This window comes from Myxococcus qinghaiensis (assembly GCF_024198215.1).
GTDB classification, from domain to species: domain Bacteria; phylum Myxococcota; class Myxococcia; order Myxococcales; family Myxococcaceae; genus Myxococcus; species Myxococcus qinghaiensis.
On the sequence record NZ_JAKCFA010000009.1, the window covers coordinates 113,872 to 171,542 of the forward strand.

At 70.0% G+C, this 57,671-nt stretch carries 40 protein-coding genes (2 of these 40 only partly in view); 18 read left to right on the top strand and 22 right to left on the bottom strand.

Annotated elements, in window-relative coordinates; all coding sequences use genetic code 11:
- The 6 genes from LZ199_RS18475 to LZ199_RS18500 form a co-directional block, all read left to right on the top strand.
- Positions 1 to 3,978 carry the 3' portion of a pilus assembly protein gene (locus LZ199_RS18475; protein ID WP_253995034.1) on the top strand. 465 nt of this gene lie to the left of the window's left edge, so only the last 3,978 of its 4,443 coding nucleotides appear in the window; its start codon lies off the left edge, out of view; it ends in the stop codon at positions 3,976 to 3,978.
- A gap of 8 nt (positions 3,979 to 3,986) precedes the next feature.
- The gene (locus LZ199_RS18480; RefSeq protein WP_253995035.1) at positions 3,987 to 4,499 is read left to right on the top strand and encodes a type IV pilus modification PilV family protein; all 513 of its coding nucleotides are present in this window, start codon (positions 3,987 to 3,989) and stop codon (positions 4,497 to 4,499) included.
- Positions 4,496 to 5,713: a PilW family protein gene (locus LZ199_RS18485; RefSeq protein ID WP_253995036.1), complete on the top strand. Its 1,218-nt coding sequence runs from the start codon at positions 4,496 to 4,498 to the stop codon at positions 5,711 to 5,713. The genes LZ199_RS18480 and LZ199_RS18485 overlap by 4 nt, the downstream gene beginning before the upstream one ends.
- A gap of 1 nt (position 5,714) precedes the next feature.
- Positions 5,715 to 6,350, top strand: coding sequence for a pilus assembly FimT family protein (locus tag LZ199_RS18490; RefSeq protein ID WP_256569223.1), 636 nt, complete (start codon positions 5,715 to 5,717; stop codon positions 6,348 to 6,350).
- 51 nt (positions 6,351 to 6,401) lie between these two features.
- A complete protein-coding gene (locus tag LZ199_RS18495; RefSeq protein WP_253995038.1) occupies positions 6,402 to 6,725 on the top strand; it encodes a c-type cytochrome in 324 nt (107 codons plus the stop codon).
- 67 nt (positions 6,726 to 6,792) lie between these two features.
- Entirely contained in the window at positions 6,793 to 7,119 is a 327-nt protein-coding gene (locus LZ199_RS18500) for a hypothetical protein (RefSeq protein ID WP_253995039.1), read from the top strand.
- Between the two features lie 21 nt (positions 7,120 to 7,140).
- Here the strand turns inward: LZ199_RS18500 and LZ199_RS18505 are convergent, their stop codons facing one another.
- The gene (locus LZ199_RS18505) at positions 7,141 to 8,613 is read right to left on the bottom strand and encodes a PAS domain-containing sensor histidine kinase (RefSeq protein ID WP_253995040.1); all 1,473 of its coding nucleotides are present in this window, start codon (positions 8,611 to 8,613) and stop codon (positions 7,141 to 7,143) included.
- A gap of 238 nt (positions 8,614 to 8,851) precedes the next feature.
- Between LZ199_RS18505 and mfd the strand changes: the two genes are divergently transcribed.
- On the top strand, positions 8,852 to 12,445 hold the full coding sequence (mfd, locus tag LZ199_RS18510) for a transcription-repair coupling factor (RefSeq protein ID WP_253995041.1): 3,594 nt from the start codon (positions 8,852 to 8,854) through the stop codon (positions 12,443 to 12,445).
- 74 nt (positions 12,446 to 12,519) lie between these two features.
- Here mfd and LZ199_RS18515 read toward each other — a convergent pair whose 3' ends face one another.
- From LZ199_RS18515 to LZ199_RS18555, 9 genes are all read right to left on the bottom strand, one after another.
- Positions 12,520 to 13,422: a DUF2167 domain-containing protein gene (locus LZ199_RS18515; RefSeq protein WP_253995042.1), complete on the bottom strand. Its 903-nt coding sequence runs from the start codon at positions 13,420 to 13,422 to the stop codon at positions 12,520 to 12,522.
- 173 nt (positions 13,423 to 13,595) lie between these two features.
- Positions 13,596 to 14,201 (bottom strand): flavodoxin family protein, encoded by a 606-nt coding sequence (locus LZ199_RS18520; RefSeq protein ID WP_253995043.1) that lies wholly within the window; start codon positions 14,199 to 14,201, stop codon positions 13,596 to 13,598.
- 247 nt (positions 14,202 to 14,448) lie between these two features.
- Positions 14,449 to 15,585 carry an acetylornithine deacetylase gene (argE, locus tag LZ199_RS18525; RefSeq protein WP_253995044.1) on the bottom strand — a complete coding sequence of 379 codons (1,137 nt, stop codon included), beginning with the start codon at positions 15,583 to 15,585 and terminating at the stop codon, positions 14,449 to 14,451.
- A gap of 85 nt (positions 15,586 to 15,670) precedes the next feature.
- Positions 15,671 to 17,053 carry a formimidoylglutamate deiminase gene (gene hutF, locus LZ199_RS18530; protein WP_253995045.1) on the bottom strand — a complete coding sequence of 461 codons (1,383 nt, stop codon included), beginning with the start codon at positions 17,051 to 17,053 and terminating at the stop codon, positions 15,671 to 15,673.
- Positions 17,054 to 17,118: 65 nt separating this feature from the next.
- Complete coding sequence (locus tag LZ199_RS18535; RefSeq protein ID WP_253995046.1) at positions 17,119 to 18,627, bottom strand: hypothetical protein; 1,509 nt, start codon at positions 18,625 to 18,627, stop codon at positions 17,119 to 17,121.
- A gap of 64 nt (positions 18,628 to 18,691) precedes the next feature.
- On the bottom strand, positions 18,692 to 20,197 hold the full coding sequence (locus LZ199_RS18540; RefSeq protein ID WP_253995047.1) for a hypothetical protein: 1,506 nt from the start codon (positions 20,195 to 20,197) through the stop codon (positions 18,692 to 18,694).
- Between the two features lie 64 nt (positions 20,198 to 20,261).
- Positions 20,262 to 21,701 (bottom strand): ChaN family lipoprotein, encoded by a 1,440-nt coding sequence (locus LZ199_RS18545; RefSeq protein WP_253995048.1) that lies wholly within the window; start codon positions 21,699 to 21,701, stop codon positions 20,262 to 20,264.
- Positions 21,702 to 21,808: 107 nt separating this feature from the next.
- Positions 21,809 to 22,288: a ferritin-like domain-containing protein gene (locus tag LZ199_RS18550; RefSeq protein WP_163869421.1), complete on the bottom strand. Its 480-nt coding sequence runs from the start codon at positions 22,286 to 22,288 to the stop codon at positions 21,809 to 21,811.
- A gap of 115 nt (positions 22,289 to 22,403) precedes the next feature.
- Entirely contained in the window at positions 22,404 to 22,709 is a 306-nt protein-coding gene (locus LZ199_RS18555) for a PQ-loop repeat-containing protein (protein WP_253995049.1), read from the bottom strand.
- Positions 22,710 to 22,896: 187 nt separating this feature from the next.
- Between LZ199_RS18555 and ligD the strand changes: the two genes are divergently transcribed.
- The gene (ligD, locus tag LZ199_RS18560; RefSeq protein WP_253995050.1) at positions 22,897 to 25,521 is read left to right on the top strand and encodes a DNA ligase D; all 2,625 of its coding nucleotides are present in this window, start codon (positions 22,897 to 22,899) and stop codon (positions 25,519 to 25,521) included.
- A 78-nt stretch (positions 25,522 to 25,599) separates the two neighbouring features.
- Entirely contained in the window at positions 25,600 to 26,547 is a 948-nt protein-coding gene (locus LZ199_RS18565) for a DMT family transporter (RefSeq protein ID WP_253995051.1), read from the top strand.
- A 13-nt stretch (positions 26,548 to 26,560) separates the two neighbouring features.
- On the opposite strand, the gene LZ199_RS18570 is transcribed toward LZ199_RS18565, so the two are convergent.
- The 6 genes from LZ199_RS18570 to LZ199_RS18595 all read right to left on the bottom strand — a co-directional run bounded on the left by LZ199_RS18570 (position 26,561) and on the right by LZ199_RS18595 (position 36,532).
- On the bottom strand, positions 26,561 to 26,974 hold the full coding sequence (locus LZ199_RS18570; protein ID WP_253995052.1) for a hypothetical protein: 414 nt from the start codon (positions 26,972 to 26,974) through the stop codon (positions 26,561 to 26,563).
- Between the two features lie 67 nt (positions 26,975 to 27,041).
- Entirely contained in the window at positions 27,042 to 30,782 is a 3,741-nt protein-coding gene (locus LZ199_RS18575; RefSeq protein WP_253995053.1) for a VCBS repeat-containing protein, read from the bottom strand.
- A gap of 41 nt (positions 30,783 to 30,823) precedes the next feature.
- A complete protein-coding gene (locus LZ199_RS18580) occupies positions 30,824 to 32,389 on the bottom strand; it encodes a hypothetical protein (protein WP_253995054.1) in 1,566 nt (521 codons plus the stop codon).
- 5 nt (positions 32,390 to 32,394) lie between these two features.
- The gene (locus LZ199_RS18585) at positions 32,395 to 33,792 is read right to left on the bottom strand and encodes a DUF1501 domain-containing protein (RefSeq protein ID WP_253995055.1); all 1,398 of its coding nucleotides are present in this window, start codon (positions 33,790 to 33,792) and stop codon (positions 32,395 to 32,397) included.
- A 17-nt stretch (positions 33,793 to 33,809) separates the two neighbouring features.
- On the bottom strand, positions 33,810 to 34,487 hold the full coding sequence (locus LZ199_RS18590) for a hypothetical protein (protein WP_253995056.1): 678 nt from the start codon (positions 34,485 to 34,487) through the stop codon (positions 33,810 to 33,812).
- Complete coding sequence (locus LZ199_RS18595; protein WP_253995057.1) at positions 34,487 to 36,532, bottom strand: DUF1585 domain-containing protein; 2,046 nt, start codon at positions 36,530 to 36,532, stop codon at positions 34,487 to 34,489. Before LZ199_RS18595 ends, LZ199_RS18590 begins: the two co-directional genes overlap by 1 nt.
- A gap of 170 nt (positions 36,533 to 36,702) precedes the next feature.
- Here LZ199_RS18595 and LZ199_RS18600 point away from each other — a divergent pair, with 170 nt between their 5' ends.
- Positions 36,703 to 37,260 carry a DUF420 domain-containing protein gene (locus LZ199_RS18600; RefSeq protein ID WP_253995058.1) on the top strand — a complete coding sequence of 186 codons (558 nt, stop codon included), beginning with the start codon at positions 36,703 to 36,705 and terminating at the stop codon, positions 37,258 to 37,260.
- A gap of 6 nt (positions 37,261 to 37,266) precedes the next feature.
- On the opposite strand, the gene LZ199_RS18605 is transcribed toward LZ199_RS18600, so the two are convergent.
- The gene (locus LZ199_RS18605; protein ID WP_253995059.1) at positions 37,267 to 37,857 is read right to left on the bottom strand and encodes a biliverdin-producing heme oxygenase; all 591 of its coding nucleotides are present in this window, start codon (positions 37,855 to 37,857) and stop codon (positions 37,267 to 37,269) included.
- 109 nt (positions 37,858 to 37,966) lie between these two features.
- Here LZ199_RS18605 and LZ199_RS18610 point away from each other — a divergent pair, with 109 nt between their 5' ends.
- Positions 37,967 to 38,788 (top strand): metallophosphoesterase family protein, encoded by an 822-nt coding sequence (locus LZ199_RS18610; RefSeq protein ID WP_253995060.1) that lies wholly within the window; start codon positions 37,967 to 37,969, stop codon positions 38,786 to 38,788.
- A gap of 56 nt (positions 38,789 to 38,844) precedes the next feature.
- Here the strand turns inward: LZ199_RS18610 and LZ199_RS18615 are convergent, their stop codons facing one another.
- Together LZ199_RS18615 and LZ199_RS18620 are read right to left on the bottom strand one after the other, a co-directional pair.
- Positions 38,845 to 41,412, bottom strand: a complete 2,568-nt coding sequence (locus tag LZ199_RS18615) for a S8 family peptidase (protein ID WP_253995061.1) — start codon at positions 41,410 to 41,412, stop codon at positions 38,845 to 38,847.
- Positions 41,413 to 41,481: 69 nt separating this feature from the next.
- The gene (locus LZ199_RS18620; RefSeq protein ID WP_253995062.1) at positions 41,482 to 45,837 is read right to left on the bottom strand and encodes a DEAD/DEAH box helicase; all 4,356 of its coding nucleotides are present in this window, start codon (positions 45,835 to 45,837) and stop codon (positions 41,482 to 41,484) included.
- Positions 45,838 to 45,971: 134 nt separating this feature from the next.
- Here LZ199_RS18620 and LZ199_RS18625 point away from each other — a divergent pair, with 134 nt between their 5' ends.
- A complete protein-coding gene (locus LZ199_RS18625) occupies positions 45,972 to 47,249 on the top strand; it encodes a hypothetical protein (RefSeq protein ID WP_253995063.1) in 1,278 nt (425 codons plus the stop codon).
- Positions 47,250 to 47,261: 12 nt separating this feature from the next.
- On the opposite strand, the gene LZ199_RS18630 is transcribed toward LZ199_RS18625, so the two are convergent.
- Positions 47,262 to 47,858, bottom strand: a complete 597-nt coding sequence (locus LZ199_RS18630; RefSeq protein ID WP_253995064.1) for a DUF2378 family protein — start codon at positions 47,856 to 47,858, stop codon at positions 47,262 to 47,264.
- Between the two features lie 69 nt (positions 47,859 to 47,927).
- Entirely contained in the window at positions 47,928 to 49,391 is a 1,464-nt protein-coding gene (locus LZ199_RS18635) for a sensor histidine kinase (protein ID WP_253995065.1), read from the bottom strand.
- A gap of 174 nt (positions 49,392 to 49,565) precedes the next feature.
- Here LZ199_RS18635 and LZ199_RS18640 point away from each other — a divergent pair, with 174 nt between their 5' ends.
- The 6 genes from LZ199_RS18640 (at position 49,566) to LZ199_RS18665 (ending at position 57,574) form a co-directional block, all read left to right on the top strand.
- Positions 49,566 to 50,528: a PLP-dependent cysteine synthase family protein gene (locus tag LZ199_RS18640; RefSeq protein ID WP_253995066.1), complete on the top strand. Its 963-nt coding sequence runs from the start codon at positions 49,566 to 49,568 to the stop codon at positions 50,526 to 50,528.
- 142 nt (positions 50,529 to 50,670) lie between these two features.
- Positions 50,671 to 50,988: a hypothetical protein gene (locus tag LZ199_RS18645; protein WP_253995067.1), complete on the top strand. Its 318-nt coding sequence runs from the start codon at positions 50,671 to 50,673 to the stop codon at positions 50,986 to 50,988.
- A gap of 111 nt (positions 50,989 to 51,099) precedes the next feature.
- Positions 51,100 to 52,329, top strand: coding sequence for a TolC family protein (locus LZ199_RS18650; protein ID WP_253995068.1), 1,230 nt, complete (start codon positions 51,100 to 51,102; stop codon positions 52,327 to 52,329).
- The gene (locus LZ199_RS18655) at positions 52,326 to 53,516 is read left to right on the top strand and encodes an efflux RND transporter periplasmic adaptor subunit (RefSeq protein ID WP_253995069.1); all 1,191 of its coding nucleotides are present in this window, start codon (positions 52,326 to 52,328) and stop codon (positions 53,514 to 53,516) included. Before LZ199_RS18650 ends, LZ199_RS18655 begins: the two co-directional genes overlap by 4 nt.
- Positions 53,506 to 56,637 carry an efflux RND transporter permease subunit gene (locus LZ199_RS18660; RefSeq protein WP_253995070.1) on the top strand — a complete coding sequence of 1,044 codons (3,132 nt, stop codon included), beginning with the start codon at positions 53,506 to 53,508 and terminating at the stop codon, positions 56,635 to 56,637. The genes LZ199_RS18655 and LZ199_RS18660 overlap by 11 nt, the downstream gene beginning before the upstream one ends.
- A 109-nt stretch (positions 56,638 to 56,746) precedes the next feature.
- Positions 56,747 to 57,574: a peptidoglycan recognition protein family protein gene (locus tag LZ199_RS18665; RefSeq protein WP_253995071.1), complete on the top strand. Its 828-nt coding sequence runs from the start codon at positions 56,747 to 56,749 to the stop codon at positions 57,572 to 57,574.
- A gap of 77 nt (positions 57,575 to 57,651) precedes the next feature.
- On the opposite strand, the gene LZ199_RS18670 is transcribed toward LZ199_RS18665, so the two are convergent.
- Positions 57,652 to 57,671: the final stretch of a DUF5953 family protein gene (locus LZ199_RS18670; protein WP_253995072.1), read on the bottom strand. 739 nt of this gene lie beyond the right edge of the window; only the last 20 of its 759 coding nucleotides appear in the window; its start codon lies off the right edge, out of view; it ends in the stop codon at positions 57,652 to 57,654.

Consider the following 57,671-nt stretch of genomic DNA (forward strand, 5'->3'; position numbering starts at 1 on the left):
GGGCCCCGCTGTGGCGGCCAGGCGAAGACCTTCGTCCACAAGCGGCCCGACGGCACCAACGTCACCCTGCGCGAGCCGGACCTGCTCACCGGCCCGTGCAACGCCCCCACCAGCTACACCGCCACGGGAGGGCCCCGTCGCTGGCCCGACGGCGGCGCGTATGGCGCCAAGCCGGGGGGAGGCGTCGTGGGCCGCAAGGTGGCGGACTACGCCAGCGCGCTGCTGAACAACGATGACTACATGAAGGCGAGCACCTCCGTGCTCGACCTCGTCAACGAGTACTTCAGTGACAGGGGCCTGTTCCCCCACATCCCCAACCTGCTCGAGCCGCGCGCGGCGGAGAACGGCTTCGGAGGCATTGGCAAGCTCATCTATCTGGCCACGGACGATGACGGCAACCACTGCCCCAATGGAAGCACGTTGGGCGATTCACCCTTCGCGGAGTGCTTCCAGCCGCGCTTCGCCTACAGCGAAATCAACGGCGTGAGGACTCAGGTGGGTCCCATCTGGGACAGGCCTTCGGGCGGCGCCGAGGACGGCCTGCCGGACTACAAGGCCAGCGCCTTCGACAATCAGGGCCTGCTCATCCCCGGGAAGAACCCGCAGGCCGCGCCCAGCGAGGAGGACCGTCGGCAGAAGATGGGTCGCATCGAGGGCGGGCGGGAAATCGTCTTCTTCCTCGTCACCTACGTGGAGCAGGTCTACGGCGACGCCACGGACACCTGCTTCATGACCGAGACGATAACGCGTCCCGATGGCACCACGCGCCTGCAGTGCAACCTGTGGGGGCACGGCGACATCAACGTCGTCTTCACGAAGACGCTGCTCAACCTGGACCTGCACCAGACCGAGGGCAACGTCGTCACCACCAAGGAGCTGAGGGGCGGCTGGCTGGACAGCGTCGCCTACACGCGGCTGCGCACGCCCGCGTATGGAGACGTCCGGTTCAACTCGACCCAGACTCAGACCGTCCATTCCTACTTCCAGCGCGCCGCCCACACGCTGGTGGGCGCCCCGGTCGACAACCCCCGCGTCTGGATTCTGGGGTGGGAAGACCAGAACTCGGGCGGCAACCGCACCTACGACGACACCGTCATCCTCATCAACAAGCAGAACAACGGCACGTTCAAGTCGGACATCGTGTCCAGCATCTCGCTCGACGTGGCGCAGGACTACACCATCACCTCCGTCGAGATGACCATCGACGACACGCCGTACCACAACGTCAATGGCCAGCAGGCCGACTGCAGTCCCAACATCAACCTGCCCAAGCCCGACGGCAGCGGGACGTACCAGCCGCGGCCCCAAATCACCTATCAGGTGTCGCTCGACTGCAAGATGTGCGTGGACCGCTGCGAGACGACCAACCCCGACTTCCAGCCCAATCCCAATCCGTCCTGGGTGACGGTGCCCTTCCCGGACGCGCAGGCCACGCCGGGCTCGCGGGTCAACCTCACCCGGACAATCAACGACTTCCTGGAGCGCGGCTACACCGGCTCGCAGCTGTGCTGGCGCGCCATCTTCGAAAGCCCCGGTGAGTCCTGCCAGCCGACCATCTCCAACGTCAACATCTCCTACAAGGCGCAGAAGGCGGGCCAGTACGGCCGCGCCTCCGTGCTGCCCGTGGCGAACACCATCATCTTCGGCCTGTCGGAGACCCCGGGCCGCACCTGGTACTCGCCCGACCCCTGGTACGAGAACTCACCGTCCCCCTCGAACCGGCTCTACCCGTCCTACCGCATCTATGACCGGCGCCTGGATGTGTCGGAGCGCGGCCACGTGTACCTGCGCCGCCTCTATGAGCCGGAGAACCCCTCCAGCCAGAACAGCGCATCGGACGACTGGGACCAGTGGAACGCGGGCGACCGGCTCAACCACTTCATCCGGACGACCCTCCCCACGGAGCGCAAGCTCTACACCACGCAGCCTGGCGCCACCACGCCGGCGCGAGCCACGCTGGAGGGCCTGTCCGCGGAACCCAACAACTCCAGCCCGCTGTTCCCCACCGCGCCGAACTCCACCGACGAGACGAAGAACTTCTGCGCCGACTCGCTCGCCGGTCGCTATGACCTGAACCAGGATGGCCTCTGCAACCAGCTTGACCGCAACACCCTGCGCAACTGGGTCTACGGCTGGGAGATCAACAGGTTCACCACCGCCCCGGGCGGAGAGCCTGTCACGCGGCGCACCTGGCCCATGGGCGGCATCAACCTGTCGACGGCGGCCATCGTCGGGCCGGCCAGCGAGCCCACCTGGGTGAAGCGCGCGTCGCCCAACGAGCAGGAGGCCTTCCGCAGCAACACCTTCATCGGGAACAACGCCCTGAAGAACCGGGACGCGGTGGCCTTCATCGGCAGCACCACGGGCTACCTGCATGCGCTGTCCCTGGGAGAGCTGCGCTCGGGAGATGACACCTGCACCAGCTTCAAGGACTTCCGAGGCTACTTCGCCCACTCCACGGGTTGCTCGTCCTCGCGCGAGTACGGCACGGGGGATGAGCTGTATGCGTACCTGCCCGGCAAGCTCCTGCGCTTCTTCGCGGAGAACTACGTGCGCGGGCAGGACAAGACGAAGCGCGCCACGGTGGATGCCTCGCCGGCGGTGGCGGCGGTGGACCTGCGCTCGGACACCGAATACACGGCCGACAAGGGCCACAACCCCTCGACGGGCAACATGTGGAAGCTGAGCACGGCCCCTGGGGACCGCCTGGGTGCCAAGACGGTGCTCGTCACCCCCACCGGCCCCCGGCAGAGCGTCTTCTTCGCGCTGGACGTCACCCGGCCCGCGGAGACGGCCGACGGCTACCCGGGGGTCCTCTGGGAGTTCGACGCGCAGCGAGACCGCTTCACGACGGGCAACAGCGGCGGCGTCCCCTGCTCCACCGTGTCCGCCTCCTGCCTGCCGCTGGAGGAGCTCTTCACCGCCTACCGGCCGGACACCGCTGGCTCGCGCCACAATCCCCTCCTGGTGCGCATGGACTTCGGCACGGCGAGCGGCAAGAAGTGGGTGGCGGGCTTCGCGAGCGACTACACGCCCAAGCAGTACGGCGGGCAGTCCACCCGCGCCGCGCTCTACCTCATCGACGTGAAGACGGGGCTCCCCGTCCAGCTGGCGTCGACCGTGACGGGAATCCAGCAGCGCAGGAGGATGGCGGGCGTCGTCGTCCTGGGCGACGAGGGCGAGGGCATTGGCAGTGCACCCGTGGCCATCGACGCCGACAACGACAGCAACTACGACGTCATCTATGTGGCCACCACGAAGGGCCGCGTCTTCCGCGTCAACCTGCGGGACGTGAACGCGTCCCGAGACCTGGGCAAGGTCATTGGCGCGTGTGTCATCGCGGATGCCCGCAATGACCGCGACCCGGCCACCAACGCCAAGGTGCGCAACGCCGACCAGCAGAGCATCTACTCCAACATCGCCGTGACGCAGGAGCGCACCGGCGCGGGCACGTCCGTGCGCATCTTCGTGGGCACGGGCAACAACCCGGACGACGACAACGAGGTCGCCGACCAGGACCCGCGTCCGCGCTACCACGTCATGGCCTTCAACGACCCGAACCCGCTGAGCGCCAACTGCACGGGCAAGAGCGTCGCGTGGGTGCGGGAGCTGGACGAGCGGCAGGTGGTCTGGGGCGGCGTCACGGTGGACGACGAAGGCACCGTGCACACGGCCACCGCGGTGGGCACGTCCGCCAACCTGTGCAGCCTCGACGCGGACGAGAGCGGACGGATGTATGCCTACAGCGCCACTTCCGGCACGCCCACGGCGGACAGCGGCAAGAGCCTGGAGGGCCATGGCCTCACGCAGCCGGTGGCCTTCGACAAGCGCGTCTTCTTCCAGGGCACCAACGGCATCACCAGCACCGGCGCCGGCAAGCAGTTCAACAACGAGACGGGCACCGGCAACGGCAGCACGTCCCGCACGCTCATCTGGGACGTGAGGCCGGGCGGCAACATCCAGGGAATCATCCCGTGAGGACCTTCATGTTCGCGTCACGACGCACGCACCGGGGCGTCACCCTGCTGGAGGCCATGGCCACCATGACGGTGGTGGTGTTCGGCATCCTCGGGGTGGCGCTCGCGGTGCTCGCCTCCGCCAAGCAGAACCGCCGCAACCTCATCCAGGCCCAGGCGGGCCTCATCGCGGAGCAGGAGCTGGAGCGCATCTCCGCCATGAAGTGCGTCACCCCGGCCCCGGCCCGGCCCTGCGCCAACATCGAGGCGCTGGACCGCCAGACACGTCCGGTGTGGTGGAGCTCCAATGGCACGCCCCGGGACGTCCTCCCCGGCGCGGGAGACCCCATCCGCCTGAAGTACGACGTCGCCGTGGACGTGGACCCGCCCATGGAGGGCGAGGAGCGAGGCTCACCCCAGCTCGTCCGCGTCGTCGCCAGCCAGACGCTGCTCAACGTCGTCAACGTGCGCGTCACGGTGAGCTGGCTGGACCCCGACGCGGGCCGCCGCGCCGTGGCCCTGCAGACACGGATGTCACCATGATGAAACCACTCCATCCCCCCAGGGGCTTCAGCCTCATCGAGATGATGATTGCCAGCACCATCGCGCTGGTGGTCATCGCCGGCGCGGTGTCCGCGGGCACGTACCTCCAGCGGCGCGGCCTGCTCGAGGAGCGCACCATGGAGACCCAGAACGCCGGGCGCGCGGCGCGCGACCTGTTCACCCCCGCGATTCAGCGCGCGGGCGAGGGGTTCGGCAGCGCGCCCCTGTTCCTGGGCGGCTCGAACGCCGAGGTGCGCTACGCCGTCTGGGCGAACACCAACGCGGGGCCCTCCGCCGGCTTCGCGCAGCCCACCGGCGTCTACGCGGGCCTGAGCTCCGACGTGCTGGAAATCTATGAAGCGGATGCCACGCGCGCGCTGCGGATGATTGGCTGCGTTGGCAGAGGCACCGACTCCCGCCAGGGAGGCGTCGGGCCCCTCTGCCTGGAGACGCCGGCGCCCGCCAACACCGACGCGGGCATCCCCGCCGGAGCCCCCCTCGTGCTGGCCGACCCGGGCGTGCGCGGCGCCTGCGTGGGCGTGGCCCAGGCCACGCGCAACGTCCCCTCCCCCAACGGCAACAACAACCTGGGCTGGATACCGGGCGCGCCCTCCGCCACCGCGTACACCCCCACCAGCTTCTGCACGGGCACCGGGTCGGACACCTCCGCGCTGTGGATTGAAAACACCGACGATGACCCGCTCCTCTTGCCCCTGGCGTCACGCATCTTCCGCGTCAATTGGATCAGCGGCCGGCCCGTGCTGGAGATGGACCCGGACGGCGCGCTGGGCGAACAGGAGTTCCAGCAGCTCTCGGAGGAAATCGAGCGGCTGCGCGTGCGCCTGGGCGTCGCCGACCTGGACAACCCGGCCGCCCCCTTGCGCTACTTCCCGGACACGGCGGCGGTGCCTCCCAGGCCCGCGGTGGACCAGTGCGACAACGCCGGGTGCTGGAGCCTCATCCCGGGCGACGCGGGCTCGATGGGGGCCAGCGAGTTCGGCCCGGGCAGCGCGCGCGACGAGCTGATGCGGCGCGTCCGCGTGGTGGAGCTGCTCATCACCGCGCGCTCGAACAAGCCGGACACCCAGGCCTTGAAGCTCATGGGAGACGCCGGCACGACGCTCGACGACGAGGGCAATCCCCAGGATGGCTACAAGCGGCGGCATTTCCTCATTCGCGTGATGCCGCGAAACTTCGGGTACGCGGGGGGCTGAGATGCGGAACACACGACACGGAATGACACTGCTGGAGCTGATGGTGGCGCTCGCCATCCTCGGGCTCCTCACCAGCCTGGCGACGACGGGCTTCCAGGCGTTGACGCGCAACCAGCGCGCGAGCGCCGCCACGCGCACCATCCTCATCGCCGCCCAGGAGGCGCGGCAGCAGGCCCGGACCTCCCGGCAGGCCGTGCGCCTGGCGAGGACGACGACTTTCGAGAACGGGGTGAGCGTCCCGGCCCTGCGCTGGGAGAAGCCGGACTGCGCGCCGGGGGACACCTGGGGCACCCAGTGTCCTCGCACCGAGTGCCTCTCCGCCGCCTGCGGCACGAGCGGCTGCACGTGCGCGCAGGTCGGCGACGCCATCCCCCTGCCCCCCGAGCTGGACATCACCAGCTTGCACGGCGTGTGCTGGCTGGGGGAGTCCGGCCGGCCCGTCTCCGGGACGCCCACGGCCATGTGTGACGCCTCCCGCGCGGCGCCAGCGGCGGGCACGCTGCGCATCCTGCGCAAGCGCCTGGGGCCACAGGAAGTCGCGCTGCCGGACCGGGTGCTCAACGTGGACGCCCTCACCGGCAACGTCACCATGACGGACTGCGAGCTGGCCCCCACGGCCACCGGCTGCACTCCCTGAGCACGACATTCCGTGCCACAGTTGCCTCCTCCCAAGGAGGAGGCAGTGACGATGATGAAGCGGTTCGCCCTGGTGATGAGCCTGTGTCTGGCCCCGAGCGCCTATGCGGCGGATGACGTCGTGGACGTGTGGAAGGCCAAGTGCAAGTCCTGTCACGGAGATGACGGCAAGGCGCAGACCAAGATGGGCCAGAAGGAGTCCATCGTCGACATGAGCCAGGTCGCCTGGCAGGCGGCCGAGTCGGACGCGGACATCCGACAGGCGATTGCCGACGGCTCTCCTCGCAACACGAAGATGAAGGCCTTCAAGGACAAGCTCACCGCCGCGCAGATTGACGCGCTGGTGGGATACATCCGCACCATGAAGGCGAAGTAGGGCCAGAAGGCGCGCTGAATAACCCCGCGAGGGGCCGCGTCAGCCGAACACAGAAACGGAGCCGCCCATGAAGACCCTCTCCACCGCCCTCGTGTTCTGCCTGGCCATGGCTGGACTGTTCTCCTCCGTGCGCGCGGACGCATTGACGACTCCCCGAATCGAGCCGGGCGTGTCCCGCCCGGAGCCCCTGTCGCTGCGTCCCGATGACGGCAAGGGCGGCGGAGACGGGGACGACAAGGGCGGCGACGACAAGGGCGACGACGAGGAGAACGAGGAGGACTACCGCTCCCGCTACGCCGGCATCTCCGGCGCCGCGGCGCTGGAGCTGGTGGACCCCGGCGCCCTCAATGACCTGATTCGCCTGCGCGCGGCCGCCCGCTACGGCCGCTACTGACGCCTGGCTGTCCGCCCCGCTTCAGGCCCAGCGCGTCTGGGACTCGTCCTGGGCCTGGACCACGCGGGGCAGCGTCACCGAGAAGCACGTCCCCGCCTCCAGTGAGGACGCGACATCCACCCACCCGCCGTGGGCGGTGACGATTTGCGAGACGATGTAGAGCCCCAGGCCCAGCCCGTGACGGTGCGGCCGGGGCATGCCCGGCTCGGGCGTCGCGCGGTGGAAGGGCGCGAACAGGCGCGGGCGCAGCGAGTCCGGAATGGGCGGCCCCACGTTGTGGACCTCCACGCGCTGGAAGAGCGGGTCGCTCGCCGCCAGCCGCACGCGCACCGACGAGCCGTTCGGACTGTGCTGCAGGGCGTTGCCCACCAGGTTGGAGAGCACCTGTCCCAGCCGCTCCTCGTCCCAGACACCGCGTGACTCGCCGTCCACCTCCAGGTCCACCCGCTGCTGGGGATGGGCCGGCTCCAGCTCGGAGATGATGCGGCGACACACCGACTCCATGCACACCTCGCGCGGGCGCAGGGGGATGCCTCCCGCCATGCGCGCGCGGGTGAAGTCCAGCAGCTGTTTCACCAGCCGCGTCATGCGCTCGGCGCTCCCGTCGATGCGCTGCGCCATGCGCCGCACCTCCGGTGTCAGCGTGGCCTGGGCCAGCAGGGCCGCGGCGGACAGGCGCACCGCCGCCAGCGGGTTGCCCAAGTCGTGTCCCAGCACGCCGATGAAGCGCTCCTGGAAGCGCGCCTCCTCGTCCCGCTCCAGCTCCTGGCGGCGGCGCGCGGTGACGTCCCGGCTGATGCCGAACAGGCCGTAGACGGTGCCGTCGCCGCGGCGCAGCACGCCCTTGGTCGTCTGCCAGATGCAGTCGCTGCCCGGGCCGCCCTCGGAGTCCTCGTAGGTGGCCGTGACGCCGGACTCCATCACCGCGCGGTCATGCGCCAGCGTGGGCCCCGCGACGTCCGCGCCCATCAGCTCCAGGTCCGTGCGGCCCAGGATGTCCTGGGGCGTCCGGTTGAAGGCCCGCGCGGTGGCGGGGTTGATGAGCACGTAGCGCGCATCCACGTCCTTCACGTAGATGGCGTCGGTGGCGCTCTCGATGACGGCATGCAGCAGGTCATGGTCCCTGCGCAGCGTCTCCTCGGCGGCCATCCGCTCCGTCAAATCCTCCAGGAAGACGACGGCGCCGTCCTCCCAAGGAGAGACGCGCGCCAGCAGCCAGACGGGCCCCACCGACGACTGGCGGGCCAGCCGTACCACCTCGGGCTCGCGGCGCACCGCCACCCGGACACATGCCGCGAAAAGGCCACATTCGCCCACCCACGGCGCCTCCTCGAGCAGTTTCTGGCGCACGAGCGAGCGCTCTTCGCGCCCCAGCCAGCGCTCCGCGTGCGCATTCGCGGAGACACACTCGAAGTCCAGGATGCCGTGCCCAGCGGAGCGAACGCTGCGCAGCACCATCACTGCTTCGGAGGGGGGTGCGCCCGCCCCGCTCATCACCCTGTTGATCCAACGGCCGGATTGCATGGCTGGCGTGTGGCACCCCCCAGCGATGCCTTGCAGGAGAGTAGGTCCTGCCCCGGGCATGCGGCCAACCCACCCCCGGTCTGGCTGATTCGTGGAGGACACAGCATTCGCGGCCGCGTCGGCTCCGACACACGACACGCGATGCGCTCTGTCGTTGACCTGTCAGGGGCATGCCCCTAATTACGCCGGGGCCCTCAGGGGTCCACTCATGGACACTCCTTTCACACAGAGGCTGGATGGCGAGGCGGCGCGGCAAGGCGGCGAGCCTCTCGTGGCGGGTGACACCTTCGCGCGGTTGCTGGCGGAGCTGCGTCCGGGACACCGCGCACGGACGCAGGGCCTGAAGGGCTCCGCCCGGGGCCACGTGCTCGCGCGCCTGCACCGGGCGACAGGCGCGCCGCTCGTCTGCGTGGCGGCGGACGAGGAGGCAGCCGATGCCCTGGCCGCGGACCTCGCCTTCTTCCTGGGCGGCACCGGCACGCTGCTGAGGCCGAGCGTGCTGCGCCTGCCCGCCGACGAGGTGCTGCCCTACGACGAGCTGTCCCCGGAGGCCGCCGCCGTCACCGAGCGGCTGGGCGCGCTGTTTCACCTGTCTCAAGGCACGCGCTTCCCGGTGCTGGTGCTGTCCCTGCGCGCGCTGCACCGCCGCGTGCTGCGCCCCGACGTCATGGCCGCGCTCACGGACCGGGTGGTGGTGGGCCAGGACCATGACCGGGACGCGCTCGCGAGGAAGCTCTCCCGGATGGGCTACCAGAACAGCCCGCTGGTGGAGGACGTGGGGACGTTCTCCGTGCGCGGCGGCCTGCTGGATGTCTTCAGCCCGCTCTACGACAAGCCGGTGCGCCTGGAGTTCTTCGGGGACACCATCGACTCCATCCGCGCCTTCGACCCGGAGTCACAGCGCACGGTGGACGCGCTGAAGGAAGTGGACCTGGTGCCCGCGCGGGAGCTGCTGCTCACCGAGGACACCCGTCCACGCGCCGAGGCCGCCGCCCGCGCCGTGGCCGAGCACATCAACCTGCCCACCATCCAGCTGCGCGAGCGGCTGGACGCGCTGCGCGAGGGGATGCCCGGCTTCGGACTGGAGGGCCTGCTGCCCGCGCTGTTCGAGGGCGGCCTGGCCACGGTGTTCGACTTCCTGCGCAAGTGGAGCCCGGAAGCGCCCGTCTTCTATCTGGACGACCCGCTGGAGCTGGGGCGTACGGCGGACGCGCTGTGGGACGAGCTGGAGCGCACCTTCGCCGCGGCCGAGGAGCGCAAGGATTTGGTGCGCCCGCCGGCCGAGCACTTCCTCTCGCGCGAGGCCGTCGCGGAGCTCTTGGGTGGCTATCGCGTCGTCGAGGGCGGAGGCCTGTCGCTCACGCAGTCCGAGAAGCCGCCGGTGCTCTTCCAGTTCGGTGGCACCCAGGACCTGCGGGAGGCGATTCTCGCGCACCATGGTGAAGAGGGCGCGCTGTCGCCGCTGGTGGACCGGCTCCAGCGCTGGCGGGACTCGGGCGTCGCGTGCGCGGTGGCGTGCGGCACGCTGAGCCAGGCGGACCGGCTCAAGCGGCTGCTGTTGGACCGCAACGTCATGGTGAAGGTGCACACCGAGCCGATGACGGACGCATCGACGCTGTACGAGTCGTCGGTGTGGGCGCACCTCTTCACGGGCGAGGTGAGCCAGGGCTTCGTGGACGGCTCGGGCGGGCTGGCGGTGCTGTCGGACGAGGAGATTTTCGGCGTCCGCGCGCGTCGGCGCGTCAAGCGCGGCAAGAAGCTGGAGGCCTTCGCCGCGGGCTTCAAGGACCTGAAGGAAGGCGACCTCATCGTCCACACCGACTTCGGCATCGGCCGCTACTCGGGCCTGACGAAGATGGAGGTGAACGGCGTCCCCGGGGACTTCCTCGTCCTGGAGTACGCGGGCCGGGACAAAATCTACCTGCCGGTGGGCCGCATGCGGCTCATCCAGAAGTTCACCGGCGGCAACCCGGACACCATCCAGCTCGACAAGCTAGGGACGACGAGCTGGGAGAAGACGAAGAAGCGCGTCAAGGAGCAGCTCCTCAAGATGGCGGCGGAGCTGCTGCAAATCGCGGCGTCGCGCCGCGCCCACCCGGGCCACTCCTTCAGCGCGCCGGACCGCTACTTCGCCCAGTTCGAGGCGGACTTCGAGTTCGAGGAGACGCCGGACCAGGCCAAGGCGATTGAGGACGTGCTGGCGGACATGCAGAAGCCGGAGCCCATGGACCGGCTCGTCTGCGGCGACGTGGGCTACGGCAAGACGGAGGTCGCGATGCGCGCGGCCTTCAAGGCGACGCTGGACCGCAAGCAGGTGGCGGTGCTGGTGCCCACCACGGTGCTGGCGCAGCAGCACTTCCTCTCCTTCAGGAAGCGCTTCAAGGACTACCCCGTCACGGTGGAGGTCATCTCCGGCATGAAGAAGCCGCCGGAGGTGCGGGAAATCCTCAAGCGCGCCAAGGAGGGCAAGGTCGACATCCTCATCGGCACCCACAAGCTCCTGGGCGGCGAGGTGGCCTTCAAGGATTTGGGGCTGATGATTGTCGACGAGGAGCAGCGCTTCGGCGTGAAGCAGAAGGAGTCGCTGAAGAAGTGGCGCTCCCAGATTGACGTGCTGACGCTGACGGCGACGCCCATCCCCCGCACGCTGCACATGAGCATGTCGGGCGTGCGCGACATGAGCATCATCGCCACGCCTCCTCAAGACAGGCGCGCCATCCGCACCTTCGTCATGAAGTACGACCCGATGGTGGTGAAGGAGGCGATTGAGCGCGAGGTGGCGCGCGGCGGACAGGTGTTCTTCGTGAACAACCGCGTGGAGTCCCTGCCGTCCATGGAGCAGCAGCTCCGCGAGCTGGTGCCCCAGCTCTCCATCGGCGTGGCGCACGGGCAGATGGGCGACGGGCAGCTCGAGAAGGTGATGCTGGAGTTCACCGAGCGCAAGCACCAGGTGCTCCTGTGCACGTCCATCATCGAGAGCGGCATCGACATCTCCAGCGCCAACACGATGATTGTGAACCGGGCGGACCAGTTCGGCCTCGCGCAGCTCTACCAGCTCAGAGGCCGCGTGGGCCGCTCCAAGGACCGCGCCTACGCGTACCTCCTGGTGCCCACGCGCCGGGCGGTGACGCGGGACGCGCAGCGGCGGCTGGAGGTGCTCCAGAACTTCACCGAGCTGGGCGCGGGCTTCTCCATCGCCAGCCACGACTTGGAGATTCGCGGCGCGGGCAACCTGCTGGGCGAGAAGCAGTCCGGCGCCATCGCCGAGATTGGCTTCGACATGTACGCGCAGCTCCTGGAGGAGGCCGTCGCGGAGCTGCAGGGCCAGCCGCCCAAGGTGCAAATCGAGCCGGACGTCACGCTGCCCATGCCGGCGCTCATCCCCGACGACTACGTGGCGGACGTGCACCAGCGGCTCGTCTTCTACAAGCGCTTCAGCCAGGCCAGCCACCCCGACGAGGTGACGGACCTGCGCGCGGAGCTGGTGGACCGCTACGGAGAGGCGCCGGACGAGGTGGACCACCTCTCCGAGCTGACGCTGCTGAAAATCGACATGCGCGACTTGCGGCTGCGCGGCCTGGAGGTCGGCACCCAGCGGCTGGTGGTGACGCTGGGCGCGGACGCGCTCCTGGACGGGCCGAAGGTCGCCGGGCTGGTGCAGCGCTCGAAGGGCTACTACCGCCTCACGCCGGACATGAAGCTCATCGCCCGCGTGGCGCAGGGCCTCCAGGGCCACGACCTCATCGCCGAGGCGCGCAAGGTGCTGCGTGACTTGGACCACTGCTCGCTGCCCCGGAGCTGAGCCGGCCCTCAAACGAGAAGAGGCCCGGGACCGCGAAGTCCCGAGCCTCTGTCTCCACTCCAGTTCGCCGGTGATTACGGCGTGCCGTCGTTGCCACCGCGCTTGAACAGCTTGCCCAGCGCGACGACGAGGAACGCGAGGCCGGCGAAGACGACCTTCTTGCCGGCCACCAGCACCGCGAGCAGTCCCTTGAAGAGCCCCGCCTTCGCGGCCACCTTGCCAGCGACCAGACCCGCGACGCCGTACGCGGCCACGCGGCCGGTCTTCGGGTCGAAGTCCTCATAGCGGTGGCCGGGCTGGAAGTGCGTGAAGCCCAGCACCTGCTGCATGTCCTTCTCCACCTGCGGCGGCGCCACCATGCTGGAGACGGCGTTGAGCACCAGCACGCCCTCCTTGCCCAGCACCCGGACGCTGTAGTTCAGCGTGTGCTCCTTCGAGTCACCGAAGCCCAGCTCCCGCGCCCAGTACAGCTTGCGCGTGCTCGCGTCGTAGCGCGGAGTCGCGGCCCAGCCCACCAGCGCCACCGCCTCGTAGCCCGCCTTGACGCGCTCGGCGTTCTCCTCGCGGGTGTTGTTCTGCATTTCCTCGAGCAGGTCCGCGTAGTCGATGCCCGCCGCGTCCTCGTCCTCCACGTGGCCGTCGTCGTCGTACTGGATGACGACGCCCCAGCTCTCCGGCGAGTCGACGCTCACGTCCGAGGGAATCAGCATGCCCAGCGTCTTGGAGCCGGGCGGATTGCCCCAGACCTCCACGAGCACCTTCTCCGCGTCCTCCGGCGACAGGTAGCCGAAGCTCTCCGGCACCACCAGCTTCGCCAGCCCGCCTCCCAGCACCACCTCGCCGGTCCTCGGGTGCAGCTCGGGGAGCGCCGGGGCCTCTTCCACCGCCTCCGAGTCCTCCGCCTGCTCGGGCGCCTGGGCCCACGCGCTCACCGCCACCAACGACAATACGGCAACCCACCACCTGCCACGCTGCATGTGACTCCCCCTCCAGGGATTTCAGACTCGGATGGCCGGAGGGACGCGACACATCAGCATCACTGACGACCTCGCATGCGGCGCGGTGCGCTCGCTGCCCCTGGGTCCGAAGGCGCGGCAACCTGGTGGTGTGCGGGAGCACGCGTCAATTCGGCGCCCCGCACGTCCCAAGCTCAGGCAGCTTCGACTTTCGCGACAGCCACGGGACGCAGGAGAAACTCACGGGCGCCCGCCATGGCGCGAGCATCCTGGAGCACGTCTCCGGGCTGGTTGCCGTGGCCGATGAGGGCGCCTCGCCAGCCCATCTCCATGTAGTCCGCGCTGAGCTGGAGGCTCATCAACAAGGGCTGGGCGACACCGTCATCCTCGTCGGAGGAGTGGCTGGTGACGAGCGACAGCACCTTGCCGCGCATCCGCTCACGGAAGCGCAGCTCCGGCAGCCGGAACCACCAGGACCAGTGCTCCAGGTAGGACACCGCGCTGGAGGGAAGGCCGTACCAGTACACAGGGGCGACGATGACCAGCTCGTCGGCGGCGAGGGTCCGCTCGGCGAGCGCGAGCATCTCCGGGCTCGCGGGCCGTGCCGTGTAACCGCCGGGAGCGTGGCGCAGGTCCTGGAAGGCCTCGTGCCTGTACTCGTTCAGGCGGAGCCAGTCCGTCACGGTGCCGGGTGGCAACGACTCCGCGGCCTTGCGCGCGAGCTGCTCCGCGTTGCCGTTCTCGCGAGCACTGGAGAGCAGGAAGAGGACGTTGCGCGGCGTCGCGGCGGAGGAGCTCATGTCGTCGGTCCAGAAAGGAAGAGGCCAGGGTGCGAACACGGGGTGTGCGCCGCTGACGGCTTCATAACGACGGGAGGGCCACGACGCACGCGGTGCGAGCACCCTTCATCCAGGTGCCACCGCCCCCGCCAACACACTCCGTCGACGGCAGACACACCCAGCGCCCATCCGGGGTGCCCTCACACCGGCGACTTCCGGCCCGGAGCACCCAGCGGCGTCTCCAGGCCAAGGCGTCACCCGGCTTGCTTCATTGCTCGCCGCAGAAGTGCGCGACGGCGCGCGACAGCACGGCCTCGCATCGCACCAGGTCCTCGGTGGGGACGTACTCGCCCGTCTGGTGCGCGACGCGGATGTCGCCGGGTCCGAACACCACCGCCTCCGCGCCCAGCTCCGTCATCTGCGGAGCCTCCGTGCCGAACGGCACCGTGGTGGACGCGTTGCCGCTGGCCTCCGCGAGGAAGCGCACCACCTCCGCGTCCGCTCGCGTATTCACGCCCCGGTCCGTGCGCAGCACGCGGATGTGGGCCTCATAGGCGGGCTCGTCGCGCACCAGCTCCTGACGGATGGACTCCAGCAGCTCCGCCACCCGCTGCACCGGCTGTCCCGGAATGGGCCGCCACTCCACCGTGAAGCGGCACGAGCCCGGCAGGATGTTCTTCGCCTTGCCACCCTGGATGACGCCCACGTTCACCGTGGTGAAGGGCGGCTGGAAGCCCTCGTCCAGCTCCTCGCGCAGCACCGTCATGGCCAGCTGCTCCAGTCGGTTCAGGAAGCGCCCCGCGCGGAAGATGGCGGACGCGCCCGTGTCCGGATACGCGCTGTGCCCTTCCTTGCCGAGCACCTCCACCTCCGCCAGGCAGTAGCCCTTGTTGGCGCGCACCGGCGTGAGCTTCGTGGGCTCGCCGACGATGGCGTGCCGCGCACGGCCCAGGCCCGCCGCCACCAGCTTCTTGGCGCCCACCAGCCCGACTTCCTCATCCGCGGTGAGCACCACCATCAGCGGCGCCTGGAGCTTCGTGGCCCGCTCCGCGGCGTGCAGCGCGCAGGCGATGAAGCCCTTCGTGTCGCAGGCGCCTCGCGCGTAGAGCTTGCCTTCCTTCTCCGTCAGCTTCAGCGCGTCCGTCCACGCCGCGTCGTACGGCACGCAATCGGAGTGCCCCACCAGCGCGAGCGCCGCGCGTCCGGAGCCGCCCTTCACGGCGACCAGGTTCACCTTCTCCACACCCGCGTCATCCGTGTACCGCTGACGCTCGGCGCTGAAGCCCGCCTTCTCCAGACGCGCCTGCGCGTAGTCGATGAGCGGGGCATTGGGTCGCGCGGACGTGGTGTCCATCGCCACCAGCTCCGTCAGGGTGGCCCGCAGCGCGGGCAGCGTGTCGCTCATGAAGACAACCTCCGGTGGCCGCGTCATGCCACCCCCTGGCGCCTGGCGCCAGCCCCCGGAAGGGACTCCTGTCACCCACGCCCCGTCAGGGATACAGCGTGCGCGCGAGCGCCTGGAAGGCGCGCCCACTCTCCTCCGCGAGCGGATGCCGCCCGTCCCGCACCACCAGCCGCCCCGCCACCGCCACCTCGCGCACCGCTGCCTTGTCCGCGCCCAGGACGATGGAGGCCAGCAACGACGAAGGCCCCGCGCCCACCAGCGACGGGTGCCCCACGTCCACCGTGAAGAAGTCCGCGAGCGCCCCGGGCTCCAGTGTCCCCGTGGACAGGCCCAGGCTGCGCGCCCCCTCCACCGTGGCCATGCCCAACAGCCGCGCCGCCAATCCGGACACCTCGCCGCCTCCGGGGTCCAGCACCGCGCGCCGCAGCCTCGCGAGCCGCAGGTGCCCCTCGAGCTGCCTCGCCTCGTCCAGCAGGTCCACCAGCGCCTGACTGTCCGAGCCCAGGCTGATGCTCGCTCCCGCCTTCACCAGCGCGTCCGCGGGGACGATGCCGTCACCCAGGTTGCGCTCCGTGGACGGACACGCGCACACCGTCGCCCGGGCGGTGCCCAGCATGGCCACCTCCTCGTCCGTCAGGTGCACGCCATGCACGGCGGTGAAGCCCGGGTTCAACAGCCCCAGGTCCGACAGCAACTCCACCGGCCGACGCCCATGCTCGGCGAGGCACGCCTCGATTTCCTTCGGCTGCTCCGCCACGTGCATGTGCACGGGGAACCCTCGCGCCTTCGAGACGGCGGACAGCCAGTCCTTCGTCACCGCGCGCACGCTGTGCGGCGCCAGTCCCACGCTGACCGCCGCGTCGTCGCCCACCTCGCGAGCCAGCGCCTCCGCCGACGCGAGGAAGGTGTCCACGTCCGAATCAATGAAGCGACGCTGGCGGGGATTCGCCGCCACCTGGAAGCCCGCGCGCGCATAACCCACGCGCAACAGGCAGATGCGCAGCCCCGCGTCCCTGGCGGCCCGGATGACGGCGTGGGCCAGCGTGTTCCGGTCCGCGTACGGCGTGCCGTCGTGCTGATGATGGATGTAGTGGAACTCGCCCACCGTGGTGATGCCCGCCAGCGCCATCTCCACGAAGACCTGCCGCGAGGCCACGTACACGTCCTCGGGCCCCAGGGTCTCGGCGGCGCGGTACATGGCCTCTCGCCAGCTCCAGAAGTCATCCGCCTCGCGCCCGGAGACGACGTACTCGGTGCGGCCGCGAATCAGGCGCTGGAAGGCATGGGAGTGGCCGTTGACCAGGCCCGGCAGCAGCGCGCGGCCTGGAAGCCTGACGACGCTCGCGCCGGCGGGCACGGATGACGCGTCGACGACGCGGCCCTCGGCACCCACGGCCAGGGCGCGTCCCTCGATGAGCCGGCCTCCCACGTACAGGAAGTCCGGCTGGTAGACAGTGATGTCGCTCACCCCGACAGCGTATGCCAGCGGACCGCGCCCCGCAGCAGCCGAGACACGGTCCGCCAGCGATGCTGTCAGCGCGCGAACGCCACCCTGGAGCCCTGGTCCGGGGCCGGGTGGATGGTGTTGTCATCCGCGCCCGGACGACCCAGGCCCCGCTGCACCGCCGGCGCGGACGCGTTCACCGGGCCCACGTAGAACACCCCGTGGTAGCCCTCCGAGTTCACCGAGTCCCACGTGTGCACGAAGTAGCGCTCGCCATTGTCCTTGCCCTTCGCTTCACGCACGCCGCAGTCCAGCCTGTCCCTCACGCCCTTCGAATCCACCGAGCAGATCCACGCGGTGCCGGTGTCGTAGGCCATGTCGAGCGCCACCACGTTCTCCAGCCGCTCCTTCAAGAGCAGGCCCATGGGGCGGTGCTGCTTGTTCCACGGCAAGCCCTTCTTGGTGCGCGAGTGGATGTTGCCCGACAGCACCACATAGAAGCGCTGGGGCGTCGACTCCACCTGGTGGATGAGCGTGGCCGCCATCGCGTCCTCACGCTGCTGCCCGTTCGCCTTCGGGTGGTCGAACACGACGACGTCCACGTCCAGGCCCCGCGAGCGCAACTGGCGCAGCTGCTCCAGCATGTTCGCCATCGCCTCGCTGCCACGGCCATCCGGATACGGGCTGCGCCAGAAGGGTGACTCCATCAGCTTCTGCCAGTCCTCTTCCCCACCCTGGCTCTCCAGGAACGCGTCCACGCGGCCCTGGTTCTCCAGCGGCAGCTCCAACCCCACCGTCACGGGGATGCCCGCCACCGTCGACTGGCAGGCGGTCTGCGCCACGAAGCGCGGCACCTCGCGCGTACCGTGCAGCTCGCCCAGCATCAGCACCGCGCCCGGCTTGGCCTGCTTGCCCAGGCCGATGATCGGCAGCCCACACTCCATGGAGATCTGCGACGGCGCTTCCTTCGCGTTCGGAGCCTTGGCCACCTGTACCGGCTTGGGCGCGTTCTCCTCCTTCGCCAGCACGGGCGCCACCTCGCGGAACACCCGCCACTCCATCAACAGGTCTCGCTGGGCCTGCGCCGCCTCCATGAAGAGGTTCTCTCCGCGCGGCGTGTCCATGACCTCCTCCCAGTCCTCTGGACTGGTATTGGGAATGTTACCTTCCCCAATCGAAAACGTGGGTTTGGCGTCCTGACCGGTGCTTCCCATCCCGATGCCTCGCGAGACGCCCCAATCCAGCTCCTTGCCAGCCTGGGACAGCGTCTTGTTCGAGCTCTTGGTGATGCGGAAGATCTGCAGCTTGCTCGACGTGGGCGTCTCGCGTCGGCCCACCACCATGTACCGGTGGAAGAAGCCGGAGACCTTCGACCCGCCGAACTCCTGCCGCCACTCCGTCTGGAGCACCATGCTGCCCTTGTCCTCGCGGAAGGGCAGACCGTTGCGCGCGAAGTAACCTTGAACCTCCGGCCACATCTCCGCGAGCGGCCGGTCGTAGATGGCCTCCCGGTCTGGAATCTCCAAGTCACTCCGGTGGGCCGCGCAGCCCACCAGGCTCCAGGCCAACAACACCACCGCATACAGTACCGAGCGCATCCACCCTCCGGATCTCAAGTTCCCAGAATGGAACGAGACCTGGAGGGCGGTATATCGCCCCGGCTCAGCGGAAGGAGGCGAGCGTCTCCGCCTCGGCGGCGAAGGGCTTCTTGCTGCCCTCGTTGCCCGGGCCTCGCTCACCCACGCGGATGGCCGGCGCGGACGCGTTCACCGGGCCCACGTAGAACACCCCGTGGTAGCCCTCCGAGTTCACCGAGTCCCACGTGTGCACGAAGTAGCGCTCGCCGTTGTCCTTGCCCTTCGCCTCGCGCACGCCGCAGTCCAGCCTGTCCCTCACGCCCTTCGAATCCACCGAGCAGATCCACGCGGTGCCCGTGTCGTAGGCCATGTCCAGCGCCACCACGTTCTCCAGCTTCTCCTTCAGCAGCAAGCCCATCGGGCGGTGCTGGGGATTCCACGGCAGGCCCTTCTTGGTGCGCGAGTGGATGTTCCCCGACAGCACGACGTAGAAGCGCTGGGGCGTCGACTCCACCTGGTGGATGAGCGTCGCCGCCATCGCGTCCTCGCGCTGCTGCCCGTTCGCCTTCGGGTGGTCGAACACGACGACCTCCACGTCCAGGCCTCGCGAGCGCAACTGGCGCAGCTGCTCCAGCATGTTCGCCATCGCCTCGCTGCCACGGCCATCCGGATACGGGCTGCGCCAGAAGGGTGACTCCATCAGCTTCTGCCAGTCCTCTTCTCCTCCCTGGCTCTCCAGGAACGCGTCCACACGGCCCTGGTTCTCCAGCGGCAGCTCCAACCCCACCGTCACGGGGATGCCCGCCACCGTCGACTGGCAGGCGGTCTGCGCCACGAAGCGCGGCACCTCGCGCGTGCCGTGCAGCTCGCCCAGCATCAGCACCGCGCCAGGCTTGGCCTGCTTGCCCAGACCGATGATGGGCAGCCCACACTCCATGGAGATTTGCGACGGCGCCTCCTTCGCGTTCGGCGCCTTGGCCACCTGCACCGGCTTGGGTGCGTTCTCCTCCTTCGCCAGCACGGGCGCCACCTCGCGGAACACCCGCCACTCCATCAACAGGTCTCGCTGGGCCTGCGCCGATTCGATGAAGAGGTTCTCTCCCCGCGGCGAGTCGATGACCTCCTCCCAGTCGTCGGGGCTGGTGTGGGGCAGCTGGCCTTCCGACATCTCCACCGTGGGGCTGCCCTCCTGACCGGTGCTCCTCAGGCCGGAGCCTCGCGTGACGCCCCAGTCAATCTCCCTGCCAGCCGGAGACAGCGTCTTGTTCGAGCTCTTGGTGATGCGGAAGATCTGCAGCTTGCTCGACGTGGGCGTCTCGCGTCGGCCCACCACCATGTACCGGTGGAAGAAGCCCGAAATCTTCGAGCCTCCGAACTCCTGCCGCCACTCCGTCTGGAGCACCATGCTGCCCTTGTCCTCGCGGAAGGGCAGACCGTTGCGCGCGAAGTAGCCTTGAACCTCCGGCCACATCTCCGCGAGCGGCCGGTCGTAGATGGCCTCCCGGTCCGGAATCTCCAGGTCACTCCGGTGGGCCGCGCAGCCCACCAGGCTCCAGGCCAACACCACCACCGCACACAGTACCGAGCGCATCCACCCTCCGGGTCTCAAGTTCCCAGAATGGAACGAGACCTGGAGGGCGGTATATCGCCCCGGCTCAGCGCGAGGACGCGAGCTTCCCCGCTTCCGGCGTGAAGAACTTCCTGCTGCCCTCGTTGCCCGGGCCCCGCTCACCCACGCGGATGGCCGGCGCCGACGCGTTCACCGGGCCCACGTAGAACACCCCGTGGTAGCCGTCCGAGTTCACCGAGTCCCACGTGTGCACGAAGTAGCGCTCGCCGTTGTTCTTGCCCTTCGCCTCACGCACGCCGCAGTCCAGCCTGTCCCGAACACCCTTCGAATCCACCGAGCAGATCCACGTGGTGCCCGTGTCGTAGGCCATGTCCAGCGCCACCACGTTCTCCAGCCGCTGCTTGAGCAGCAGGCCCATGGGCCGGTGGTCCTTGTTCCACGGCAGGCCCTTCTTCGTGCGCGAGTGGATGTTGCCCGACAGCACCACGTGGAAGCGCTGGGGGCTCGACTCCACCTGGAACGCCACCGTCGCCGCCATCGCGTCCTCGCGCTGCTGCCCGTTCGCCTTCGGGTGGTCGAACACGAAGATGTCCACGTCCAGGCCCTGCGAGCGCAACTGACGCAGGTGCTCCAGCATGTTCGCCATCGCCGCGCTGCCGCGGCCGTCCGGATACGGGCTGCGCCAGAAGGGCGCCTCCATCAGCTTCAACCAGTCCGACTCCGTCCCCTGGCTCTCCAGGAACGCGTCCACCCGCTCCTGGTTCTCCAGCGGCAGCTCCAGGCCCACCGTCACCGGCATCCCCGCCACCGTCGCCTGGCAGGCGGTCTGCGCCACGAAGCGCGGCACCTCCTGCGTGCCGTGCATCTCGCCCAGGAGCAGCACCGCGCCAGGCTTCGCCTGCTTGCCCAGCCCGATGATGGGCAGCCCGCACTCCACCGCGAACTTCGACGGTGCCTCCTTCGCGTTCGGCGCCTTGGCCACCTGCACCGGCTTGGGCGCGTTCTCCTCCTTCGCGAGCACCGGCGCCACCTCGCGGAACACCCGCCACTCCATCACCATGTCGCGCTGGCCCTGCCCCGACTCCGCGAAGAACCCGTTCTCTCCCCGAGGGAAGGCCAGCCGGTCCTCGTCGTCCTCGACGCTCAGCCCATCGGCCCCGCCCAGACTGCGACTCACCCCCCAGTCAATCTGGTTGCCCGGAGGCGCCAGCGTCTTGTTCACGCTCTTGGTGATGCGGAAAATCTGGAGCTTGCTCGACGTGGGCGTCTCGCGCCGGCCCACCACCATGTACCGGTGGAAGAAGCCCGAAATCTTCGAGCCTCCGAACTCCTGCCGCCACTCCGTCTCCAGCACCATGCTGCCCGTGTCCTCACGGAAGGGCAGCTCGTTGCGCGTGAAGAACCCGCGCACCTCCGGCCACATCTCCGCGAGCGGCCGGTCATAGATGGCCTCCCGGTCCGGATAATCCAGCTCACTGCGATGGGCCGCGCAGCCCGTCACCATGAACGCACACACCAAGACCATGACCCCGCGAACCATGCCGCCTCCAGGCAATCCCTGTCCGGGAGCCTAGAACGGCGGCATGTGTTTCGCATATCGGACGGACGGGTACTCCCGCCCGCATCCAGGGGTCAGGCCTGGACCTCGGAGCCCTCGTGCGCGGAGGCCCGCTCCCAGGGGCGGGTCCGGACGGCCTCGCGAATCCAGAGGATGTGGCGCCGCTCGTCCTCGCGGTGCCGTTCAATGAGCACGCGCACGTCGGGGCTCCAGTCGAAGCGCAGGGCCAGGTCATAGGCCCGGTTGGAGAACTCCTCGTTGCCGAGCATGGCCACCAGCGCCGCCTCGGTGCCCATCATGCTGGACATCGCGGTCAGCCCCTTCATCGCCGCGCCCTTCAGGTCCGGACGCAGGTCCACCGGTGCGCCGCCGAAGTGGTGGATGAAGCCGTTGAGCTCTTGCACATGGCGCAGGTGGTCGGCGCGGAATCCACCGAGCCGCTCGCGGACCAGCGGCTCTGGGATTCGAGCGAGCGCCGCGTCGTACGCGCCCACCGCATCCGCGTCGAGCTGGGCCAGGCTCCGCAGTCGTGCCACCTCGGACTTCTCGGCCATGTCGACATCCTCCGCGCCAGGGACTCGTGCAATGTGAGAAGCCTCTTCCCGAAGGCCAACCCGTCCCGGAAGTCCCGGGTCCGTTCGCCCTGATGCCGAGCGAGCGGGCAGCGGCTCAGGCTCGAGGCTGGGCCGGGCGCAGGGCGGGCGCGTCGGGGCGGCGCTCCCTGCGGCGATGCTTGAGGACGATGAACTGCCCGAGCACGGCGCTCACCAACAGCAGGGCGTTCGTCACCACGAAGACCCAGTTGCGCACCAGCGCGCTGTAGACGGTGAAGCCCAGCGACGCCGTCATCTGTCCCACGAAGAGCCACTTGGAGACACCCTGACTGGAGCCTGACTTCCACTGTTTGTGGATCTGCGTTCCCAGGGTCATCAACAGAACGAAGGAACTGAACCAGCCCACGACCTCGGTGCCCATGCATCCTCCCGGATACAGATGCGCACGCGCTCGCTCGCCGTCAGCCAGGGCGGACCCCGTGGCGGAGTGCATTCACGCGAAGCCGTCGGTGACGGGACGAGCCAGGAGGGGCCTGGTTGGCCGGTGGCTCTCCGCGCCGCGCCTGCTCGACATTGCGACAGGCTTTCGGGATGCCAACCGTTGAGACGTGAACCGCTCCAACGCACGCCTCCGCGCCTACCGTCGCAAGCGCGACTTCCGCCGCACACCCGAGCCCGCGCCGGAGGCTCCGGCCCGCCCGGAAGACGGCGCGCCCCGCTTCGTGGTGCACAAGCACGACGCCACCAGCCTCCACTATGACCTCCGGCTGGAGGTCGATGGAGGACTGGCGAGCTGGGCCGTGCCCAAGGGCCCCAGCTATGACCCGGGGGCGAAGCGGCTCGCGGTGGAGACCGAGGACCATCCGCTGGCCTATGCCGACTTCGAGGGACACATCCCCGACGACGCTTATGGGGGCGGAGACTCGCTGCTGTGGGACCGGGGCACCTACGACACGGTGCCCCCAGGCCAGGCCTCCGCGCAGCGCGAGCACGGGCGGCTCCACGTCGAGCTGCACGGAGAGAAGCTCCAGGGCGAATGGCACCTCATCCGCACGCGGTTGCGAGGCAGCGCGAAGAAGCCCCAGTGGCTGCTCTTCAAGGCGAAGGACGAGACGGCGGACGCCTCGCGCGACATCACCACCGAGCGCCCCGAGTCGGTGAAGAGCGGACAGGTGGAGACCCAGGGCCCCGTGCGGCGACGTGGCGGTGGCAAGCAGCGGAAGGCCGTGGCTCGCAAGAGGAGCGCAGGACGCCCGGGCCGCGCGGCGGCGGTGCCCCGGACCCCGAAGAAGCTGCTGGAGCGGATGGGCTCGCCCATGCTGGCGCGGCTCGCGCAGACCGAAGAGGCGGGGGATGACACCCATGTCTACGAGGTGAAGTACGACGGCTTCCGCGCCCTGGCGGCGCTGGTGGGTGGCAAGCTCGCGCTGCAGAGCCGTCGTGGCAACGACCTGTCGAAGCGCTTCCCCGATTTGGCCAAGGCCCTGCACGACCTGCGCGTGAAGGACGTGGTGCTCGACGGCGAGCTCGTGGCGCTCGATGACAAGGGCCGCTCGCGCTTCCAGCTCCTCCAACAGGGGCTGGAGGGCGTGGAGCAGCGCTTCGTGGTGTTCGACGTGCCCTGGTTGAACGGCGAGGACCTGCGAGGACTGCCGCTGGAAGAACGCCGGGCGCGGCTGGAGCGCCTGATGCGAGACGTGGAGCTTCCGCTCCAAATCTCGGAGCGGATGAAGCCACCGCTGAAGCGAGCGCTGGCCGCGGCACGTCGTCACGGTTGGGAAGGGCTCATCGCGAAGCGGCGAGGCTCACCGTATGTGGACACCCGCTCGGGTGACTGGCTCAAGCTGAAGGTCATCTCGGGACAGGAGGTGGTCATCCTTGGCTACCTCCCCATCCAGAACGAGCGCTCCAAGACGGAGCTCGGCGCGCTGCTGGTGGGCGTGCACGGCGAAGACGGCTTCCATGACGTGGGCAAGGTGGGCACGGGCTTCACGGCGAAGGACCGACGCGAGCTGCGCGCGTTGCTGGACAAGGACGTGGTGCGAGCACCGGTGGCGGTGGACGCGAAGCCGCGCAAGGGCGCGGTGTGGGTGAAGCCTCGGCACGTGGCCCAGGTCCACTTCAGCGAGTGGACCGAGGACGGTCGCCTCCGCCAGCCCGTGTATCAGGGGCTCCGAATCGACAAGGCCCCCACGGAGGTGGTGCGCGAGCGGCCCGCTCCCAGTCGGTCCAAGGCCTCCCGCACGACCCCTCGCCGCACGACACAGCGTGCGGCCTCCTCGCGGTCGACACGCGCGAGTACTCGCCGTGCCACGGGAGCGCTGCGTGCCCCCCGGGCACAGGTCGCACGGACGTCGGCGCCCGCGCGCCGCGAGGAACCCGAATCGGGGCTCGCGAAGCTCACGCACGGCGACCGCGTCCTCTTCCCTCGCGCCGGGCTGACGAAGGCGGACGTCTTCGCCTACTACCGCGAGGTGGCGCCGCTGCTGGTCCCCATCCTCAAGGACCGCCCCATCTCCGTGCAGCAATGGCCCGCGGGAATCGCGGCCCCTGGCTTCTTCCGACACGAGCTGTCTGGAACTCCCTCCTGGGTGCCCACGCTGCGCGTGCGCCATGTGGAGAAGTCCCTGCGACACGTGAATGTGAACGGCGAGGAGCCCCTGCTCTGGCTCGCCAACCAGTCCGCGCTCACGTTGCACATGTGGCTGAGCCACGCGCCCAAGCTCTCGCAGCCGGACTTCCTCGCCATGGACCTGGACCCGGGCAAGGGGGGCTGGTCCGACGTGGTGACGGTGGCGCTCGCGCTGCGTGAGCTGCTGGAGGAGCAAGGCCTGGAGAGCTACCCGAAGACCTCCGGCAAGCGCGGCCTGCATGTCCTCATTCCACTCGCCCCGGGACACACCTACGCGAAGGTCCAGGCCCATGCGAACGCACTGGCCCAGGCACTGGAGGAACGGTTGGGAGACCTGGCCACTACGGTGCGCGGCATCGAGGCACGCAAGGGCCGGCTCTATCTGGACGCGGGACAGAACGCGCGCGGCAAGACGGTGGTGGCGCCCTACTCGCTGCGCGCACGCGAGGGCGCCCCCTTCTCCGCGCCCCTGAAGTGGAGCGAGGTGACTCGGAGACTGGACCCCGCGCGCATCAACCTCCGCACGCTGAAGAAGCGCCTGGACGCCGTGGGGGACCTGTTCGCCCCGGCGATGAAAAACCCACAGCGCTTGCCGGACTGACGCCCGGCTGCCTGCCTTCCCTCGTCCGTGAAGCGCCCCGGTGCATGTGCCCGGGGCGGATGCTATGGCGACGCCACCATGGATTCCGCCTCCGCATCCGGCACCGTGAAGCCGGCTGGCCCGCTGAAGGTCGCCCTCGCCTACTGCACGTGCTTCGTGCTGTGGGGCTCCACCTGGTCCGTGGTGAAGGTGGGCCTGGAGGACCTGCCGCCGCTGCGCTTCCTCGGCACCCGCATGCTGGTGGCGGGACTCTTCCTGCTGCCCTTCGCGCGCGCAAAGGGACGGGTGGACGCACGCACCGGAGGGCGCATCGCCGCGCTGGGCCTGCTCCAGCTCGCCGTGCCCTTCGGCCTGCTCTTCTTCGCGCAGCAGTGGATTCCCTCGAGCTGGGCCGCGCTGCTCTTCTCCACCTTCCCCCTGTGGCTGCTGCTCATCGGCCGCGTGCTGATGCCGGACCAGCCCCTGACGCCGGGCAAGCTGCTCGCGGCGAGCCTGGGCGCGGTGGGCGTGGGAGTGCTCCACTCCTCGGGCGTCGAGGGCCTGCAGCTGTCCGGCAAGGTGCTGCTCGGCGTGGTGCTGACGCTGGTGGCCGTGGCCGTCATCGCCGTGGCCAACGTGCTGGCCCGGCGATACATGTCTCACGTCCCCGCGCAGGTGCTCGTGTTCGGCCAGACGCTCAGCAGCGCGGTCCCCCTGCTCGCGCTCTCCTTCCTGCTGGAGTCGGGCTCGCCCGGGAACTGGACGCCGCGCGCGCTGGGCGCCGTCTTCTACCTGGCGGTGTTCGGCACGGCCTTCACGTACCTGTGCCTCTACTGGCTCCTGCCGCGCATCTCCCTCACCGCGCTGGGCGCCATGGCCCTGCTCGACACGCTGGTGGCGGTGGTGCTGGGCGTCGCCTTCCTCGGCGAGCCCTTCACGCTGTCGCTCGTCGTGGGCGGCGCCCTCATCCTCGGGGGCGCCGCGCTGGCCAACGCGCTGCCGAAGGAAGCAGCGCCCCATCCCGCCGACGAGGGCGCGTCGCACTGAAGAAGCGCGGGCTCTACGGCGAGGTGTTCCGCGCGCGGTGCTCCTGAAGCCACGCACGGGCCTCATCGAGCGTGTCCACGTAGCGCACGTCGAGCGGACGCCCACCGCTGAGCATGGAGCCCACCATCAGGCTCTTGGTGGTGGCCTTCTGCTCCAGCGCCGCGCCGATGTAGACGATGCCCAGGAACCACTCCGCCTTCGCGTGGTCCACCAGGTAGCGGCGGGACTCCGGGCTGAGCTGCGAGTCGGTGATGTCCGCCGCCAGGTAGAAGCGCCCGTCAGCGGACAGCGTCTTGTAGAGGCCGCAGGACCAGCGCGACGTGTCCTCGGTGATGGCCCCTCGGAAGCGCGCCCAGAGGATGTCCGGCGCTTCCAGCCACGCACGCTGCTCGCCGTGGCTCCACTCCTGCTCCCAATCCCTTGCCATGAGACTCCCGCGATGAGGCCGGGCCCAGGATAGGCCCGGCCGCCCGCGGTTCCCAATGGCCCCCGCGCTAGAAGCGCAGCGGCAGCGCGAACGCTGTCCCGTTCTGCGTTCCTGTCCGGAAGCTCCGGGGTGCACCGATAACCATCGTTGGCGGGGTTCCACCCGAGCCCTTCACGAGCGCGAGGTCCTGGCCCACCTGAGCTCGCTCGGCGCCGTCGCCAACAATCGTGAAGTACGGCGTCAGCGCGCCGTTGAGGTTGGGCGCACCCGCGTAGACGAACACGGCGCCGCCACCATCCGAGGCCTCGGAGGCGCCGGGCGCGCTCACCACCAAATCATGAACGTTGTCGCCCGACAGGTCCACGTTGCCCGCCAGCGCCGTGCCGAAGCCCACCGCGCGCGACTTGTGCACCAGCACCACCGGCGTCAGCCCATCTCCGAAGGCGCCCACCACGAGCGGGCTGCCAGCGGCCTGCTTCTTCGCCATCTCGGTCGTGAGCTGCGCCTTGTCGAAGAGCAGGACGACGGGCTGGGTGACGCCGTTGAAGGGCACCGCGGTGGCGCTGATGGCCAGGAAGTCGCGCTGGTCCCCCGTCGAGCCCCCGGCGTTGCTCATGACCTTGCCCGCGCGAGCAATCGCCAGACCCAGGCCCAGGTTGTTGAGCTGCACCTCGCTGTCGCCCGCGATGCGCCACACCGTCGGAGTGGTGCGACCGCCGCACTTCGTACCGCCCGCGTTGTAGCCGAAGAGGATGGCCACGCCGGAGCGGGCGCCCTCCGCGTACCGCCACGCGAGGTCGTCGCAGCTGTCCCCGTTGATGTCTCCCAGCGACGTCGGCGCGCTCGTCTGCAGCGCCAGGGAAGGCCACGAGTAGACCGAGTCACAGGTCATGGTGAGCTTCGTCAGCGTGGCATCGTCCGGAGCCCGGCCCAGGAACACCTCCATGCCCCTGTCGCGCAGCACGCCGATGTCCTCCTTGCCATCGTCATTGAAGTCGAAGCCGCCCACCAGCCCGCGCCCCAGGGCCGAGCGCTTGCACTTCGCGTCCGTCTCCGGCGTGCAGGTGGCGATCTGCAGCGGCGCCCACACGCGATAGGCGGGCTTGAACGAGCCATCCGCCTGCCCCAGCGACACCAGCAAGCCGCCCACGGACTGGTTTGCCGTGGTGAGGCACTCGGGTCGAACCGTCTGATAGGTGGTCGCCAGCTCCGCGTTGTTGCTGGCCGGCACGACGAAGCCCGTGGCGCCCACCACCGAGTCCGGACGACCATCGCCGTTGAAGTCCGTGAAGGCCACGTCGATGCCCACCGTGCGGCCCGCCTTGTGCGGGGAAGGCGCGCCCTCCTCGACCACCACGGCGGGAGCGGCCCGGGCCACTTCGCGCACGTAGGCGCGGCCGATGGACATGGCATCACCGTCGCCGTTGGCGCCCGCACCCGACCAGCCCGGCGCGCCCAGCAGCGTCACCGCGCCCTTGGGGCCCACCGCCACCGCCACCTGCTCGCCCACGCGCTCCACACTGGGCTTCGCCGGCACGTAGGCGGTGGTGCGCGCCCACTCCGCCAGCAACGTGCCCCCTCGGCGGAACAGCTCCACGCGGCCGGTGAAGGCCCCCTGCTCGGACGAAGCGCGGCCGGAGAAAGCCGCCAGTGAATCGCCCTCCGGCAGGCGCCACACCGCCAGGCCCGAGCCCAGGGTGTCCGACCTCGCCGTGCCATTGAGCGCCGTCAGCGACTTGTTGATGACCGCGCCCCGGGTCAGCGTCGACAGGGGATACACCAGCACCTTGCCGCCGAACCGCAGCGTGGTGCTGCTGGGCCCGGGCGGCGCTGCGTACGGCGCGCCCAGCACCAGCTCCGGGCCCGGCGTTCCGTCCACGTCGAGCACCGCGAAGCTGCGCCCCGCGACGATACCGGCCGTGTCACCGTAGATGCGCGCGAAGGCCTCCTCGCGCTTCACCTGGGGTGGCGTGGTGGCCGGCTCACCCGTGGGCGCGTGGGTGCTCAGGTCGAACAGCAGCGCGCCTCCCGAGTCCGCGCCGGAGCGCACGCCGCCGCTGGCGGTCAGGTCCGGCGAGTCCGCGCGGTCCGCCACCGCCATCAGCAGCGGTGGACGCGTGTCGTCTCCGGCGATGGCGCCCAGGCGCCACGTCCCCTCATTGGAGTCCGAGAGGTTGGCGGGCAGCACGTACACGTCCGGGCTCGCCCGGAAGCGAATCCCCTCGGAGCGCGCGAAGAAGACGGAGATGGCCACCTGCGTGCCGGAGACGGCGCCTTCCGCGTTGTAGCGGGACACGCGGCTGAGCGCGGCGATGTCCAGCCGACCATCCCTGTTGAAGTCCGCGGTCACCAGCGCGCGGCCCAGGTCGGAGCCGGTGCGCGCCATGGGCACGCCCGTGGGCGACAGGTCCGAGCCACCCAGGCGGATGGTGGGGAGGTCCGGCACCGGCGCGCTCGGCGTGGCCAGGTAGATGTCCACGGTGCCGCGCGCGCGGATGGCGCTGCTGGGCGCCAGGTCTCCCGCGGGCGAGCCCACCACCAGGTCCACCTTGCCGTCGCCATCCATGTCCGCCACGGACAGGCCCGCGCCGAACGCGGCATCCCTCAGGAGGCCGGCGAGCTGCAAGCGCAGCGGCGCGGGCGCTCCGCCCTTGAAGGTGTAGAGGTACACCGCGCCCGCGTTGCTCGTGGCCACGTCGGCACCCGGCGAGGACACCACCAGCTCCGCGCGTCCATCACCGTCCAAGTCACCCGCGGCCAGCGCGTCACCGAACTGCGCGGTGTCCGTGTCGCCCGTGAGCACCCACAGCGGCTGGGCCTCCAGGCCGCCACTGCCGCCCTTGTAGATGAACACGGCGCCGCCCGTGGGCCGGCCCATGTCGCTCTCGCGCTGCCCCACCGCGAGGTCCAGCGTGCCATCGCCGTCGAAGTCCGCCGTCACCATCGTCGCGGCATCCGTGAGCCGTCCGTGCGCCAGGCCCGGTCGCGTCAGCTCGTCCAGCACCACCACCGTCACCGACGCCTTGTCTCCGGTGAACGGGTCGGCCGCCTCCAGCACCGCCGCGCCCGTGTCGCCCGCCTGGAAGCCGATGCGCCCAGCGGCAATCGTCCCGGGGCCCGACACCTTCGTCCACACCACCCTGTCACTGCCACCGCGCGTGGCCAGCGGCACGGAGGAGCCGGAGGGCACCGCGAGGAACGCGGGCGCGCCGTTGAGCCGGGCCGTCTTGCTCACGTCGTACTGGAGGATGGCCTCGTCGCCCGTCTGCGAGTCGAGCACGGTGATGAGGTCCAGCCCCTCGGTGGGCCCCGCCGTGTAGAGGCCCTCGGGAGAGAGCGTGCCGCCGGAGAGGTTCTGCGTCAGGTTGTACCGGGCGGTGCCCAAGAGGCCCTTCGCCGCCACCTGGAAGGACGTGCCCGGCCGAAGCTGCGCGCGCGCCGGCGCGACGTCGAAGAGCGCCGTCACCTCCAGCGTGGTGCGAGCGTCCCCCTCGCAGCGGGCGTCCTCCACCACCAGCGTGTCGGTGCCCGGCGTGTGCCCCGCGATGAAGCGCTGCGCTCGCAGCTCACCGGATGAGCCGCCCTCCTCCAGCCGGTAGCGGTACGCACCGCTGCCGCCGGAGGCGATGAGCGACACCGGGCTGCCCACGCGAACGCGAGGGGGCTCGGCGCGCAAGGTCAACGGAGCGCGGCCCGTGCACTGGTCCACCTCCGGGGGTGGCTCGTTCTCACGCGCGGGGTCCAGGTCGTCCGAGCAGGCCGTGACGAGGAGCGCGAGGAGGGGGGCCGCGCGAGGGAATCGAATCATGGTGTGCCTCGAGGGGGGTCAGGCGGGTGCGACGGAGGGCTTCAGGGCTTCGCGCCGGACGCGGCCCAGCGCTGGATGAGGGAGATGAGCTGAGGGTCCAACGGACCATCCGCGGGCATGCGCTGGTCTCTCACCGAGGCGGTGATGAGGGGCGCATTCTCCTTCCATAGCTCGTACGTGTTGAGCGCCCGGCCGGGGCCGGTGGAGTGGCACTTCTCGCAGCGCGACAGGTAGATGGGCTGGATGTCCGTCGCCCAGCTCAGCGCCACGGTGCTCACGGGCTGGTAGTCGAACGGCACCAGGCGCCTGGCCTCGGTGCCATCCAGGAAGCGCGCGACCACGCCGAGCGCCTGACGACCGGCCTCCAGGCCCGCGAAGGAGTACGCCTTCGGGGTGCCGTCCGCCTCCTGGCCTCCCAGGCTGTACACCGGGCCTTCGCCCGTGGCGGGGAACTCCACGCCGCCCACCTGGAAGACGACGGCCTCGGGCGTCACGCCGGCGGGCATCACCGCGCGCACCACCAGCCCGTCCTCCACCACCTGCATGCCCTGGTGCAGGCCCGTCACGCGCGGCGCCGGAGAGCGGCTCACCGCCACCGTCTCACCGCCGAGCTGCACCCACGCACAGCCGCTCTCGTCCGCGGACAGGAAGCGGAACTCGCGCGTGTCGATTCCCTGCGCCAGGCCCCACTCGTTCGCGTCCGCGTCGTACAGGAGCAGCGCGTCGCTCGACTTCACCCACAGGAAGCGGCCCGACGCGAGCAACTGCACCGGCCGCTGCGGCAGGGACACCCGACGCCAGCCCTCCCTCGGCCGGCGCAGCAGACCCTGGTTGGTGAGCAGCCACAGCTCTCCGGAAGTGCCCAGTCCCGGGCCCAGTCCGGCCAGCGACTCCACCACCTCGCCCTCTTCAAGAGGAGCGCCCGCCTCGCGCACGTCGAAGTGCACCAGGCTGGTGGCCACCGCGACGTGCAGCTTGCCGTCGCGCAGGAACCACACGCCCGCGGAGCCCTCGGCCGTCGGGGCCGCCGCCAGCGCGGTGATTCCGGTGAGCGCCTCGCCGTTCACCTTCAACGCGGACAGCGTGCCGTCGCGGAGCTGGAACAGGCCCGTGGGGTGCGCCAGCCACACGGCGCCGTCCGAGGACTGCGTCGTCGCGGTGATGCCCAGGCCCAGCGCGTCACGCCACGGCGGGGAGATGAGCCACCCGGACTCGGCGAGGAAGAGGCCGTTCCGAGCCTCCACCAGCGCGCTGTGCGGCCCCATGCGGAACACGGCGTTGACGGTGCCCAGCTCGGCGCTGTTGCCCGGGTGGGGCGCGAGCGCTCCCAGCGAGCCGTCCAGCCGGATGCGGACGACGGTGCCAGTGGTGTTGGCGAAGATGCCGCCACCGGACTGGTCCGCGAAGCCCGGAGCCGACGCCAGCGCCGTCTTCGACCGGACCTCGACGGGCCGGAAGGAGACGGGCCGGGGCCGGTCCAACGGGAGCGATTCGTCGCCGCACGCGGTGAGGAGGACGGCGGCGCAGAGAGGAAGGAGACGAAGAAGAACGGGGGCGGCGGACCGCCCCTCGTCCATCTCCCGGAGGGCTCGGGGATGGGGGCGCATGCGGCTCAGGCGAGGATGGGACGAAGGGGATTCACGCGGGTGATGCTGTAGTCCAGGCCCGCCGACGCCAGCACCGTGGCGATGACGTGCTCGGGGAAGATGTTCTCACCCCGGGGGTCGAGCGCGCCGGTGCGCAGGTCGAACGTGCCCGGCGACATGCCGATGTCCCCGCTCTTGCCGAAGACGTAGTTGTGCTTCACGCCCGCGCCCAGGAGCATGCAGGAGTTGGAGATGTGGTGGTCGCGGCCGCCCGCGCTGTTGATGAGCGGCGTGCGGGAGAACTCTGAGAACACCATGATGGTGGTGTGGTCGATGAACTTCTTGCCCGACGGGTGGTCGCTCACCTTCAGGTCGTCCACCAGGCTGGCCAGCGCATCGAAGCCGCGGCGCTGGTTGTTCGCGTGGGTGAGCTGGGTGCCGAAGTGCGTGTCCAGGCCGCCCGTGAGGTTGATGGTGACGCACTGGGCGATGCCCTTCTTGAGCGCGGTGCCCACCATGGCGGCACGGCCCGCCTCGGTGTCATACCGGCCGCTCTGGTCCAGGCCGTAGGCGGCGCGGACGGCCGCCATCTCCGGGGTGTTGAGCTCGAACTTGAACGACTCCTCGAGCTTCTGGGCCATCACCTGCTGCATCTGGTCCCGGCTGTTCTGGTACGTGGTGCCCACGCCGCGAGCGCCGTAGGCGGCCTCCTCGCAGGTGATGGGCTGGCCCCGGAAGTCGACCAGCTGCTTCTCGATTTCGCTGTCCAGCATCTGTGAGCTGGGCTTGAGCGTGAGCAGCAGGTCGTCCTTGCGGCTGACGCGCAGCGCGTTGGCGTAGCCGGGGTAGCGGTCGTTGTACGACTCCACGTTGAACGCGATGTTGGAGATGGGCACGCGGGGCTTCATCTGCCCCACGATTTCCGTCGCCGTGGAGGAGCCACGCGCCGCGCTGCCGATGGGCATCTTCCCGGTGAGGAAGTAGCGGTAGCCCACCTCGTGGCCCAGCGTGTTCATGTTGATGCCGCGAATCACCGTCATCAGGTCGAAGTGCTCCGACAGCCTGCCCACCGCGGGCCCGAAGTCGATGTTGGACCGGCCCACGCCCGACTTCTCCGGGCGCAGGGGAATGGAGGAGAAGCGCGTGTCGTTGATGAGGTTGTAGCCGGGCAGGATGCGCGTCTCCGCCGCGCGGTCCGGGGTGAACTCGTCCGGGTCCTTCGGGTCGAAGGCGAGGAGCTGGTCCCAGCCGCCGTTGAAGTACACGAAGACGAAGCAGCGGTCGGCCGGGGCCAGCGCGGCCGCCTGCGCGAAGGAACGGAAGGGCATTCCACCCAGCAGCGTGGAGCCCATGAAGCCGGCCGCGGCCTTGAGGAAGGTGCGGCGCTCGGGACGGTGGTTCTCGTCGAGGCGATTCTTCTTCATCGAAGTCACTCCGAGCTTCAGTAGGTGATGAACCGCGCGTCGGTCAGCATGGCGATGCACGTCACCGCCAACGCATCCGCGCGCCGCTTGGCCGTCTCCGCCCGGGCCGCGGCCTGGGTGAAGAAGCCGGCCCACTTCGTCAGCTCCTCTCCTTCCAGGGGCGCACCCCAGAAGCGCAAGGAGTTGTAGACGAGGAACTCTCGCACCTGCGCGTCCGACAGCTTGCGCAGGTCATCCCAGGTGCCCGGCAGCGTGCGCGACAGCGTCCGCTTGGAGGCATCCGCCTGCTTCACCTCGTCAGCCGCCTGGGCGATGCACACGAAGCGCGCGCCATCCTCCAGGAACTTGGCGAAGACGAGGTTGGGCTCGGTGTTCTCGCTGGAGACCAGGGCGAAGTCGGCGCGGCCCAGCGACGAGGCGCGCGCGTCGATGCCGTCGCCACCGTTCACCCAGCGGCGGCCGACGGCCTCCAGGATGGCGGCGTCGAGCTGGGAGACGGTGAGGCGGCGCGGGGCCCGGCCCACGCTACCGCCCTGCTCTTCCGGGTCCGGCAGCGGGTCGAAGTCCCCGGGCTGGTGGGGGTTGGCGACTGGTTCGAGCTGCCCGTCCAGGGTGGGACCGGGCTTCTCCTCGGAGGACTTGTTGCAGCCGGCGCTCAGCGCGAGCAACGCGGCGGTCAGGAGCACGCGGCGCATCAGTCAATCCTCCGGTAGGCGTCGGTCGTCACCACGCGCTCGATGAGCGCCTTGAAGCGGTGACCATTCTTCGCGAAGTCACTGGCCAGCGGCGCCAGGTACATCCGCTGCTCCTCGGCCGTCATCGGGCGGCCCAGGAACTCGTTCCACACGCGCTTCACCGTGCAGCGCTCCAGCTCACCGGACTGGAACATGCGCTCGACGAGCAGCCGCGGGCCCGCCTCGATGTTCTGCTCCTCATCGGCCGTGCGGTACAGGTACGTCTTGAGCATGCCCAGGCTGCTGGCGCCGTCGCCGTCGTACGCCTGCATCACGTACTGGGAGCACTCGCCGCCGCAGTTGGTGTCGCCGTTGATGGCGCAGTCGCGGCACTTCGGGTCGAAGCGCGGGAACTGGTCCGGCGGCAGGAACTGCGCGGCGCGCTCGGCGTAGCGGCCCCAGTGGGCGCCGGTGGGCTCGATGGTGGCGTGGCAGTAGTTGCAGCCACAGCGCTTGGCCAGGTTGTTCTCGCGGTTGCACGCGTCCTCGGGCGGGGGCAGCGAGGCCTCCGAGCCGGGCACGAAGGTCTTGCAGAGGAACGCCTCGTAGAACTCGGCGACGCGGGCCCGGTGCGTGGGGAACCGGTAGAGGAACCCAGGGGTGGTCAGCACACCGGAGTGCGACTCATCCCGGATGTATTCCTTCCAGGTCGCGGCGTCGGTGTAGGCGATGGCCGGAATCGAATCCAGCGCCGCCGGCGCGGTGGCGCTGAACACGCCCACGCCCTGACGCTGCTTGTAGAACGCGGACAGGGTGCCGTTCACGAACGAGCGGCGCGTGGTGAGGATGTTGTAGTAGGGCTCGTCGCGGCGGACGACCGACTCGGCGATGCGCAGCGGCTCCTCGTTGAAGGCCGTCACCCGCGAGTCGTGGACGTTGCGCACGTAGAGCGGGTCCGTCGTCGCGCCGATGGCGCCCACGCCGCAGCGGCGCATGCCCTCGCCGCAGCCGCAGCTGCGGTCATTGGCGAAGCGGCCCGTCTCACAGGACTCACGCGTCCAGGGGTTCTGGTCGCGCTCCTGGGCCTCGATGGCGCACACCTTCACCGTCGTGGGCGCGCCCTCGGGGGCCCAGTAGCCGGTGGGCTTCGTCACGAAGCCCTCGCGCTGGATGCAGCCGCGCACCGGGGCGTAGGCGCCCTTGATGTTGTTGTTGAGGTTGAGGTCCAGCGTGCAGCGCTTGAGCGTCAGGAGGTTCGGCTTGGTCTCGGGAGTCGGATGGTCGAAGGACACCACGAAGCCGTTGGCGTCTGTCGTCTCCACCGTCAGCGCGGCGCCAGGCTTGCCTGCACCCTTGTCGGGCGTGCACAGGTACGACTTCACGGTCGCCGCGGCGCCGCGGTTGTCGCAGAAGTAGCGGTACTTCCCCCAGGCGTTGGACGCGGGCAGGGCGGCCAGCTCGGCGCAGGTCGTCACCGCGTTGGCCGTCGCGACCGCCAGCTCCGGGCAGCTGTAGTAGTTGGTGTCGTAGTCGTAGCTGACGGGCATGGGCACGCCCATGTCGTCGGTGCACTTGGTGCGCGGCACGGCCGTGAGCGGCGCGGCGTGCGGGTCCTGCATCGTCGTCAAGCAGGTGCTCTGCTCGATGTCGGAGTTGCAGGACTGGCCGTTGACGCCTCGCAGCGCCGTGGACGGATTGTTCGCGAAGCCGAAGGCGGCGGTGGTGCCGTTGCCTCCCAGCCGCGAGTTGCCGTTGTCGAAGACACTGGCGCTGATGTTCGAGCGGAGCAGCGCGCGGTGGAAGTTGCGCACGCGCGTGTAGAACGACTCGTCATTCATCATGGCGCGGACGTCCTCTTCGGACACCGAGCCCTTCGCCTGGACTGCCTTGTACTCCTCCCAAGTGGGCGTCCGACCGAGCAGGTCGAGCGTCAATTGCCGCAGATGTCTTTCGGGACGGACCTTCGCGACGACGGGCGCGCAGACAGCGGCCTCATCGGCGGAGGCTGGCAGAGCCAGGAACAAGGCGGCGCCAGCCAGGGTGGCAAGGCAACGCTCGCGGAGCACGGGGAACCTCCGTGGAGGGGGGGGTCGGGGGCGACCGTAACTGAGTATGCAAGAATTACCGGGAGAAGATCCAGCCGGGCTAACAGAATCCTTCATCCGACATGTCGGCACAGAAATGTATCGCTACTGTGTCGGTTGCATCGGCGGACGTGTCGCGGGAGATAGGGCGCATGTCGAACGCCACCTCTGCTCCGCTTCAGCCCCGAGTGAGCGACCGGGCTTTTTATGTCTTTACCGGCGTCGTCTCCACGGCGGCATTGGCATTCATCGCGTGGATTTTGATGGGCCGACGCAGCGGTGTGGAGGGCGTGGACTTGCGCTTCCTGCCGGCCGTCAATGCGAGCCTGAACGCGACGGCGGCGGCGCTGCTCATCGCCGGCTGGGTGGCCATCAAGCGCGGCGCGCGGCGCGTGCACCAGTACCTGATGGTGGCGGCCTTCGTGGCGTCGGCGCTGTTCCTGGTCTGCTACCTCACCTACCACTACGTGCACGGTGACACGCGCTACGTGGGGGACTGGCGCGGGCTGTATCTGTGCATCCTGGCCAGCCATGTGCTGCTGTCCATGGCTGTCGTTCCCCTGGCGCTGGTGGCCTTCTACTTCGCGTGGCGCAAGGAGTTCCCCCGGCACCGCAAGGTGACGCGGTGGCTTGCGCCCATCTGGGTGTATGTGTCGGTGACGGGCGTGGTGGTGTACTTCATGCTGCGCGGCGGCCTGACGTCCCTGTAGCGACGCTCAAGGCAGCTCGCGCCGGAGCCAGCGCTCGAAGGCGTCGAAGGTGTCCTGGGCGCCCTTCACCACGCGGTCATCGAACTTCGGGTCGGCCGCGTCCACGGACGCACGCGTGAGCACTTCGCCAAAGGCGCGCCACCGGGGACCCACGTCGTCTCCGTAGGCGCGGAAGAAGACGAAGTCGCCCGCGGGGGTGCCCTCGAAGTGGCGGCGCAGGTGCCGGAGGATGAGCTGGCCTCCGAGCGTGGCGCCCTCCAGCACGTAGCAACCCCCGAGCGCCTCGGGCAGCCCCGTCAGCGGCGGTGGCTCCGGGCACTTCGGCAGCCGCGAGAGCGAGGGCGTGTCATGCCCGAGCCCACGCAGGTCCGCCTCCAGCCACGGCACCTTCAGCCGCTCGTGCATGAGCAGGTCGGGCAGCGCCGGGGCCAGCACGGTGGTGAGCCGTGCCTCCACCGGGAGATGGAAGCCGTGGAGCGCCTCCAGGTGCCGGCGATAGCCTTCGAGCGTCAGCCCAGGCTCCAGCAGGCGCACGGCGGACTCGGCGCGCTCGTGGTGGGGGCGGGTTTCCGTCTTGAGTCGCTGCGGCAGGGACACGTTGAGAGCAACATGGCCTCACCCGGGCGCGGAGGGAATGGCCAAATGCCAACGGGGACCCCGGGGAGCCCCTGTCAGGAACGTGGGGAGGCGGCCGACCGGGGGCGCCATGCGAATCCTGACGTTGGACGAAGTCCCGAGTCACAGCTGGCCTTATCAATCCGCCGCGCCGCGAGGGGGCACTCAGACGGTGTGGTTTCCCCTGCTGCGCGGCACCGTGGACGCACTGCCGGACGAAGTCTCCGCGTTGCTGGTGCTCTCCGACCTCCAGGGCGTGGCCCCACACGCACTCCAGGACGGCGCGGTGGCGCTGCTCGGAGAGGTGCTCGCGGACGAGCTGGCAATCCTCGGGGAGCTGGGTGAGCTGCCGCCGCCGGGCACCATCGGCGTGGTGCTCGCCGGGGACTTGTACTCGGACGTGAATGCGAACGTGCGCGGAGCCTCCGGAGACGTGCGCGCCGTCTGGAGGGCCTTCGCGGAGCACTTCCGCTGGGTGGTGGGCGTGGCCGGCAACCACGACACGTTCGGCGGCGCGCGCGAGCAGGCCCGCTTCCAGCAGCGCCCCGGCATCCACCTGCTTGACGGAGACGTGGTGGACCTGGAGGGCCTTCGCGTGGGGGGCGTGGGCGGCATCATCGGCAACGCGGACAAGCCGGGGCGGCGCGACGAAACGGAGCACCTGCGACAGCTCGGCACGACGCTGCGTGAGTCACCGGAGGTGCTGGTGCTGCATCAGGGGCCGGACGTCGAGGGCACGCGCCTGCGCGGCAGTCCCGTCATCCGGGAGTGTGTCAGCGCGCGCGAGGGACTGCTGGTGGTCTGCGGTCATGCCCACTGGGTCACCCCGCTCGCCACCCTCCCCGGCGGCGTCCAGGTGCTCAACGTGGACAGCCGCGCCGTGCTGCTCGAACGCGCTCGCGCTTCGGCCTGAGCGCAGCGGTCCCCGGTCTCGCTGCCCCGGGAACCGCCTTCACTCCGGACTGTGACTCAGCGACAGAAGCCGTCGGACCGACAGGTCGCGGGAGGCGCGCAGGAGAGGCCCGAGCCGATGCAGCTCGGCTGACACAGACCGATGCCCGTGCCGTCGCTGTAGCAGAGATAGCCCGAGCGGCAGTCGCCCCGGCCGGTGCCCACCTCGCGAGAGCAACTGTCCAGACAGTTCTTCAAGCCCGACGTACTCACGACGTAGCACTTGGAGCCCGTGGGGCACGCCGCCGTGTTGCACACCATGGAGCAGTAGCCGCCGGGGAAGTTCGTGTTGCAGAACCCTCCCGGGCAGTCGGTGTCATCTCCACAGGATGCGCCCACGTCCAGCGTCGGGTCATCGTCGATGGGCGCCAGCGGGAGCAGGTCGAAGCTGATGCCGGGCGTGGAGGCGCCGGTCTCCACGTCGAGAGGCTCGAAGGAGTCGATGTTGCGCCAGAAGCCCGTGCGCTCGCCATCCTCGAACAGCTCGCCGTCCTCGTCGTCGTCGATGGTCGCCAGCACGTAGTAGGTCCTGGGCGCCAGCGCGAGGGAGTAGGCGTAACCACGCGACGCGCGCGCCACGGTGATGGCCTCGTCGGCCGCCTCCCAGTCGCCCGACACCGCGTCCTGCCAGACGAAGGCGACCACCGCATCCAGGTCGTCCGACGACCCCACGCCAATCTTCAGCGCCACCGTCGCGGAGCCCGCGGCGCCGGAGCCCACGAGGTTGAGCGTCACCACGTAGTCCCCATCCGTCAGGCCCGCCGTGTTCACCGCCACGTCCAGCGCCGTCGAGCCGAACGCGGGCACCGTCTTGGTGCTCCCGCCCGGGAAGGACACCGCCGACTGCTGGGGGCCCGAGACGGTGGCCGTCACCACGAGGTTGCCGCCCTGACTGCCTCCCACGTTGCTCAGCGTGAGCTGCTGCGTCGCGCTCTGCTGGAAGAAGAGCGTGGTCGTCGACACGCTCAGCTTGGGCAGCTCCAGCGTCGGGTCCGTGCTCTGGATGCGGCGCAGCGCCGCCTGCGCGTTGATGAGCCCCGCGCCACAGCCGCCCGTGCACTGCGCGGCGGGAATCGGCGTCGCGGTGGCCTTCAGCGCGCTCTCCGCCTGGGCCGACGTGAGGTCCGCGGTCAGCTTGGCCGCCGTCGCCGCCATCAGCGCCACCACGCCGGCCACGTGCGGCGCCGCCATGCTGGTGCCCTGGGAGAAGGCATACGCGGGCTGCCGGTTGTCATCCAGCACGGTGGACAGCACGCCGTCCGCGTACCCATCGCCGTTGAGGTCCTCCCGCATCTCTCCACCGGAGGCCACCACGTCCACGCGCGCGCCGTAGTTGGAGAAGCTGCTGCGGCGGCCCGACAGGCCCGTGGACCCCACGCAGATGACGTTCTCCTGATTGCACGGCGTGCTGTTGGAGGCGTCCACGTCCTCGTTGCCCGCGGCGACGACGATGATGGCGCCACGAGCGACGGCGGCGTTGATGGCGTCCTGGTAGATCGCCTGCGGCGGCGAGGCGCCACCCAGGCTCATGTTCACCACCTTGGCGGCCCTGGCCGGGCTCTGGGAGATGCCAGGCACGCTTCCACCGGTGGCCCAGGCGATGGCCGCCGCGATGTCGAAGCTGTTGCCACCCTTGGTGCCCAGCACGCGCACCGGGAGAATCTGCGCGTTCCAGGCCACTCCCGCGACACCGGTGCCGTTGTTCGTCACCGCCGCCACGGTGCCCGCCACGTGCGAGCCGTGCCACGACGAGCCTCCCTGCGGCTCATCGCCGCCTTCGTCCACGGGGTTCGGGTCACGACCGTTGCCGTCACCCGCGTTGGTCGGGTCGGCAATCATGTCGTAGCCCTGCACCACATGGGAGTTGAGGTCCGGATGCGAGACGATGCCGGTGTCGATGACCGCCACCACCACGCCGTCCGCGCCCGACTCGATGTCCCACGCGGCCGGCAGGTTGATGGTGGGATAGTGCCACTGCAGACCGTAGCCCTTGTCGTCGGGGACGGCCGTCTTGTACATGCGCAGGTTGCGGTCCGTGAAGCGCACGCCCGGCACCGCCGCGAGCCTGGACACCAGCTCGAGCGTCTCGCCCGCCGTCACTGCGTGGCCGTCCTCCGCCTCGAAGCCCACCAGGTGCAGGTGCTCGCTCGCGTACCCCTTGTGCACCGCGCGGTAGCCAGGGAGCGCCGTGGCGGACAGCACGTGCTCGGAGGACACGCCGGCCTCTTCGAACCGGACGACGACGTCACCGGGAATCGTCGCGTCTTCCTGGGGAATGCGCGCGAGCGGCGGAGGCCCCAGCGGCGCGGGGATGATGGGCAGCCCCGGGTCCGTCTGCTCCAGCGCCGCGCGACGCACCCGCTGCGCCTTCGTGCCGCGGAGCTGCTCCTTCAGTCGCGCCAGCACGCCCTTGCCGAAGGGAAGGCGGGTGGCCCGGGAGACGCCTCCCTCGGAAGACTGCTCGTTGCTGCGGAACGGCGTGAGCGTCCCCGCGACGGTGCCGGAGTCCGCATCAGGACCATCACCGGACTCGTCACACGACGTGGCCGAGAGCAGCAACAGTCCAACGAGCAATAGACGACGCATTCGAGAGAACCCCCTCCTGGAAATAGCGGAGGGGACCCTAACACCGAGAGTCCACACGGACGTCGATTCTCAGCTCGCTTGCGCCACCCCGCCGCCGCCCTCCGTGTCATCGCCAACGTTCTCCTCGGGCTCGTCCTCCAGCGCGTCCACGCCGCCCGGCACACCGTCCACGTAGGTGACGACGTTGCCCGGCATCGCGGGCACGCGCGGCCCCGGTGTCACCACGCCCGTGAGGTTGAGCGGGTCCACGCCGGAGAGCTGCACGCGCACCCCGGAGGGCGGCTGCCGCCGCACCGCGCGCGCCATGTCCACCGCCTCCGGTAGGGCGAACTGCTCACCGACGAACCCCGCCACGAAGCGTCCACCCCGCACCTCGCCGCGCGCCTCCATGCGTCGGTAGACGAACAGCAGCTCACGCCACGTGGGCGCCAGCGCCTCGCGCATCACCAAATCCCGCCAGACGATGCCGTAGCGCTGGAGGAACAGGCGCGCCAGCGAGTCCATCACCTCGTCGGACGTCTTCGGCTCCGCGGGCGCCAGCAGGCTCCAACGTCCCGGCCCTCCGCGCTGCAACAGCTTCTGGCGCTTGCGATGCGCCGGGCTCTGGAGCACGCGCAGGTTCTGCACCGCGTCCGCCGTCACCAGGCCGCGCGCCACCAGCTCCCACAGCGCGTCCTCGATTTCCGCCGGCAGCCGTCGCGCGCGGGACACCAGGTCCTGGAAGAAGCACGCGCCCCGCCGCTCCAGCACCGCCACCACGTCCTTGGCGGCCGCGCTGAGGTCCGGTGGCGTCCACACGTCCCCATCCGCGAGCACCGCGTGAGGCCGCGCCGCCGCGAGCATCCACTCCAGGTCCTCGCGCAGCGTGAAGGTCAGCGGAGCGTTGCGCGTGGGCGAGGCACGCGAGCGCGTGGGCGCGGGCACCTCCGGCTCCGGTGGCGACACGGGCGCGCCGCGACGAGGTCCCGGCACGGGCTTCGGCTGGTCCTTCATCGTCAGCCGACCCCAGGCCACTTCACCCGCGTAGCAGGCGCGCTCCAGCATGTCCGGCGTGTAGCCCCGCATGCGCGCGGGCAGGAGGAAGCGCTCCCATGCGGAGGCCGGCGCCTCGTAGCCTTGGAGCAGCCGCACCGCCTTGATGAGTCCCGTGGAGCCGCGCAGCGCGTCCACGTCCTCCATGTGGTGCCACCGGAAGAGGAAGCGCATGAAGTCGCGCCCGCTCAGTGGCTCGATTTCCCGGCGCAGCCGCCCCACCGTCATGCGGTGGATGCGCTGGAGCAGGCGACGGTCGCACCACTCCAAGGGCGGAGTCTCTCCCGGCGCGAGCGGTGTCTCCAGCGGACGGAAGCGGCCCCGCAGCACGGTGCCCTGCATCTCCAGCTGATGCATCGCCGCGTTGACCTCGTCCTCGCTCACCACGCACAGGCGCGACAGCTCCGCCACCGTGGTGGGGCCCACGTTCTCCATCCGCCCCCGCACCACCTGGAGCACCGCGGCCTCGCGCTCCACCGGCCGGTCATGCGCCAGCACCGGCAACGGAGGCTGCGTCACCGCGTCCGGGAACAGCACCCGCACCGCGCTGCCACGCTCGGCCGCGACGAGGAAGCGCCCGGCGGGCAGGTCCAGCCACGCCACCCGGCCCTGCTCGAACAACGGGGTCGCCAGTCCCTTCGGCACCTCCGAGTCCCGCACCAGCACCCACTGGAGGAGCATGTCGTGCAGCTCGTCCTCGTCGCGCATCGGCGGCGCGGCGTCCTCCACCACCGTGGCGATGGCCGTCGCGTCGAGTGCGCCGAAGGCCGCCGCGTCCTCGGCCGGAAGCGCGCGGCGCAGGGCCACGTTGCGCACGCGGCGCTCCTCCGCCGGGGCGTCATCCAGGAAGGTGTACGGCTGGCTGTGAATCATCGCGTGCGCGAAGACGCTCGGCTCCGGTACGTCACGGGCCTCCAGGCGGATGCGGCCGTCCTTCATGCGACGGAGCACCTCGCGCAGGCCCTCCACGTCCATGGCTTCGTGCAGACAGTCGTCCATCGTCTGCTTCACCAGCGGATGGTCCGGCAGCTCGACGTCGCCGCCGCCGTGGTTGTCCTGACAGCCCACCTGCGCCGGGAAGACGGCGGCCAGCAGGTCCTCGCTGCGCGCGCGCTGGAGGTTGGGCGCCACGCGCTTGCCGCCCATCATCCGGTGGAGCGCCAGCGCCCGCGTGGCGACCCAGCGGAAGCGCGTGCCGAACAGCGGCGACTGGAGCACCGCCTGCACCAGCACCTCTTCCACATGGTCCGGGTGCAGGAAGTCGAAGATGTCCGCCAGCGGGAAGGAGTGCTGCTCGCCCAGGGACAGGAGGATGCCGTCCTCCGTCGCCGCCGCCTGCAGCTCGAAGTCGAACGAGCGGCAGAAGCGCTTGCGCAGCGCCATTCCCCAGGCCCGGTTGATGCGACTGCCGAAGGGCGCGTGGATGATGAGCTGCATGCCGCCCGCTTCGTCGAAGAAGCGCTCGGCCACCACGAGCTGGTTGCTGGGCACCGCGTCCAGCATCTTCTTGCCCAGCCGCAGGTAGCCCAGCAGCGCATCCACCGCGGGCGGCGGCATGCGCAGCTCCTGCTCCAGGAAGCGGGCCGCATCGTCGCGGTTGAGCAGCTCTTCGCGCAGGCGGCCCACCTGGAGCGACAGCTCGTCCGTGCGTCCCGGGGCCTCACCGCGCCAGAAGGGCACGTTGGGCGCGGCGCCGCGCGCGTCCTCCACCATCACCGTGCTGCCCATCACCCGCTGAATCCGCCAGGCGGTGCTGCCCAGGAGGAAGACGTCTCCGGGCGACGACTCCACCGCGAAGTCCTCGTCCAGCGTGCCCACCACCTTGCCCTCCGGCTCGGCGGTGACGCTGAAGGTGAAGGTGTCCGGAATCGCTCCGCCGTTGGTGAGCGCGGTGATGCGCACGCCACGCCGGCCCTTGAGGCGCTGGTTCACGCGGTCTCTGTGCAGGTGGATGCCCGCGCGGCCACGTCCGGCGGCGATGCCCTCCGACAGCACCTCCAGCACGCCCTGGTACTCCTCCCACGTCAGGTCGCGGTACGGGTACGCGCGCTGGAAGAGGCTGAAGAGGGCGCGCTCGTCCCACTCCTCGCACGCGCACGCGGCCACCACCTGCTGCGCGAGTACGTCTAGCGGCTTCTGCGGGATGATCACCGCGTCCAGGTCGCCCTCGCGCACGGCGTTGAGGAGCGCGGCGCACTCCATCAATTCGTCGCGCGTCATCGCGAACACGATGCCCTTGGAGATGGCCGCCTTGTGGTGGCCCGCGCGGCCCACGCGTTGGAGCAGCACGGAGATGGCCTTCGTGGTGCCCAGTTGGACGACGAGGTCCACGTTGCCCACGTCGATACCGAGCTCCAGCGACGCGGTGGCCACCATGACGCGCAGCCGTCCATCCTTGAGCTTCTCCTCCGCGGCCAGCCGGATTTCGCGCGACATGCTGCCGTGGTGGGCCGCTACGAGGCCTTCACCCAGTCGCTCGCCCAAGTCATGCGCCACGCGCTCCGCCATCTTCCGCGTGTTGACGAAGATGAGCGTGGTGCGGTGCTCACCCGCCAGCGTCACGAGGCGGTCGTAGACCTGGCCCCACATCTCGTGGCTCGCCAGCGAGGACAGCTCCGCGTCGGGAATCTCCAGCTTCAAGTCCCACGGGCGCAGGTGGCCTACCTCCACCTTGCGGCACTCGCGGTGGGACGCGCCGGTGAGGAAGCCGGCGATGGCATCCAGCGGCTTCTGCGTCGCGGACAGGCCGATGAGCTGCGGGCGCGTCTCGGTGAGCGCCTTCAGTCGCTCCATGGACAGCGTGAAGTGGCTGCCCCGCTTGTCGCGCGCGAGCGCATGAATCTCGTCGACGATGACGGTGCGCACGCCGCGCAGCGTGGCGCGGGCGCGCTCGGCGGTGAGGTAGAGGTAGAGCGACTCCGGCGTGGTGATGAGGATGTGCGGCGGACGGCGCACCATCTGCGCGCGCTCGGACGCGGAGGTGTCACCGCTGCGCACCTGCACGCGCAGCTCACCCGGGGTGTACCCCTCCGCGCGGGCTCGCGAGAGCAGCTCCTCCAAAGGCTGGAGCAGGTTCTTCTGCACGTCGTTGCCCAGCGCCTTGAGGGGCGAGACGTAGAGCACCTGCGTGCGGTCTTCCAGGTTCCGCTCCAGCGCCAGCCGGAACAGCGAGTCGAGCGCGGCGAGGAACGCGGTGAGCGTCTTGCCGCTGCCCGTGGGGGCGGCGATGAGCACGTCCTGCCCGGCCTGGATGAGTGGCCAGCCCTCCACCTGGGGACGCGTGGGCTCGCCGAGTCGTTCGGCGAACCAGCGGCGGACCACCGGGTGGAAGTTCGCCAGTGCCGGGTGCGCTGCGCACTCGGCGGCGAAGTCGAGACTGATCTGCGGGGGCATGCGCACCTCTCCGTCAGAAGCCTGAACACAGGTACAGGCGGGCGTCAACGCGCACGCGCGGTGGGGAGCAGCCACTCCCACACGCTCCGCTCGGGTACTCCCAGACCAGGCGGCCACGCCATTAGGCTGGGGCAATGCGCTCACTCGTTCTTCCCTGGCTCGTCGTCGCGGCCTTCAATCTCGGAGCCGCTCCTCCCGAAGAGGCCGCGTCGGATCCGCTCGTCGAGCGAGTCCAACGCGCCTCCGAGTACGCCCGGTCCGGGAATGACGTGGCGGCCCAGAAGGAGCTCGCGGTGGCGCTCAAGGAGTCCCCCAAGGAGGCGAGCGCCCTCTTCGTCCAGACGTGCGTGTTCCTGGAACAGGGCGCGTTGCCCAAGGCGGAGCAATCCCTGAAGCGGCTTCGCGCGGTCGCCGCGAAGGAGCCGGAGGTTGTCATCCTCGCGTCCCTGGTGGAGCAACGCCGCCGTCAGCCGAAGCTCGATTGGCACGCCGCCTTCCTTCGCGCCTGGGCCCAGGCAGGGCGGCCCTCCTTCGCCGAGAGCCGCCTCCTGCTGAAGCCGCCTGCCTCGCCCATTGACCTCTGGGCCGAGTCCGAAGCCGCCTGGGAACGCATCGAAGCCACGGACGTCCGCCTCATCCTCGCGCTCTCGGGAACCCCGCTCGGCGGCCCTGCCCTGGAGTGGCTCGCCACGCACCTCGACGACGTGAAGGACCCTGTCCTCTTGCGCGCCGCGTTCGAGCACTTCCTGACCTCGGCCCGCCAACACCCCGAGGCGCTCGCGAAGGCACGCACCACGCTCAAGCCACGCCTCCAGAAACTCGCCGCCAAGGCCCCCCAGGAGATGCAGCTCCGGTTGCTCGTGCTCCTGGGAGACACCGACCCGAAAGCGCCCCTCACGCAGGAAGAGCTCGTCGAGCTGGAACGCATCGCCGCGCTCCCTGAGTATCGGACCGCCTCCGCCCTCCAGATGCACACAGAGGCCGTGCGGCTCCTGAAGCTGGCGAAGGTCTCCCGCCCGGAGGCCAGTGCCTTCTCGGCCTTCGTGGGAGAGCTGGCGCTCACCGGGCCCCACCGCCTCACTCAGCGAGCACTCGCCTCGGATGCGCTCTCAGCCGCGGACAAGGAGCGACTGGGCCGCGTGCTGTCCGCCATTGGCGAACGCATCGCCGAAGAGACCACGCTCGTGGAGTATCGGGTGGGCCTGCGCATGGTGATGCAGGGCGTGGACACGCTCAACGACGAGAAGCGTCAGCAAGAACTCGCCGCCGCACAGGGCCCCGCCATGCAACTCTCGCTCGTGACCCAGCCCCAGGACATGGACCTGTGGCCCCTCCCCTCACTCCGACGCGCGTGGCTCACCGCGTCGGTGGAGAACGAGCGGGAGCACCTGCGGGCCTTCCTCACGAAGTGAGCGCGAAGTGCCTCACGCCCCCGGAGCGGGAGCGGCCTCGCCCACCGGCATCAAGGCGGTCCGGCTCCAGACGATGCGGTACGTCGCCGCCGTGCCGTCGAAGGCGATGGGCTCCACCAACACGTGCCCGGCGCCCGCGACGCGCAGCGACTCCGCGAGGAAGCCCGCGGAGAAGTACGGGTTGTCCGCGGCCACGTCCTTCATCCACAGCGTGGCGGCGCCCTCGGCGGACTCCTCCACCCGCACCTCGTTGAAGTTGTTGCCCGCCCTCACGTTGTAGGGCACCCGCTCCAGCGTCCTCATGGGCCCCAGGCGCGTGACGAGCGACAGGCTGGCCCGCCCCACCGGTGTCTGCCGGAACCCCTGCAGGTAGCGCGCGCCCAGCGCCAGCCAGGCGTCCTTCGCCGGCAGCGACGGGAAGATGTCCTGCACGGCCACCCTGAGGAACGCGCGCCACTGCTCCAGGGAGTAGGCCGGCCGCAACCGCTCCGACAAATCCAGGCCCACGCCCTTCAGGCGCTGGCGCCCCTCCTTCGTCAGGTAGGGACCCAGGGCCCTCACGAAGAGGGCCTCCACGGACTGCGCGAAGATGAGCTTCTCGGGCGACATGACGGAAAGGTGGCAATGGCCCCCCGCAACGGCGAGCCATTCCGCATGTCAAACGTCAGGTTGTCATCATCACCGGGGCAGCCGCACCGTGAAGGTCGTGCCGATGGACGCACTGGACTCCACCGTCACCTCGCCGCCATGGGCGAGCAGAATCTGTCGGGTGATGTACAGCCCCAGCCCCAACCCCGAGGACGCCACCACCTCGTTCTGCACGGCCCGCGAGCCTCGACGCCATGCGGCGAAGACGTGGGGCAGGTCCTCCGGAGGAATCGGCGGCCCGCCGTTGTGGACGCGCAGCACCACCTCCCGCTCACCCGCCTCGCCCCACATCCGCACAGGACTGTCCACAGGGCTGTACTTCAGCGCGTTCGCCAGCAGGTTGCTGAACGCCTGCTCCAGCCGGTCCAAATCCCACGCGCCGCGCCCATCCCCGAGCACCTCCAACACCAGCATCCGGCCAGGGTGGCTGGCGCGCATCTCCTCCAGCGTGCGCCGCGCCACGTCGAAGACGTCGCAGTCCGAGGCCACCACCGGGACACCACCGCCCAGCCGCGAGCGCGCGAAGTCCAAGAGCTGGCGAATCATCCGGTCCATCCGGTCCGCGCTGGTGAGGATGCGCTCGGTGAGCGAGGACTGACGCTCGTCCAGGTTGCCCTTGCGCTTGAGCTGCTGCGCGGACATGGACATGGCATTGAGCGGATTGCGCAGGTCATGCCCGAGCATCCCGATGAACTGCTCGCGGAACTCCTCTTCGCTGCGCTCCTCGGTGACGTCCCGCGAGGTGGCCATCAGCGCGGCCACCTTGCCGTCCCCGTCCAGCGTGGGGGACAGCGTGAAGTCGAAGTGCCGGGGCCCCTGGTCCGTCGACAGGGTGATGGCGCCGCGCTGCACCTGTCCGGTGCGCAGCGCCACCTCCATCAGCCGGATGAAGGGCCCGAGCGACGGGTCCCTCGCCTCCCGCACCGACAGCGACTCGCCCGAGACGAGGACCTCGTGGCTGCCACGCGCCGCATACGCCGCCTGGTTCGCGAACAGCAGACGTCCCGTCGCGTCAAACAACGCGATGGGGTCCGCGGCGGACGCCATGGCCATGTCGAGCAGGCGTCGCTGGCGCTCCACCTCTTGCGACAGCGCGTGGACCTCGCGCTCGGCGCGGCGCAGCCGCAGCAGGGCGTGGACCTGGGCGACCAGCTCCTCGGGGTCCACCGGGGCCACCAGATAGCCATCCGCGCCGTGCTCCAGGCCATGAGCCCGGTCGCCCGGCCCCACCGCCTGTGCGGACAGATGCAGGACGAGCATGCCCCGGGTGCGAGGGGCGCGCTTCAGCCGACGACAGACTTCCAGCCCGCTGATGTCCGGCAGCCGGACGTCGAGGATGGCCAGGTCGGTGTGCTCGTCCGCGAGCACCAGGGCCTCGCCGCCAGTACTGGCTTCCACGACCTGGAAGCCCGCGAGCCCCAACACCCGGCTCGTGACATAGCGACTGGCGACATCATCATTGACGTTGAGGATGACCGGAGATGAAGGACTCATGAAGTACGGGGCAGAGGTACTCCTTCGTACCCGCCGGAACCTGGTCGCGCCACATCCATCGCCACCCACGGGTGCTTCCTTACAGGCCGGGCGGACAGCCCTTGGAAGCCCCGTCCGTCGGGAAGATGCGCGAGAGGCTAACGGCCTGCGTCGATTCGCGATAGGGAAGACCTCATGCGCCCTCCCTGTCGCCCGCTGCCCGCGGATGGCCGCTTTCTCCAGGCCATCGCTCCCACGCCGCTCGTCCCCGTCCGGTTGGATCCGGAAGGGCCCACCATCTGGTGCAAGCTGGAGTTCCTCAACCCCAGTGGCTCCACGAAGGACCGCATCGCGCGCTACATGTTGGAGAAGGCCTGGCGCCTGGGCGAGCTGCAGCCTGGCGGCGAGGTGGTGGAGGCGTCCAGCGGCTCGACGAGCATCGCGCTCGCGCTGGCGAGCGCGCAGATGGGCGTGCGCTTCACCGCGGTGATGCCCGAGGGTGTCACCGACGAGCGCGTGCTCACCATCCGCGCCTACGGCGGCGACGTGGTGCTGGTGCCGAGGGCGGAGGGCGTGCGTGGCGCCATCGCCAAGGCGGAGGAGATTGCCCGGGAGCGCAAGGCCTTCGCGCCCCGTCAGTTCGAGAACCCGGACAACGCCGAGGCGCACCGCGTGTGGACGGGGCAGGAGATTCTCTCCCAGATTCCGGGCGGCCTGGTGCACGGCGTGGTGAGCGGCGTGGGCACGGGCGGCACGGTGGTGGGCCTGTACCAGGCGTTCGCGGAAGCGGGCTGTCCGGTGACGGCCTTCATCGCGCGCCCCATCGCGGGGCTCGGCTGCGACATCGAATGTTGCAGCTTCAGTCCGCGCGTGCCCGGCGTCGTGGACGGCATGTCCAAGCTGTACCGCGACTCGGACATGCCGGGGCGCGTGGAGCTGGACGTGTCGGACGAGGAGGCCATGTGCACCGCGCGCGCCCTCATCCGCCGAGGCTTCCCGGTGGGTCCGTCCTCCGGCCTCAACTACGTGGCGGCCGTGGAGGCCTCGAAGCGACTGGGCTCCGGCGCGCAGGTGGTGACGGTGTTCCCGGACCGGATGGAGCGCTACTTCTCCACCGAGCTGATTCTGGGCCGGCCCGCGCCCGTGCGCGTCGCCTGACGCACACCCACGCCAAGGGCCGGTGTGAGGACACTCCACCAGCCCTGGCGGACGAGCAGGCATCCCCGTCATCCGATGTCTGGTTCACGCTGAGCGTGCATCCACGTGCGCGGCGTCCGGGGTCATGCTAGAAGCCGGCATCGTGCTCACACGCATCTGGCTGTGCCTCAGCCTGTTGCTGTTCGCCCCGACGGAGGGTGGCCTGTGGATGGCCATCGCCGACGCGACGGAGACCGTGTGCGCGCAGCGTTGCCCGGATGACGATGCGAGCGGTCAGTGCGCGCCGGACTGCGCGGACTGCACCTGCTGCGGCCATGTGCGCTCCATCGCCGCGCCCGTCTCCCCTCCCTCGCTGCTCCTGGAAGCACCCCGGCCGCGTCTCGTCCTCCAGGATGAGGACGCGCCCGCCTCGGCGGACCTGGACGACATCCTCCACGTCCCCAAAGCCCTCCTCGCCTGAGGCTGCGTCCGTCTCTTCGCGCGAGCGACTCCAGGTGAGGTGCGTCCACGGCAGGTAGTGCCGGGACACCTCGCGCCTGACGCTCGCTTCCCTTTCGCGAGGTCTTCTTCCGTGTTCAATCCTTCCGCGTCGGTGGCCCTCGGGCTCGCCGCCGCCCTGGTCTGGCCCTGCGCCAGCACCGCTTCACCTTCCGAGCTGTCCTTCCAACAAGCCCTCGCCCTGGCCCGCGAGCGCGCTCCCGCATTGCTGGATGCCGCGGGCCGCGTCGCCGAGGCACAGGGGGCTGTCGCCGGCGCCTCGCCCTGGCTGCGTGACAACCCCACCCTCAACGCCGAGGTGGGCCCGCGCAGGATGGAGGATGGCGCCCGGGGCCTGCAGCTCTCGCTCGGGCTCGCGCAGCCCTTCGAGCTGGGGGGCAAGCAAGGCGCGCGAAGAGAGTCCGCGCGCGCGGGCCTCGCCCGGGAAGGCGCCGAGCAGCAGGACGCCGAGCGGCGGGTGCTCGGCGAAGTGGCCGCGTCGTTCCTGCGCGCGCTCTACGCCCGGGAGTTCTCCCGGCTGATGCGCGACACGGAGGAGGCCGCGAAGAACCTGGCCAGCTCCGCGAGCAAGCGCTTCGATGCGGGCGACGTGCCCGTGGTGGACGTCAACGTGGCGCGCGTGGCGCAGGCCCGAGCGCACGCGGCCGTCGTCGTGGCCGAAGGCGAGGAGGAGGCGTTGCTCAGCGAGCTGCGCGCCTGGCTCGGCCTGTCGCTCCAGGAGCCGCTCGCGGTGCGCGGCGCGCTCCGGGAGCTCTCCTCCCTGCCGGTGGCAGCCCCCACCCGCGCCTCCGAGCGCGCGGACGTTCGCGCCCTGGAGTCGGCGCTCGCCCAGGCCGAGGCGGAGCTGCGACTGGGACGCGCGGAGGCCCTGCCCGACCTGAGCGTGGGCGTGCGCTACGAGAAGGAGGTGGACGAGACAGCGTGGCTCGGCACCCTCAGTGTTCCGCTGCCCGTGTTCTCCCGGGGCCAGGAAGCGAAGGTGACGGGAGAGGCCCGCGTGCGACGGCTGCGCACCCTGTTGGAGGCCGCGCGCCGCACGCGTGATGTCCAGGTGGAGGCCGCCCGCATCCGCGACAACCGGCGTCAGCAGGCGCTGGAGGTGCTGGAGAAGGAGGCCCTGCCGCTGCTCGACGAGAACGAGTCGCTCGCACGCAGGTCCTACGAAGCCGGGGAGATGGACCTCGCGGGGTTGCTCCTCGTGCGCCGTGAAACGCTCGAGACGCGCGTGGCGCTGCTCGACAGTCACCTCCAGGCCGCGCTCGCCCGCGTGCAGCTCGCCGTCGAGACAGGAGTCCTGCCATGAAGCCCTCTCATCTCCTCCTGTCCGCACTCCTCGTCGCATCATCCGCCTGCAAGTCCGACAAGCCGGAGCATGAAGACGAGCACGCGCACGAAGAAGGCGGCGAGCCCAAGGGACATGACGAAGGACACGACGAGTCCCACGTCCACATCGCGCCGGAGATGCTGCGCGACCTGCGCGTCACCACCGCGCCCGCGTCGGCGAGGCCCGGTGGAGAGAGCGTCACCGCGCTGGGCGAGCTGATGTTCAGCGAGGACGCCTACGCGGAGGTGGCGTCTCCCATCTCCGCCCGGGTGGGCACCGTCTTCGTCACCACCGGCCAGGAGGTGAAGGAGGGCGAGAAGCTGGCCGAGCTGCGCAGCCCCGAGCTGGGCAAGGCCCGCGCCGCGCTCCAGTCCGCCAAGGCCCGCGCCACCGCCGCCAGGCAGACGGCCGAGCGCAAGCGCGCGCTCGCCGCGGAGCGCATCGTCGCGCAAAAGGACGTGCAGGCCGCGGAGGTGGAGGCCGCTGGAGCCGAGGCGGAGGTCGCCGGGGCCCGGGCGGAGCTGGCGGCCCTGGGCGCGAGCGAGGAAGACCTGCGCGCGGGCACCCCGGGCTTCATCCTGCGCTCGCCCATCTCCGGCACCGTCATCGAGCGCGACGCGAGGATGGGACAGATGGCGGACGCCGAGCATCCGCTCTTCCGTATTGGAGATTTGGGCTCGCTGTGGCTCATCGTCCACGCCTTCGAGCGCGACGCGGTGCGCATCCAGAAGGACGCCGAGGCGCGCGTCACCTTCGCCGCCTTCCCAGGCAAGGAGTTGACGGCGCGGGTGGGCCACGTGGGGCAGCGCGTGGATGCGTCCTCGCGCACCATCCCCGTGAGGCTGGTGCTGGAGAACCGGCAGGGCCTGCTCAAGCCAGGCATGTCCGCCACCGCGTCCATTCCGCTCGGCAGCCCGGATGGCACCATCACCACGGTGCCCACCGCCGCGCTCCAGCGACTGGAGAACGGCTGGGTGGCCTTCCTGCCCACCGGTGAGCGCGGCTCCTTCGAGCGGCGCGAGGTGGGGCGCGGCCGCACGCTGGGAGACCACGTGGAGGTGCTCTCCGGCCTCACGGTTGGCGAGCAGGTGGTGGTGGACGGCGCCTTCCTCCTCAAGGCGGAAGTCGAGAAGTCCGCCGGCGGAGGCGAAGACCATGGCCACTGAGCCCGCGTCTTCCCTGGTGGGGCGTGTGCTGCGCACGTCCTTCGCGCGGCCCGGCCTCACCGTGGTGCTGGCCCTGGCGCTGTCCGCCTTCGGCGCGGTGGCGCTCCACGGGCTTCGCCGCGACGTCTTCCCGGACCTGTCCGCCCCCATCTTCAACGTCATCGTCCAGAACGCCGCCATGGGCGCGGAGGAGCTGGAGACGGCGGTGGCCATTCCCATGGAAGTGGCCCTGGCGGGCCTGCCCGACGTGCGCCGCATCCGCTCCACGTCGCAGCTGGGCGTCACGCAAGTCACGGTGGAGTTCGAGCCGGACGCGGACTACTTCCGCAGCCGTCAGTACGTCGCCGAGCGCGTGGCCCAGGCCCAGGGCGAGCTGCCGCCCGGCACGGACGCGCCCCTCGTCTCCAGCCTCACCGGCCGACTCAACGAAGTCTTCGAGTTCACCCTGGAGGCGGAGCCCGGCGCGGCGGACCTCATGGCGCTGCGAGACCTGGCCGAGTTCGAGGTGAAGAACCGGCTGCTCGCCGTGCCCGGTGTCGCGGGCGTGGAGCGGCTGGGCGGCTACCTGCGGCAGTTCCAGGTGCTGTTGGACCCGGACCAGATGGTGGCGCGCGGCATCAGCCTCAACGAGGTGGAGCACGCGCTGGAGGGCGCCAACCTCAACGCGTCCGGCGGCTTCGTGGTGCAGGGCCCCATGGAGTGGACGGTGCGAGCGATTGGCCGCGCGCAGACGGTGGAGGACCTGAACAGCACGGTGGTGGCGCTGCGCGCGGGCACGCCCGTGTTGCTGGCGGACGTGGCCGACGTGCGCGAGGGCCCCGCGCTGCGCCGCGGAATCGCGCACCGCCTCAAGGGCGAGGTGGTGAGCTGCCGCGTCATCAAGCAGTTCGGCGCGGACACACAGCGGGTGGCCAAGGGCGTGCGCGAGGCCATCAAAGAGCTGGAGCAGTCGATGCCCAAGGGCGTGCAGCTGCGCGTCGTCTATGACCAGTCGGAGCTGGTGGACGAGGCGCTGGGTGGCGTCAGCCGGGCCATCCTGCTGGGCGCGCTGCTGGTGGTGCTGGTGCTGTTCGCGCTCCTGGGAGACTGGCGCGCCGCGCTCATCGTCACCCTCACCCTGCCCCTGTCGCTGGCGCTGGCGGGAATCCTCCTGAAGCTCGCCGGCATCGGCATCAACACCATGACGCTGGGCGGGCTCGCCATCGCCGTGGGCCTGCTGGTGGACGCGGCCATCATCGTCACCGAGAACATCATCCATGACCTGCGCGAGGGCGCGGGCCGCAGGTCCGTGAGAGACGAGGCGCTGGCCGCATCGATGGAGGTGGGACGTCCCATCGCCTTCGCCACCCTCATCGTCGTGTCCGTGTTCATCCCGCTGTTCGCCATGACGGGAATCGAAGGGCGCATGTACCAGCCCCTCGCCGCCGCGGTGGTGGCGTGCCTGGCCGCGTCGCTGGCGCTGGCGCTCACGCTGGTGCCCGTGGCCTCGTCGCTGCTCCTCAAGGCCCCGCGTCCGGGACAACCCGAGGACGTGTGGCTCATCCGCAAGCTCAAGTCGGCCTACGCGCCGCTGTTGGACGCGTGCATGCGCAGGGCGGGCCTCGTGCGACTGGTGGCGCTCGCCATCACCGTGCCGGCGCTGGGCCTCGCCTTCGCGGTGGGCAGCGACTTCATGCCCCGGCTGGACGAGGGCGCCTTCCTCCTCCAGACGGTGCTGCCTCCCGAGGCGTCACTGGAGGAGGTGGACCGCCTCAACCACCTGGTGGAGGACGTGCTGCTGGGCTTCCCGGAGGTGGAGGACGTCGTGCGGCGCACCGGCCGCGCCGAGCGCACGGAAGACCCGATGCCTCACACCGTCTCGGACGTGCTCGTCGTGCTCAAGAAGGAGCGGGGCAGGAGCCTGGAGAAGCTGGAGGCGGACCTGCGCGTCGCCGTGGCGCGAGTGCCCGGCGTCACCACGCTCTTCACCACGCCGCTGGGCATGCGCATCGACGAGGGCCTGGGCGGAAGTCCCGCGGACCTGTCGGTGCGCATCTTCGGGCCGGAGCTGGAGACGCTCGCGACGCTGGGAGAGCGGGCGCGCGCCATCCTCGCGAAGGTGGACGGCGTGGAGGACCTGCGCGTGGAGAAGCTCAGCGGGCTGCCGCAGCTTCGAATCACGGTGAATCGCGCCGCGGTGGCTCGGGTGGGACTCACGCCCGGCGACGTCATCCGCGCGGTGCGCGTGGGACTGGTGGGCGAGGAGTCCTCGCAGGTGTGGAAGGGCCAGCGGCGGCACGACCTGGTGCTGCGGCTGGCGGACCACAAGCGAGGAGACCTCCAGGCGCTGCGCAACCTCCTGGTGGACGGACATGACGGCACGCGCATCCCCCTGAGTCAGCTCGCGACCATCGAGGAGACCTTCGGCGCGGGCAGCGTGCGCCGAGAGGCAGGCAGTCGTCGACTCGCGGTGGAGGCCAGCGTGTCCGGCCGGGACTTGGGCAGCACCGCCGCGGAGGTGCGCGAGCGACTGGCCGCCGAGCTGAAGCTGCCCACCGGGTACTTCCTCGACGTGGGCGGACGCGTGGAGAGTCAGCAGCGCGCCGCGCAGTCGCTGGCCATGGCCATCGCCGTCGCCATCCTCGCGGTGTTCATCCTGCTGTACCTGGCGCTGGACTCGGTGGCGGAGGCGCTCGTGATTCTCGCCACGCTCCCGGATGCCTTCGTCGGGGGCATCCTCGCGCTGCTCATCGCCGGAGAGACGTGGAATGTCTCCAGCCTCGTGGGGCTCATCGGCCTGTTCGGCATCGCCGTGCAGAACGGTCTGGTGCTGGTGTCACAAACGAAGGACCTGCTCTCGCGCGGCCTGCCCTTCGACGAGGCCATCCGTCAGGCGAGCCTCGGTCGCGTCCGACCCAAGCTGATGACCGCCGCCACGGCCATCCTCGGCCTGCTACCCCTGCTCGTGCTGCCCCTGCAGGGGACGGAAATCGAGCGGCCTCTCGCCGTGGTCATGGTGGGCGGACTGGTGACCTCCACCCTGTTCACCCTGCTGGTGCTCCCCACTTTCTACGCATTTGTTCATGGAGTGAGAGAGCGGATCCGCCATCGGGCGACTGCGCGCAGGTCCACTGTAACTTGAGTGTTACCTGAGAGACGGGGAAGGTGTTCCAGGCCTTGGATCGGCAACTTCCAGCCTGGAACACCGACAATCCCGTGATTTTCCCCTATTCCATACGTCGGGGCCTCTCATGAGCGTGCGTCTTCCTCCCTCCACCGCGACCCGTACCACCACCACCCAGGCGGCGGCCGCGACGGCCACCGTCACCGCGCCTCCGGCGGGGCTTCGCAAGGGTGATTCGGGCCCCAAGGTGAAGCAGCTGCAGGACGCGCTGGTGAAGCTGGGCTACCTGACCAAGGCGCAGGTGAACACCGGCCCTGGGACCTTCGGCGCGCAGACCGAAGCGGCGGTGAAGAAGTTCCAGGGCGACAAGAAGCTGCCCACCACGGGTTACTACGGCGAGCAGACGCAGGCGGCGCTGAAGAAGGCGCTGGGGGGCACGCCCACGACGCCGACGACGCCCACGAAGCCGGGCGCCAAGCCGCCGGTCATCAGCGCGCCCTCGCCCAACTCCGACAGCCGCAAGGGCGCGGACATCGACACCATCGTCATGCACCACACCGCGTCCAACGACGGCAAGGCCGACCTGTCGTGGATGCGCAATCCGAACAGCGGCGTGTCCGCGCACTACATGGTGGACCGCGACGGAAAGATTTATCAGCTCGTCGGTGACGACAAGCGTGCGTGGCACGCGGGCAAGAGCGAGCTGCACGGCGTCCCCACGGACGTGAACGCGCGCTCCATCGGCATCGAAATCGTGAACGACGGCAGCGGCAAGACGCCCTTCACGGAGGCGCAGTACAAGGCGCTCACCGAGCTGACCAGCCACCTGAAGGAGAAGTACGACGTGCCGATGAAGAACATCGTCGGCCACGCGGACGTGGCGGTGCCCAAGGGCCGCAAGAACGACCCGGCGCCGAACTTCGACTGGGCGCGGCTGCGCAAGGGCATCTCCTGAGCGTCAGACTCTGAAGCAACGGTAGTGTGAAGCGCGGGTCGAGGGTCCTTTACGGGACGCTCCCCGCGCTTCGTGTTTCAGGAGGGCGTGCGTCCGC

Coding starts and splice junctions, on each gene's coding strand:
- LZ199_RS18630 (WP_253995064.1), bottom strand. CDS start 47,858: ATGTCGCCCGAGAAGCTCATCTTCGCGCAGTCCGTGGAGGCCCTCTTC.
- LZ199_RS18535 (WP_253995046.1), bottom strand. CDS start 18,627: ATGCGCTCGGTACTGTATGCGGTGGTGTTGTTGGCCTGGAGCCTGGTG.
- LZ199_RS18550 (WP_163869421.1), bottom strand. CDS start 22,288: ATGGCCGAGAAGTCCGAGGTGGCACGACTGCGGAGCCTGGCCCAGCTC.
- LZ199_RS18590 (WP_253995056.1), bottom strand. CDS start 34,487: ATGCGCCGCGTGCTCCTGACCGCCGCGTTGCTCGCGCTGAGCGCCGGC.
- LZ199_RS18610 (WP_253995060.1), top strand. CDS start 37,967: ATGCGAATCCTGACGTTGGACGAAGTCCCGAGTCACAGCTGGCCTTAT.
- LZ199_RS18575 (WP_253995053.1), bottom strand. CDS start 30,782: ATGATTCGATTCCCTCGCGCGGCCCCCCTCCTCGCGCTCCTCGTCACG.
- LZ199_RS18485 (WP_253995036.1), top strand. CDS start 4,496: ATGATGAAACCACTCCATCCCCCCAGGGGCTTCAGCCTCATCGAGATG.
- LZ199_RS18640 (WP_253995066.1), top strand. CDS start 49,566: ATGCGCCCTCCCTGTCGCCCGCTGCCCGCGGATGGCCGCTTTCTCCAG.
- LZ199_RS18540 (WP_253995047.1), bottom strand. CDS start 20,197: ATGCGCTCGGTACTGTGTGCGGTGGTGGTGTTGGCCTGGAGCCTGGTG.
- LZ199_RS18555 (WP_253995049.1), bottom strand. CDS start 22,709: ATGGGCACCGAGGTCGTGGGCTGGTTCAGTTCCTTCGTTCTGTTGATG.
- argE (WP_253995044.1), bottom strand. CDS start 15,585: ATGAGCGACACGCTGCCCGCGCTGCGGGCCACCCTGACGGAGCTGGTG.
- LZ199_RS18665 (WP_253995071.1), top strand. CDS start 56,747: ATGAGCGTGCGTCTTCCTCCCTCCACCGCGACCCGTACCACCACCACC.
- LZ199_RS18495 (WP_253995038.1), top strand. CDS start 6,402: ATGATGAAGCGGTTCGCCCTGGTGATGAGCCTGTGTCTGGCCCCGAGC.
- LZ199_RS18660 (WP_253995070.1), top strand. CDS start 53,506: ATGGCCACTGAGCCCGCGTCTTCCCTGGTGGGGCGTGTGCTGCGCACG.
- LZ199_RS18620 (WP_253995062.1), bottom strand. CDS start 45,837: ATGCCCCCGCAGATCAGTCTCGACTTCGCCGCCGAGTGCGCAGCGCAC.
- LZ199_RS18625 (WP_253995063.1), top strand. CDS start 45,972: ATGCGCTCACTCGTTCTTCCCTGGCTCGTCGTCGCGGCCTTCAATCTC.
- LZ199_RS18585 (WP_253995055.1), bottom strand. CDS start 33,792: ATGAAGAAGAATCGCCTCGACGAGAACCACCGTCCCGAGCGCCGCACC.
- LZ199_RS18580 (WP_253995054.1), bottom strand. CDS start 32,389: ATGCGCCCCCATCCCCGAGCCCTCCGGGAGATGGACGAGGGGCGGTCC.
- LZ199_RS18505 (WP_253995040.1), bottom strand. CDS start 8,613: ATGAGCGGGGCGGGCGCACCCCCCTCCGAAGCAGTGATGGTGCTGCGC.
- mfd (WP_253995041.1), top strand. CDS start 8,852: ATGGACACTCCTTTCACACAGAGGCTGGATGGCGAGGCGGCGCGGCAA.
- LZ199_RS18615 (WP_253995061.1), bottom strand. CDS start 41,412: ATGCGTCGTCTATTGCTCGTTGGACTGTTGCTGCTCTCGGCCACGTCG.
- LZ199_RS18545 (WP_253995048.1), bottom strand. CDS start 21,701: ATGGTCTTGGTGTGTGCGTTCATGGTGACGGGCTGCGCGGCCCATCGC.
- LZ199_RS18655 (WP_253995069.1), top strand. CDS start 52,326: ATGAAGCCCTCTCATCTCCTCCTGTCCGCACTCCTCGTCGCATCATCC.
- LZ199_RS18500 (WP_253995039.1), top strand. CDS start 6,793: ATGAAGACCCTCTCCACCGCCCTCGTGTTCTGCCTGGCCATGGCTGGA.
- LZ199_RS18565 (WP_253995051.1), top strand. CDS start 25,600: ATGGATTCCGCCTCCGCATCCGGCACCGTGAAGCCGGCTGGCCCGCTG.
- LZ199_RS18600 (WP_253995058.1), top strand. CDS start 36,703: ATGTCGAACGCCACCTCTGCTCCGCTTCAGCCCCGAGTGAGCGACCGG.
- LZ199_RS18635 (WP_253995065.1), bottom strand. CDS start 49,391: ATGAGTCCTTCATCTCCGGTCATCCTCAACGTCAATGATGATGTCGCC.
- LZ199_RS18490 (WP_256569223.1), top strand. CDS start 5,715: ATGCGGAACACACGACACGGAATGACACTGCTGGAGCTGATGGTGGCG.
- LZ199_RS18515 (WP_253995042.1), bottom strand. CDS start 13,422: ATGCAGCGTGGCAGGTGGTGGGTTGCCGTATTGTCGTTGGTGGCGGTG.
- LZ199_RS18480 (WP_253995035.1), top strand. CDS start 3,987: ATGTTCGCGTCACGACGCACGCACCGGGGCGTCACCCTGCTGGAGGCC.
- LZ199_RS18570 (WP_253995052.1), bottom strand. CDS start 26,974: ATGGCAAGGGATTGGGAGCAGGAGTGGAGCCACGGCGAGCAGCGTGCG.
- LZ199_RS18520 (WP_253995043.1), bottom strand. CDS start 14,201: ATGAGCTCCTCCGCCGCGACGCCGCGCAACGTCCTCTTCCTGCTCTCC.